The sequence below is a fragment of the Clostridium sp. ATCC 25772 genome (assembly GCF_001573875.1).
GTDB classification, from domain to species: domain Bacteria; phylum Bacillota; class Clostridia; order Clostridiales; family Clostridiaceae; genus Clostridium_J; species Clostridium_J senegalense.
Genome location: NZ_LFRG01000034.1, coordinates 1 through 45,886 on the forward strand (window position 1 = coordinate 1; position 45,886 = coordinate 45,886).

Sequence of the window (45,886 nt, forward strand, 5' to 3'; positions counted from 1 at the left end):
GTTGCAAATTCTCCTATTGAGTAGTATTTCATACTTTATCACCTCAATTAAATTATACAACTATATCTATAAAATAATAATATTTTTTTATAGATATTTATAGGTTTGCTTTAACAGTTATTCACCCCTTTACTTAATATTAAAAGTTAATATCAACTAGTTAAGCGTTGTGGTGATTATTACTTATTTTTCTCAACGGATAACAAAGATTTGATGAATAATTTAAAGTTAAATTTTGTTCCCCTATATGTACTTTAATTTTTACTTATAACGTTAAAATAATGTTGGCAATTTTAATGTTGAATAAATTATACTACTTAATATAATTATATTTTCTATAAACTTCCCTCTTTTTGAACTACTACTGTATGCCATAGGAAATTTAAATTTATTGTTTTTTATAGGATATAAAAGTGGCACTCCTTTTCTAGTACACATATCACAAATTAAATGTCCTATATATCCTAACATAAAATAATATTGCAAATTTTTAAAATCGTATGCTTTAGAAAATGCAGCTACAATAAAAGTAGTCATTAACGCGCCAAAAACACTATGCGTAAATCCTGTCCTATGTGGTGATAGTGCTATTAATATAGAGCTTATTCCCATAATTTTAAATATCATAGACCCTTTATATGTTGTATCTAAATAGATTATTAAAATACCTACAAATAGATAAACTACAACTTTTGTCGTATTGTTTCTAAATGGTAACAGATACTTATTAAGTATACTTTTAGGATGATCTATATCAGGAAACATAGACCCAATAATCGTAAATAATAGACTTAATAATACATATTTCCCGGGTAATTTGTCACTAAAATACATAAAGGTTGTTACACCTACACTTAGGTGAGTTTTTCCTGTCATTATATAACACCTCACACCAAATTTCTATTTTTATAAACAAAGCAAAATAAATTTAAATTCAGTTTTGATTTATTGTATATCTTATACAAATTATACTACAAAAGATTAATTTGTATATAAAATCACTACTTTAAGTATATTAAAAAGTAGTAGTATTAAATTATATCATATAAAGGATTATTATCCTCATAATTTAAAAAGACATATCACCTAAAATTATTAGATAATATGTCTTTGTTATTATTTACTCTCCATAGTAACTACTTAACATGTCTTTAGCTACCTCAGCAGCATTTCTTGATGAATTTCCGCCTTCTTCTAGTATGACTGCAAAAGCTATTTCTGGATTTTCATAAGGTGCAAACCCAATAAACCAACTATGTGGAACTTTATCACCACTATCATGATCTGCTGTTCCTGTCTTACCGCAAACTTCAACATTCCATAAATTCGCATTTGTTGCTGTTCCACTAGTGACAACCGTTCTCATATACTGTTGTAAAATCTGTGCTGTTTCTGGAGATATTACTTCTCCTATTTCTTTTGATTCTACTTCTGAAACTTTATTTCCAGATGGATCTATAACTTCCTTAACAACATTAGGTTCCATCATAACACCATCATTTGCAACAGCACTAGCAATTAGTGCCATTTGCATAGGACTTGCTAAAACGCCACTTTGTCCTATACCACTTTGTGCAATATTTCCCTGCTCATATTTTTTATATGTTGGGAAACTACTATCTTCTAATACTAATGTTGAAGATGGAATTTCTTTATTAAAATAAAATTTTTCTGCTGTTTCTTTTAACTTATCATTTCCAAGTTCCATTGCTAAAGTTCCAAAGACCACATTACTTGATACTGAAAAAGCCTGTTCTAAATTTATAGAACCATGTGGTATTCTATCATAGTTTTCCAATGAAGTAGTATCATTAAAGTATATTACACCATCATCTTGAAAAGTTCTAGTTGTTATGTCTGAAATGTTTTCTATTGCTGATATTGCAGTAACAACTTTAAATGTAGACCCCGGCGCATATAATCCTGCAGTTGATCTATTTAAAAACGGAGTTTCTTCATCCTGTGATAATTCATCCCATATTTCCTCTAAGTTATTAGGATTAAATGTTGGTTTAGAAACCATAGCTAACACTTCTCCTGTTTTAGGATTCAATGCCACTACTGATCCCTTTTGATCTCCCAACGCATCATAAGCTGCCAATTGTAACTGCTTATTTAAAGTAGTTACAATACTATTTCCAACTTCATCCTCGTCTTTACCAAAGTATTTTTTCAAGGAAAATTCATCATTTCCACTTAATACTTTATCAAATTTTTTCTCTAATCCACTTAACCCATACACTACATCATAGTAACCTATAACATGTGCAAATTGTTCTGGATATAAATATTTTCTAGTTTGATCAAACTCTCCATTTTTTTCACTACTAGTTAATGCATTCATATCTCTATCAAATATAGTTCCTCTAAGTACTTTATCTCTTTCTGCCTGATGTCTTTTATTAAATGCACTTTCTTTATATTCATCACTTTTAAATACATAAATATAGTTTATATAACTTATTAAAGCTATAAAAAATGCAAGAAAAACTATAAGTACTTTTTTTATGTTATCTGCTATGTTATTTTTTTCATTATTACTCATCTCTATTGCCCTCCTCTGAAATCTTTTGAATAATTCCAAGTGAGAAATAAGTTATTAAAAGAGAACTTCCACCATAACTTACTAGAGGCAATGTTATTCCTGTAAGAGGTATTGCGCCAGTAACACCTCCTATAATAACCAATGCTTGAGAGGCTATCATAGTACTATATCCTACCGCTAATAATCTTGAAAATTTATCTTTAACATATATAGCAGCTCTAATGCACCTATAAAATAATAAAAAGTATATTAACATAACTGCTATACCTGTAAGTATTCCCATTTCTTCACATATAGCTGAAAATATAAAGTCTGTCGTTACAACTGGAACAAATTTAGGATATCCAAGACCTAATCCCGTACCAAAAACTCCACCTTCCGATAAGGATATTAGTCCTTGAACTAATTGTAATCCTTCATTATATCCATACTTCCATGGATCTTTCCATATCATAACCCTAACCCTAACATGACCAAATAAGAAATAACCTGCTACTGCTCCAATTACAAATAGTCCTAATGATATTAAAACATATTTTTTCTTAGAAGTAGCAATGTATAACATAGTCACTGAAATTCCAAAAAATATCAATGCAGATCCCAAGTCTGTTTGTAATAGCATAAACATTAGACATATTGCTACTACTGCCGCTGGCTCTGCTAAGCTTAGTATATTATTTACACTTAAATTTCTATTTTTTATCTTTTCATTTTTTATCTTTTCATTTTTTATTTCTTCATTTTTTATTTCTTCATTATTTTCAGCACTGGTTTCTTGTAACTGTTTTATCTCTTCTTTTTTACTTTCTAATTTTGAATTTGCTTTATTAAAAAGCCTTCTTACATAACTAGGCACCTGTCCATAATCCTTTAAAGCAGATGCTAAATAAGCTACTAAAGTTATTTTACCAAACTCAGATGGTTGAAAAGTAAATCCAGCTATTGATACCCAGTTCTTTGCTCCACCAATTGTTTGACCTAATAGTGTACCCATTGACATAAATACTATGGTTATAACCAAATAAATATATTTATAGTTACTAAAACTTTTAAGATCTGGAAGTATTACAACAACCATTATAAATGCTGCTATTCCAATAGTAAAAAATATTATTTGTTTTGCAGCCAAAAATGTTCTAGTTCCTTCTTCAATAAAAGCACCTCCTGATATAGGAATATCTAATCTTGAAAGCATTGCTATTCCTATAACCGCCAAAAGATTAGAAAATAATAATATATATTTATCTCCATCAGGATAAAATTTTCTTATTATAAAGTGGGAATATCCTAATAGCCCACACATCATACCTCCCATAACAAGAGATACCTTATCAAAGGTTGGTGAAATTACGGTTACATTAACAAAGAGTATCACTGTTAATAAATAAGTAAATCTTAAGACTCGTTTTTCTTCTTTTAAGTTATGCATAACCTTCTCCTTTCACCATCTTTAGTTAATAACTTTAAATTCTGATGATCCAATTTTAATTATATATCCTTTTTTCAAGGCTATTTTATTGGAGACTGCTCTATCATTTACAAAGGTACCATTTGTACTTTTCAGGTCTTCTAATATGTACTCACCATTTTTCATATATATTTTCATATGATGAGACGATGCATATTTGTCTTTTAGAACAACAGTATTGTCTTCTGCCCTACCCATTGTAAGTTGTTCATTTAATGGGATAACAGAACCTTCTTGTAAATTTGGATTTTGTCCTTGTTTTATAATCTCTAATCCAAATTTAAGTCTACTAGTTTTTCTCGGTTTCTTTTTGCCTTCATTTTTTACATCTTTGTACATAATTTTTAGAGCATAAAAAATAATACAATAAATTATTATAACGATTATTATTTTAAATATAAAACTTAAATTGGCCATAGGCATTACTCCTTATAGTAAATAAAACAACATTTTTAATGCTGTTTTATTCAGTATTTTATTAGTTTTTATTGCTTTTCATGTCAATTATAACATCTTTTTTAGATATTGTCCTGTATAAGAACTATTACACTTACATATATCTTCTGGACTTCCTGTGCACAATATAGTTCCACCTTTTTCTCCACCCTCTGGACCTAAATCTATAATATAATCAGAGCACTTTATAACATCTAAATTATGTTCAATAACAACTACTGTATTACCACTATCAACTAGTCTTTGTAATATTCCTATTAGTTTATTTACATCATCTATATGCAATCCAGTAGTAGGCTCATCCAATATATATAATGTTTTACCTGTACTTCTTTTAGATAATTCATATGCAAGTTTTATTCTTTGCGCTTCTCCTCCAGATAATGTAGTTGAAGGTTGACCTAACCTTATATAGCCTAATCCAACATCCATTAAAGTTGCAAGCTTATTAACTATTCTTGTGTGATTTTCAAAGAACTTAATTGCCTCTTCCACTGTCATTTCTAATATGTCATTTATACTTTTGCCCTTATATTTCACTTCTAAAGTTTCTCTATTATATCTCTTTCCCTTACAAACCTCACATGGCACATAAACATCTGATAAGAACTGCATCTCTATTTTTATTATTCCATCGCCTTTACATGCCTCGCATCTACCACCTTTAACATTAAAGCTAAATCTCCCTGGTTTATATCCTCTCATCTTAGCTTCTGGAACAGTAGAAAACACTTCTCTTATCAAATCAAAGGTACCTGTATATGTTGCTGGATTACTTCTTGGTGTTCTTCCTATTGGACTTTGGTCTATATTTATAATTTTATCTATTTGATCATAGCCTTTAATTTCTTTATATAATCCAGGTATTTTTTTAGAATTATTTAAAATTTTATTTAATCCTTTATATAATATTTCATTAACAAGTGTACTTTTACCTGAACCTGATACACCTGTAACAGATACTAATACTCCTAATGGAAAGTCTACAGTTACATTTTTCAAATTATTTTGTTTAGCACCAACAACTGTTATCTTTCTATCCTGTGGTTTTCTAAACTCTTTTGGAACTTGAACTTTCTTTTTACCACTTAGGTATTGACCTGTTATAGAATTATCACATTTCATTATTTCTTCAATACTTCCTGCAGCTACAATGTTTCCACCATGCTCTCCAGCTTTAGGACCTATATCTACTATAAAATCTGCAGCTTTCATAGTATCTTCATCATGTTCAACTATAACTAATGTATTGCCTAAATCTCTTAAATGTTTAAGTGTTTTTATTAATCTATCATTATCCCTTTGATGAAGTCCTATACTTGGTTCATCAAGTATATATAATACTCCCATTAAACTTGATCCTATTTGAGTTGCTAATCTTATTCTTTGTGCCTCTCCTCCTGATAAACTTCCAGAAGAACGTGTTAAGTTTAAATAGTTTAATCCTACATCTATCAAAAATGTTAATCTGCTTCTTATTTCCTTTAAAATTTGTTCTGCAATAACTTTATTCTTCTCTGATAATTTTAATTCATCTAAGAATTTTAATTCATCATTTATAGCCATTATACAAAATTCAAATATATTTTTTTCTCCCACTGTTACAGATAATGCTTCTTTACTTAAACGTGCACCTTTGCATTTTGGACATGGATTATCACTCATATATTGCTCTATTTCTCTTTTTATATAATCAGAATTACTCTCAAAGTATCTACGTTTTAAATTATTTATTACTCCTTCATAATCATGATTATATATTCCTGTCCTAAATTCTTTAGTATATTCTACTTTTACTCTCTTCCCATTAGTTCCATATAATATTATATCTAAGACTTCTCTTGGTAATTTTTCTATTGGTGTATCTAAAGAAAATTTATATTCTTTACTAAGAGCCTTTAATATAGAAAATGTCCATGAATCTTCTTTTAAACTACTATCTCCAAATGTAACTATTGCTCCTTCAAGTATGCTTTTGCTTTTATCAGGAATTATTAGATTTTCATCTATTTCCATCAATGTACCTAGACCATCACATTTATCACACTTTCCAAAAGGAGAATTAAATGAAAACATTCTAGGTGACATTTCTCCTATGCTAATTCCACATTCTATACAAGCAAAATGTTCACTAAATAATATATCTTCACCATCTATTACATTTACTATAATTAGACCTTCTCCTAATTTTAAGGCAGTTTCTATAGAATCCGCTAACCTTGATTCTATATCTTCTTTTACAACTAGTCTATCTATAATAACTTCTATAGTATGTTTTTTATTTTTTTCTAGATTTATTTCTTCTTCTATTAAATCTACTATAGTTCCATCTATTCTAGCTCTCACATAACCATTCTTTTTTATATTTTCTATGATTTTTACATGTTCTCCTTTTTTACCTCTAACTATAGGTGCTAGAATTTGTATTTTAGTCCTATGTTCTAAATTCATTATTTGGTCAACCATTTGATCTACAGTTTGTTGAGTTATTACTTTTCCACATTTAGGACAATGAGGAGTTCCAACTCTTGCATATAATAATCTTAAATAATCATATATTTCTGTTATTGTACCTACTGTTGACCTTGGATTTCTACTTGTAGTTTTTTGATCAATTGATATTGCTGGAGATAAACCTTCAATATATTCTACATCTGGTTTATTCATTTGCCCTAAAAACTGTCTTGCATAGGCAGACAATGACTCAACATAACGCCTTTGACCTTCTGCATACAATGTATCAAATGCTAAGGAAGATTTTCCTGATCCTGAAAGTCCTGTAAATACAACAAACTTATCTCTTGGAATTTCTAAGTCAACATTTTTTAGATTATGTACTTTTGCTCCTTTTATAAAAATTTTATCTCTCATTACTTTCTCCTCTAATTTTCTAATTTTTCTTCTAGTCATATAAAAGCAACTAAACTTCTACTTATTTTCATTACTTTTTTGAATATTACTTAATTGTTGTATTCTATCTCTTAACTCAGCAGCACGTTCAAATTGTAAATCTTTAGCTGCTAATTTCATTTCTTCTTCCAATTTTTCTATTTCTTTTGTTATATCAACTTCATTGTTATCTAATTGTGGACTATATTCAAGGGTTTCTTCTGCAACTGTGGATATTTCTATTATTTCTCTGATATCCTTAATTATTGTTCTAGGTACAATGTTATGTTTTTCATTAAATCTATTTTGTATTTCTCTTCTTCTTACAGTTTCATCTATAGCTTTTTTCATAGATTTTGTTATCCTATCTCCATACATTATAACCTTACTTTCCGAATTTCTTGCAGCCCTACCTGTAGTTTGTATTAAAGATGTCTCAGAACGTAAGAATCCTTCTTTATCTGCATCTAATATTGCCACAAGTGCTACTTCTGGAATATCTAATCCTTCCCTTAAAAGGTTTATTCCAACTAATACATCAAACTCACCTATTCTTAAATCTCTTATTATTTTCATTCTTTCCATAGTATCAATATCTGAATGTAAATATGTAGTTTTAATGCCTAAATCCTTTAAATATTTTGTTAAATCTTCTGCCATCCTTTTAGTTAAAGTTGTTACTAATATCCTAAAACCTTTTGAAATTGTTTCTTTAATTTCACCATACAAATCATCAATTTGCCCCTTTATTGGCCTTACCTCTATTTCTGGATCTAAAAGTCCTGTAGGTCTTATTATTTGTTCTGCAACCTCTTGTGAATGTTCATTTTCATAAGGGCCCGGTGTGGCGCTTACAAAAACTACTTGATTAAGCTTTTCTTCAAATTCTTCAAATTTTAAAGGTCTATTATCATAGGCGGAAGGAAGTCTAAATCCATACTCTACTAAAGATGTTTTTCTTGACTTATCTCCTCCATACATAGCTCTAATTTGTGGAAGAGTAACATGACTTTCATCTATAAACAAAAGAAAATCATCTGGAAAGAAATCCATTAATGTTTGTGGTGGAGTTCCTTTTGCTCTTCCATCTAATATTCTAGAATAATTTTCTATTCCTGTACAATAACCAACTTCTCTAATCATTTCTATATCAAAATTAGTTCTTTGTTTCAATCTTTGAGCTTCTAATAGCTTATCCTGATTTTTAAGTTCTTCTAATCTTTCCTCAAGTTCTATTTCTATTTGCTCTATTGCTATCTCTAATTTTTCTTTTGAAGTAGCAAAGTGTGATGCTGGGAATATAGATACATGCTTCATTCCTGAAATTATCTCACCAGTTAAAACATCAAATTCTCTTATTTTATCTACTTCATCTCCGAAAAACTCTACTCTAATTCCTTTATTGGTTGATGATACTGGAAATATATCTAAAACATCACCTCTTACTCTAAAAGTTCCTCTAACAAAGTTTATATCATTTCTTTCATACTGTATATCAATCAATTTTCTAATTACTTCATTCCTGTCTTTTTCCATACCTTCTCTTATTGACACAGTAAGTTTTTTATATTCCTCAGGGTTACCTAAACCATATATACAAGATACAGATGCCACAACTATAACATCTTCTCTCTCTAACAACGAAGCTGTGGCTGAATGTCTTAGTTTATCTATCTCATCATTTATACTGGCATCTTTTTCAATGTAGGTGTCAGTTTGGGCTACATAAGCTTCTGGTTGATAATAATCATAATAAGAAACAAAATATTCAACAGCACTGTTAGGAAAAAACTCTTTAAATTCTGAACATAACTGTGCTGCTAAAGTTTTATTATGAGCTAAAACCAAAGTAGGTTTTTGAACATTTTCTATTATGTTGGCCATGGTAAATGTTTTTCCTGAGCCAGTTACACCTAATAAAGTTTGAAACTTTTTGCTATTTTTTATACTCTTAGTAAGCTTTTCAATAGCTTTGGGTTGATCTCCCATTGGCTTAAATTTGGAATGTATTTTAAACTCACCCATATAGATACCCCTCTCTTTACTGTAATTAGTTTTCTATATTAATTATCAGATTTATCTCTTTCCTTAATCTTTCTTAATATATCTTCAAAAGTATTTTCAATTTTTAAGACCTTGTTTTTATTGGGTATAACCCTTGGAACTATTACTATTCCAGGTCTTATTTTTTTTTCAACAGTTTCATTTATAAATAATTTTTCTGTTCCTCTTTTTATTTCCATATAAAGATTGTTCGGAACTTGCTCCATAAATTTAAAAATGAATTCATCATCATTCATGTCTAAATTGTTTATATTTAAAATTATATCTTTTGACCTCAATCCTATTTTTTCACCAAAAGAATTTTTAGCAACATCTAGAATCATAATTCCTTCATTATCACTAATATATATAGGTTCTCCATTAACCTCTCTTTTCCTTTGAATTTTTAACATTAATTCATGAGCTATTGGCATGAACAATATTAACAAAAATTTAGCTATAACTCCTATTTTTGCAATAGGTGCCAATATTATTAATATTAATCCGTATAAAGATATATATAATCCTGACATCAACGTCTTTTTCCCTTTTGTTTTTGTAAAAGTAACTGATGTATAACCAACTACAGTATATAAGGGAAGTGCCGCTAGTACTACTGTTTCAAATAAAATTTTATTTTCTTTATGATTTAATAAAGGCCACCAAATTGGAGTATTAATAACATCGCCTGTAACACCGTGATTATTTGCTATAGCCATAAGTAATACTACTGGAAGAGCCCATAATCTCTTAAAAGCAAAACCACCTACAATTTTATTATCTCTACTTCCAAAAATAGGTATAGCACCTCTTTTTCCGTCAACCATAACTAGAATACCTTCTACAAAATGCATAATACCAATTAAAGCTACTAAATTAATTATATCCACTACAAAAATATTAATTTCTGGTTTATTTATAAGTACTCCTATTAATGAAAATATCAAAGAGAATAGGCCTAAAATAGCACCTGAATAAGAAAGACATATAAATCTCGGATTAACCATCATTAGAATTATGGATATTATAAATATAATATATACATTAGACTGTGCATCAAAATTAATACCTAAAAGAGTTATAAGTATACTAGCTAATGCTCCTCCAAATATTCCTATAACAATTTGGGATATTGTTAACTCAAAGGCAGAAACATTTTTTTGTCCCATCACCATATATTCAATTTTATTATTTCTTTTATTTTTTAAATAGAAAATAAATCCAAGTAATATTAAAAACATTGAATATGTAGGATTTACAAGTGCATATGCTACTTGAGTTAAAGTGTGTTTTAAAAGTTCCATATAAAAATCCCCCTAATCATGTTGTAAATTTACAATTGTCGCTATAATTATATTAATATATCATAAATATTTGCTAAAACAAATAATTGTTCAATAATCTTTATTAATTATAACTTATATTTTTATTTTTAGTATAATTAATTTTAAAATTATATACTTAAAATTATTTCAAACATATAAAAAATACTATATAAAAATTTTAAAGTGTACTTTGTGAAAAACATTATAACCTGTTTTTAGTAATGCAGTCATTATTATTAGCTTTTATTCATGTGTATAGTTCCAAGTTGAATTTTAAAATCATCCATTTCAAAACTTGGATACCCAAAATAGTGAGACATGCTCCGAAGTACTTATAATTCAATACTACATTTTATATGAAAATATTTTAAAGTTATTGAATAAATTCAAATGAGAGCTTGCTTTCCTATAGAATTTCACAATATAAACAAATAATTTGACCTATTATTTTATTTAATATCCCTTATATAAAAATAACCAGTTAATTAATGAGTTATTTTCATAATACATGGAAAGGGTTGTAAAAATAAACCTTTCTATGTATTGTATTTAAAAATCATCTCATCACTAACTAGTTATTCTTGTAAACTATTTTATTTTTTCTCTTGCTATTTCTAAGGCTTTTTTAAGTTGTGGATCATTCTCTCTAGAATAAGCTTTTTCTTTTAGCTCATCTGGATATTTAACATTAACATCTGGTTCTATTCCTAAACCATGAATGTTTTTTCCATTTGGAGTAAAGTATTTAGAAATAGTAACTTTTAATGCAGTACCATCTCCAAATCCATCTTGATCTCTATAAAATGTAGTTTGAACTACACCTTTACCAAAAGTTTTCTCACCTACAATAGTTGCAACACCATAATCTTTAAGTGCTCCTATAAATATTTCTGATGCACTAGCACTATTTCCATCACATAATACAGTAATAGGGACTCCTATACTATTTCCACCTACTGAATTATAATCTTTTCTATTTCCATTTTTATCTTCAGTGTAAACTATTGTTTTCCCTTGTTCTACGAACTGTGAACTCATTTCAACTGTTTGGTCTAAAAGTCCACCTGGATTTTCTCTTAAATCTATTACTAAACTTTTCATGCCATCTTTTGATAAATTAGCTAAAGCATTTTCAAAGTTTTTAGCTGTATGCTCATCAAACATAGATACTTGTATATATCCTACCTTATCTTCAATCATTTCATAATTTACAGTAACTAAATCTATTTGTTTTCTAACTACATCTATATTCATTTGTTCTTCTGCTCTAGAAACAACTAATTTTACAGTTTCTCCTTCTTTACCTTTCATCATAGATGTCGCTTTATCTACCTCATTACCTGTTACTGGTGTGTCATTTACTGACATTATAATATCACCAGCCATAACTCCCGCCTCTTTTGCAGGAGAATTTTCAAATGTTGATACTACAACTATATTATTTTCTTTAACCCCTATTTGTATCCCTAACCCAACATAGCTTCCTCCAGTTTGAGTTGTAAACTCAGTGAACTCTTTTTGATTCATATATGTTGTATACGGATCGCCAAGTGCAGCAGCCATTCCTTTAGCCGCACCCTCTATTAAATTGTCTTGATTTATTTCTCCTATATAATATTTATCTATTTTATCCTTAACTGTGTATAACTTTTCAAAAGCTAAGATATTTTGAAAGGTCTTTTGACTTACTACAACTTTTCCATTAGGTAATCTAACTGAACCCATTGTAACTACAAATGCAGTAATTATATTAGTTAAAATTAATAATAGCACCGTATATGTAATGGATTTACTTCGTCTATTACTTTTCTTGTTATTTTCCCCTATGTGAGCTAACTCTTTCTTTTCATCACTCATTTTCTTCACTCCTTAAATTCACATATATATATTATTTATGTAAATACTTAATAATTATAACATTTTTTTATTAATCTTTACATTATATATATTTTCTACTACTTATTTTTAAAGTACTAGTATAGTATATGTTTTAAATAGAAAATAATTTATTATTAACTATTTATTTATAAAAAAAGTGCTATCTTTAATTAGATAGCACTTTAAAACTAAAATTTCGAACTAAACTTTTAAGAATTTTCTCATAGATAATATACTTCCTATAGAACCTATTAAAATTCCTCCTAATATAAATTCCCATATTAGAACTTTAAATATGTAACTACTTGATATAAGTGAAAATCCTAAAAATGCATTAGCGGATTTTGATTGTAATAGAGCATATCCACAAAATACAATTAGAATTGATAATAATGCTCCTATTACACCGAGTATTACACCTTCTATTATAAATGGCCATCTTATAAACCAATCAGTTGCTCCTACATATTTCATTATTCCAATTTCACGTTTCCTAGAAAATACTGTTATTTTTATAGTATTTCCTATAAGGAATAATGACACTAATATGAATACAGCAGACCCAATTAACCCAGCTATAGTAACTGAATTGGTTATCTTAGTTACTTGACTTATTAAGTCCCTAGCATCTTTAACTTTTTCTATTCCAGAAAGACTATCAATTGATTTTACAACATTATCTATAGCCTCTGGATTTTTAACTCTAACTATATATGAACTTGGAAATGGATTCTTTTTATCAAATCCAGCCATTAAAGATTTTTCTGTATCATCTAATTGATTTTTCACATTATCTAAAGCTTGATCTTTACTTTCAAGTCTTACTTCTACTACACCAGGTGTAGCCTTTAAAGTTTTTTCAAGCTTTTCTAGTTCTTCTTTTTTTATATCATCTTTCAAGTAAACTCTAGCTTCTACTTTAGAGCCTAATTCATCTACAGCTTTATTTACATTTACTATTACAAGAGATACTATACCAAATATAAAAAATGTAGCTGCAACAGTGGCAACGGATGCCATACTTAATGTTTTGTTTCTAATAATACTTTTAAATGAGTCTTTAAAAAAATATTTAACTGAATCAAGCTTCATATCCGTATTTACCCCTTTCCTCATCTCTTGCTACAGTTCCTTTTTCTATAGCTATAACTCTTTTCTTCATTGTATCAACAATATCTTTAGCATGAGTAGCCATAACAACTGTAGTTCCTGCTCTATTTATATCACTTATAATATCCATTATTTCTAATGAAGTCTCAGGATCTAAGTTTCCAGTAGGCTCGTCCGCAATTAAAAGTGCCGGACTATTAACAATAGCTCTAGCTATTGATATTCTTTGTTGCTCTCCCCCAGATAATTCATTTGGGAATGATTTATATTTTTTAGAAAGCCCTACCATAGATAATACTAGTGGTACTTTTTTATGTATTTCTTTATCAGATGCACCTATAACTCTTAATGCAAAGGCAACATTTTCATAAACATTTAGAGTTGGTATTAGCCTAAAGTCTTGGAAAACAACACCTATCTTCCTTCTGTAAAAAGGAATTTGCTTGCGTGTTACTTCTGTTAAATCAGTTCCATCTACCATTACTGATCCTGCAGTAGGATCAACCTCTTTTAATAGCATTTTTATAAAAGTTGATTTTCCCGATCCACTTGGTCCTACTAAAAAAACAAACTCACCTTTATTAATTTCTATATTTAAATTTGATAATGCTAAAACATTATTGTTATACACTTTCGTAACATTTTTAAATTCTATCATTTCCTAGTCTTCACACTCCTATCTTAATGAAAATAACAATCATTGGACTTTTATTCACTTCATTATAGCACAACTTTCTATTATATTGTTTAATAATAGAAAAAATTTTATCGAATTGCAATAGAAATAGGAAAAAAAATAGTGGCAAATATGTAAATCATATTCCACTATTTATATATCCTTTATACCTTATGCATTATTACATCTAATATTAATGAATAACTTAACACATATACACTTGTAGACAATATAGCTCCTATTAGGTTAAACTTTCCATAATACTTACGCCATTGATTTTGATGATTTAATGGTTCCATAGTACTTGGTTTCATAAAAGCAATTGCTGATATGGCTAGTCCAAAACACGAACACCAAATTCCAGTAAACATAATAAATTTAAACACTTCATTAAGTGATAGCTGTGTCTCTCCTAATAAACAATATAATACCCCAATTACAGCTCCTAATATAGCCATAATTAAATAAACTATAATCGATATCTTAAAACTTCTAAAAAGATCTTTAAGTATTAATCTTGTTTTTGATAATTTATTTTCATAATTCATCGTAGTCCCCCCAAATTGTAATTTACTGTTAATATATAAATAATTTTATCATAATATTGATAAATAAGAATCCAAAATTCAAACTTTTGTTTCACTATAGGGTTTCAAGTTAAATTTTAAACTTATTCATTTATCAAATGAGAAAACTCAAATTAATATTTTATCAATAACTAACAGATTGTTTTAGTTAAGAGTGAATAGTTAACAGTTATGGTTATTACTACTCACTTCGTTCCTAGTAATTCTCAACGTACTTTTTTTATAATTTTAAGTTATTTTATCATATTGTTTTGTAAAAGTCATTATTTTCTGTTAATTGAATAGTAATTTAACTTATTATATTAAAATTTTTCATCTTATAACCTTTATCCTTTAAAGTAATAAAATATTATTATAGAATATTATTATATTACCTTAAAATATTTATAATAAGGAGAATAAAATTTATGTCTATAATTGCTTTAATAATAGGAATTACTTTAATAATATATTTTCTATTAATAAACTTGCATTTTGGTAAAGTTTCTTTTAGTATAAATTTATTTATTTTAGGATTAATCCTAATTCTATATTACTATAATAAAGATTTTTTAATTAATACTACTATTTTTAAGATTTTGTATCCTTTTTTAATATTACTTTTTATACTATTTATTATTTTAGAAATTTTTATTATCTATTTTAGCCTTTCTAAAAATGTTTTACATTGCGATTATGTCTTAATTCTTGGCGCTGGTCTTAAAAATAACAAACCTAGCAAAACATTACAATATAGATTAGATTCTGCTATTTACTATGTTAACAATTATAATAATGAATGTAAAATAATCCTATCTGGTGGTGTAGGTTACAATGAAACCATTTCTGAATCCTTAGCAATGAAAACTTATTTAATTAATAGTGGAATTGATGAAAATAGGTTGATATTAGAAGAAGATTCTAAGAACACATTCGAAAATCTGAAATATTCAAAAATTAAAATTTTAAATGATAATAATGATTTTTCTAAGATAAAAATTAAAATAGTAACTAGTGACTTTCACTGTTTTAGAACTCATATATTAAGTAAAAAAAATAACTATAAAAATATAACTTTTTATAGTAGTAACAGTAATATATTATTGAAACCAAACTATTTTATAAGAGAATTTTTTGCCATAGTAAAATCTATATTTTTTTGTTAATAAAAAACGAAATGCTACATAATATTATATAGCATTTCGTTTTTATTCTAATTTTTATTTTAGTTCTAATCCTTTTTTTACAGCTTTAACTATTTCTTTTGCTGTTAATCCATATTTCTCTAATAATTCAGCAGGTTTACCACTTTCACCAAATGTATCTTTTACACCTACTCTTAAAACTGGAACTGGATATGATGAAGTAACCACTTCTGCAACTGCAGAACCTAGTCCACCTATAATACTATGCTCTTCAGCTGTAATAATTACGCCTGTTTCTTTTGCAGAGTTTGAAATAGCTTCTACATCTATAGGTTTAATAGTATGTATGTTTAATACACTTACTTTTATTCCTTCTTCACTTAAAATGTTAGCTGCTTCTAAAGCTGCATCAACCATTATTCCTGTTGCTACTATAGTAGCTTCTTTTCCTTCTCTTAATTTAATTGCTTTACCTATTTCAAATTTATAATCTTCATTTGTATTTATTTGTGGAACACCACTTCTTCCAAGTCTAACATAACAAGGTCCATTATACTTAGCAACTGCTTCTATAGCAGCTTCTGCTTCTTTTGCATCACTAGGACTTATAACAACCATATTAGGTATACTTCTCATAAGTGCTATATCTTCAATAGCTTGATGTGACGCTCCATCTTCTCCAACAGTTAATCCAGCATGTGTTGCACAAACTTTAACATTTAACTTTGGATAGCATATAGAGTTTCTTATTTGTTCAAATCCTCTACCTGCTGCAAACATTGCAAATGTACTTACAAAAGGTATTTTGCCACAACTAGCTAATCCAGCTGCAACTGACATCATGTTTCCTTCTGCTATACCCATATTAAAGAATCTTTCTTCGCATACTTTTTTAAAATCTGCTGTTTTAGTTGATTTTGATAAATCTGCATCTAAAACAACTATATTTTCATTTTCTAAACCTATTTTTGCAAGTGTTTTTCCATATGCTTCTCTTGTAGCTATTTTACTCATTACTCTTCCCCTCCTATTTCTTTTAATGCTAAATCGCATTGTTCCTTACTAGGAGCTGATCCATGCCAACCTGCTTGGTTTTCCATAAATGATACGCCTTTACCTTTTACAGTCTTGCATACTATCATTGTAGGCTGTCCTTTAACAGTTTTTGCTTTTTCTATAGCTTCTTTTATAGCTTTTAAATCATGACCATCTTCTAAAACTAGTACATTCCATCCAAAAGCTTCAAATTTATCAGCTATTGGATTTGGATTCATAACTTTAGATATATCCCCATCTATTTGTAGTCCATTAAAATCTACAAATGCAGTTAAATTATCTAATTTATAATGAGCAGCACACATTGCAGCTTCCCACACTTGACCTTCTTGAAGCTCTCCATCACCTAAAACAGTATAGACTCTATAACTTTTTTCATCTATTTTTCCTGCCAAAGCCATTCCAACTGCTGTTGATACACCTTGACCTAAAGATCCTGTTGACATATCAACACCAGGAACATAGTTCATATTGGGATGTCCTTGAAGCATTGCTCCTGTTTTTCTTAAACTCATTAATTCTTCTTTTTCAAAAAATCCTTTTTCTGCTAACGTACTATATAGTACTGGAGCTGCATGACCTTTTGAAAGAACAAATCTATCCCTATTTGGGTCATGTATATTTTTAGGATCAATATTCATTTCATTAAAATATAAAGTAGTTAAAATTTCTACTGATGATAATGATCCACCTGGATGACCTGACGCTGACTCAGTTAACATTGTAACTATGTCTTTTCTTATTTCTTTAGCAATATTTTGTAATTGGTCTAGTGTTTTTTCCATACCAATACCTCCTAGATTATCTTCTATTAAATATTATAACAATTTTCTACCTTTTAACAACTATTTATATTTACAAATAGTAACTTAACCCTTTTATTATTTGCATATTAATTTATTTTAATATATAAAATACCACTTTAATTATAAAATAAGATTTCAAAAATACATTTTAACTTATACATAAAGGCTCTGACATGTTTATTTCAATTTATTTTACACATTTAATTTTTAATAAATACATTTCATAATCTATACTTAATATTTCTCACTTAATAAATTTTAATTAGAGTTTTTACCATTCTGGAATTATCCAAGTTTTGTGATAAAAATCTTTTCAAATTTCCAATCCTATATAAAAAAGCAGTTAAAATATAGAATATAATTACTATACTTAACTGCTTTTTATGTTATATAAACTTTAATTATTTTTATTTTTATGCTTCAAATCTAAACTAAGCATTAATGAAATATCAACCTTTTCCATATCCTCTTTAGTCATATGACCAATCTTTTCTTTTAACCTTCTTTTATCTAAGGTTCTTATTTGTTCTAATAAAACTACAGAATCTTTATTTAATCCATAGTCTTCTGAAGATATCTCAACATGAGTTGGAAGCTTAGCTTTATTAATTTGCGAGGTAATTGCTGCTACAATTACAGTAGGGCTATATCTATTCCCTATATCATTCTGAATAATTATAACAGGTCTCACACCTCCTTGTTCCGATCCAACAACTGGACTTAAATCTGCATAAAATATATCTCCTCTTTTCACAACAGTTGTCATTAGGCAATTCACTCTCCTAAAGCCTTGATTCATATTCTATGAAATCACAAACATCTTGTTCTAATCCCAATTCAGACATCTCTAAATTTATATCAGCCATTTCAATATATCCATTCTTCATACTTTCTATGAATTCTATTGAAAAATCGTCTTCTATATATAATATGATTGAATCGTCTATTGCTTCTTCTTTTTTTTCATAATCTGAGGTTAAATTGCTACTTATGTTTCTTAGTAAACTTTTAGAAATATCAACATTTAATTTCTTTGAATCTGACATGGAAATCAATACCTCCTAATATAACTAATAACAACCATTATGTACCGTTTTAATTATAATTGAATTAATGTCATAATGTCAAAGAAATTATTGGTTTCTTTTTACTTTATACAACAGTTTTTTACCAAATATGACAGTTATATTGTTATACATAGTTTCTAACCTTAATTACTTTTCCACCTTTTACATACACTCTAGGAACTCTTTTATTTACTGCACATATAACTTCATAATTTATAGTTCCTAAAAGTTTTGCTATATCATCGGCATCAAATTTATTTCCATGGTTGTCTTCACCTATTAGTATAACCTCATTTCCAACTTTTACACCTTCAATGTCAGTAACATCTATCATACATTGGTCCATGCATATACTTCCCACAACCGGAGCAAAATTTCCATTTACAATAACCTTGGCTTTATTAAAAAGTAATCTAGTATAACCATCTGCATATCCTACTGGTAAAGTAGCTATTACACTCTCTCTTTCTGTTGTAAACCTCCTACCATAGCTTATGTGTTTTTCTTTTGGTAAGTTTTTTAAATGTACTATATTAGATTTTAAAGCCATAACTGGTTTTAAATCCAACTTTTCTTTCATAACTTCATCTGATGGATAATATCCATATAAAATTATACCTGGTCTTACATAATCAAAATGACACTGTGGTAAATCCATAACAGCTGCACTATTGCTTATGTGTTTACTTTTTATGTTTACACCTAAATCCACTAACTCTTTATAAAAATCATTAAACTGGCTTAGTTGTTTTTCTGTATACTCCTTACACTGTTCATCTGCTGATGAAAAATGTGAGAATATGCCTTCTATTTCTATATTAGGAAGTTTACTTATATTAACTATATCCTCAATACTTTGATTATTAGGTAAAAAACCTATACGTCCCATGCCTGTGTCTATTCCTATATGAATCTTAGCTATTTTATTTTTCTTTTTAGCCATATTCGATAGCTCTTTTGCAAATTCATAATTTATAACAGTTTGTTCAATATCATATTTTAATAATGTATCTATTAAGTTTGGTGGAGTAAAACCAAGAATCATTATTGGTGCGTCTATCCCCGACCTTCTAAGTTCTACCGCCTCACTTATTACTGCCACAGCTAATCTTTCAGCACCATTTTCTAAAAGTATAGGTGCTATATCAATAGCTCCATGACCGTAAGCATCTGCTTTTACAACAGCTATAATTCCTTTGCTTTTTGATACTCTTTTTATCTCTCTCATATTATGAGCAAGTTTATCTAAATTGATTTCTGCCCATACTGGTCTTAAATGCCTAAACATTTTTTTCACCTCACAGTAAATTTAACTATTCTAAGCTTATATAATACCTCTAGTTGGCTTTAATGTAACTATCTTTAGTTAATTTCGAAATTTTCAATTTCTTTTAGCTTTAAAAATTTGTCATAAGTACATACTAATCTTATATTTTCTTTTTCATCTAAAATGTGATATTCTCGTGGCAAACCATTTTTAATATCTATATACATTACGCCTTTATATATATTTCTATTATAACCAGGTAATAATAAACTAATAGTTAAATACTGCTTATCGTTTAATTCCTTGTTTTCTATGACTACTTCATTGCTTGTATTAATAAGATCAATAAATTCATTTACAAATAATCCTTTTAATACTTCATCAAATCCGTCTGGTAAATCATATTTGTTACCATTATTATTATCTTTAACATGTATCCCCTTATCATCATATGTAAAACATCTATTTTCCCCTAGCTTAATTTGTCCCCCTTTTTCTCTTATGTAGATTTGATTTCCATCATAGGTAATATTTTGCTTTGCATTTTTAATATCTATCTTTATATTTGCAGTATATCCATTAATATTTTTCAAATTTTCAATCATTTCTTCGTATCCTAAAGACTTTTGTGGCTTGAATTTAAAAAATATTACAGATATTATTACTATTATAAAAAATGCTACAATCATTAATAGTGTATTTTTCTTTATAATCCTCACTTAATACCCCCTATTAAAATTAATACACTACTATATTATTATGCAATTACCAATACTATAACTTATTTATAAATTTTATATGTTTTTATGTTAATTGCTTAATCTCTCTTCTCTAAAGTCGTCCTTACTTTCTAAAAGCATTTTTATACCATAAGGTAAAAATTCAATTATATGTGTTGCATTTACACAAAACATATCTTTTGATAAGACATCTCCACAAAACCCATGAATGTAAGCAGACATATATGTTGCCTTAAATGGTTCATAGCCTTGAGCTATGAAAGATGCTATAATTCCCGTCAGTGTATCCCCCATTCCCCCTGATGCCATAGCACTATTTCCTGTAGAGTTTATATACACTTCATCACCATTGGTAATTATTGTTTCATATCCCTTTAATAGTAATATAATATTATGTATTTTAGCAAATTCCTTGCATGTTTTTACTTTATCCTCTTTTATCTCATCTATTGTTAACCCTGTCAATCTGGACATTTCCCCAAGATGAGGCGTTAAAACGATTTCATTATTTTTCATCTCTAATAATTCAAGATTTCCTTGTAATACATTTAATCCATCTGCATCAATAACTAAAGGACATTCACTTTTAGTTACAATTTCTTTTAATATATTAAAAGTTAAACTATTATTCCCCATACCTGGACCTAACGCTATTACATTACTTTTTACCACTAAATTATTTATCTTGTCAGTTTGTTCATAATTAATAGTCATAGCTTCGGTAAGCTTAATACTCATAATCCCCTGTACTGCTTTATGCGTACATAATGTTACAAGACCTGCACCACTTTTTACTGCTGCTTCTGTAGCAAGGTATGCTGCCCCACTAAACCCTTTAGATCCAGCTATAACTAAAACCCTTCCATAATCCCCTTTATGACCATCTATCTCTCGTTCTACAAAACAACCACTAATAAGATTACTATCTAATCTTTTAGATTTTAAATGTATACTATGTAAATTGGATATTATCGTGTTTTTTATATCCTTTAACCCACCACTCACTTTAGTTCACCTCCAGTATGGCATAGGCTACTGCATTGTCCTCTCCATGAGATATACTTAAATGAATTTTGTATTGTCCATGTTTTTTTGCAACTTCATTAGCCTTTTCTTTTAATGTAACCATTGGTTTACCTAATTCATCATTTAGTATTACTAAATCTTTTAATCCAAATTGTCTAAATCCAGTTCCTAAAGCTTTAGATATAGCTTCTTTTGCTGCAAATCTTCCTGCTATGTACTGAAAATTTATAGGTTTTTTAGCCATAAATTCTAATTCTTCATCACTTAAAATTTTTCTTATAAAATTGCTATTTCTTTCAATTGCACTTTTAATTCTTCTTATTTCCACTATATCTACACCAATGCCTACAATCAAGTTCTTCCCTCCTTTCTATCTACCAAAAATTGTACTTTTTTTATTATATTATCACAAATTTGAATTTTATAGTAGATATCTTCTATATTTTAAATTACATTTTATGTATTTTAGTATTTTAAATTCCTACTTTTATACTAAAATAAGGGAGAAGTCTCCCTTATTTTTGTTTAGACATATATAAATCAACTAATAGATTAAAATATGCATCTATTAGTTGATTTAATATGCCTTTTATTTATGAAACTGCTACTTTTAAATTTTTATTTTTTATAGCTTCGTCAAAATCATTAACATAATTGTCTACATATTCACCTATAACATCTATTAAGTGAATAGGTGAAACTATATTGTTATTTAAAAGTTCTATTATTTCAGTTACTTTTTCTTTTTTAGGACTTACATATCTAACAAAATCCTTATAATTTGAGACAACTTGTCCCTTAATCATATCTTTTCTTTCCACTTCTATTCCATATGCTTTTAATGAATTGCATTTTTCATTATTCTTAAAATTGTAATCACTTTCTAAAAGTTTATACACATACTCATACTTTACATTATCAATCTCAACTACATTTTTTAAACTTTCAACTATAACCACTGAATACAACCCCCTCAAAAACTAACGCTCTATATGAAATGATTTTATCACTTAAGTTAAAAAAATTATGTCATTTAATGTAGTGTAGATTTTTATTTTCTCCCTTTTAATTGACACATTAATGTTTCTATTGATATATATTATAACTCTGATATAATATTTATTGATTAACTCTTAGTCTTTTTTGGATTATTTTGTCGAAATTGACTAATTTTGTAGAAACTTTTTTGTACTATCAAATTTACCTTTTTGTACAAGCTTTACCATACCTTTTTGTAAACTCCTTGCACCTTTTTGTAAATTTATTACTTTTCTAGTTGTTTCTTTACATTTTCATAGTCTTCTTTTATCTTTTTTAGTTCTTCATCTGGTATATGATGATTGGAAAATTTAGCCTCATTATATATGTTAGTCATATCTTCTAAACCCTCCATATTATCAAATTTTAAATTTACTACATTCTTTAATTGAGTAGCTGTCATGTAATTTTTAAAAACGCCTACTTTATTTGCAATTCTTTCAAATTTTTTATAAGTATAAAAAATCTCTTCTTTTACTGATTTTCTTATTTTTAAAATCTCTTTTATTTTTTTTAACTTATTTTTTTTATTTCTATTTTCTTTTTTTATATTTTCTACATATTCTATATAATTTTTATCTACTTTCTTTTTAAGTATGTGTATTTTACTAAACATTTTATAAACAATTACTATAGTTAAAATTGCAAATAAAAATTTCACTACTATATCTAATCCACTATTAACTGGTATATTATTATCAAATATATTTTTTATTTCATTAGAAACCTTTTGATTCTGAAACAAGTTCAAATCTTCTATTGAACCATCATTTTTCAGTATTATATTTCTTAAATTTCTTACCACAAATTCAACTAAAACGCCTACAACTTTGCTAATGAAACCTATTATACCTATAACTAATGACCAAATTATATTTAATAATTTAGAAAATGTAATATTAATAAACTTCATTACAGGATCTAAACTCATTATAATAATTACTGCTACAATAGATAAATTAAAATATTTAGCTTTTTCATTAAATATATTATTTTCATACCTTAAAAGTTCTCTAAATGTGATAATCATTAATGCCAAATAAAAAATATATGCTCGAAATGAATATGCTACTATATTTTTCCACAAGAAAATATTTGCCAACCACAAAATTAATAAAGATAATAACATAATATAAATAAATGTTTTTCTAGTATCAATATATGTTATTGGCTCGTCTATTTTTTCTAAGTTAAACAAATATATTACTATAAAGTATATAGCTACAATTATATAGCTACTATCATTAATTAAAAATCTTAAAATTAGTAGTGTAACTAAAAATGGAATAAATATAGCTAATTTTTTATTATAATTTCTATCGATACATATTAATGCACATACAGTTGTTGCTATTGTAAATAATATTAAATAATATGATAAGTTTTTATCTATTAATATGTTTGAAATTAAATTACCTAATAAGAAATACATAATGTTTAATGTGGCCATATATAATAATTTTACCTGTCTAAACCAACTCATACTCTTCCCCCCTTAAATGAGAGTCTTTCTATGCCTGGTATATTTAACACACTAGCTGATTGAGATATATCAATTATTTTTATGTTTACATTTTTCTTAACTATATCAGATAGTATTTTGCAACTTTCCTCATCTAAATAGGGCGTTATTATTACGTAAGTACAATTATTATAGAAGTTTTTAATATTTTGCTTTAAATAGTCTACAAATTTTTTTTTCGCTGAGTAATCAATTCGTGCACACATTTCCATTATTTTTCCGAAACTATTTAGTTCTGGTTTTATCTGTGATGGATAATTTTCAACATAGGATAATAATTGTGCATTGGTCCATGCTCCTGTAGGTATACCTTCTTTTAATGCTTTATTAGAAAATGCTCCTAGCAACCTTATCCCCTCTTCTATAACGCTCTTTTGTATATTCTGCCAAGCCTTTTCAGCACATTGAACATTAAATATTATGACTAGTTCTCTTTCAGATGTAAAATCATAATCTTTAACCATTAGCTTACTCATTTTTAGACTTGATTTCCAATGTATATCTTTCATCCTATCTTCTACATTATATTCTCTTATCCCTTTAATATATAATGGATCCTTTTGAATCCATCTTCTAACAGTATCATTTCCATTAAAATTGGTTATATCAAAATTATAATCTCCTAATGGATTAATTCTAGGATAAATTAATATTTCTATATAGTCCTCAATTTCTTTAACACTGGTATTTAATCCAAAAAAGTCTCCTATTGTCACCTTCATATTTTTTATTAAATAAGTTCCTCTTTTACCACACAAAGTATAAGTTCTAACTTTTCTTTTATAAGATCCTATACTATAACTACTGTTATGCCATAAAACTTGACCTTCCTTAAAATTCAAGTTCTCTCCATAGTAATTAATACCTTCTGGAATATTTTCTGCAATATTTAAAAAGGCAATCGGTAATTTTTTATTATTTTCTATAATAATAGATATATTAAATTTTTCATCTTCTATTATTTTATTTTTCTGTACTTTTCTAGAAATATTTAAATTTTCAAAGCCATTTTGTCTTGTAATATATGCTAAATAAACACACACAGTAGCAAATAAAAACATAAATACATATAATGAAATCATATTTATCAACTCCTAAATAGTTTCTATTGGAGTTTTTACTGTACTTAATATTAAATTTATTACGTTATTTGCTTTATCCTTTTCTACATTTATTTCGCTTTTCAAAACAATTCTATGAGCCATCACCGATACAGCTAACGCCTTCACGTCTTCCGGAATCACATAATCCCTTCCACTTATTGCTGCATAAGCCTGACATCCTTTCATCAATCCTAGAGTAACTCTAGGACTACACCCCAATTCTATATCCGTATTATTTCTAGTTGCCACTACAATATTTAATATATACTCTTTAATTTCATTACTTATATGAACTTTACAATAGCTGTTTTGAACATATTTTATTTCTTCTAATGTTATAACAGATTTTAATGTATCAAGTGGATCACTTTCCATAAATCTTTCCATCATACTTTTTTCTTCATTATAATTCGGATATCCCATAGAAATTTTCATGAAAAATCTATCTAGTTGGGCTTCTGGTAGTGGAAATGTGCCAAATTGCTCTATTGGATTTTGAGTTGCAATTACAAAAAATGGCTCATCTAATTTTATTGTATTTCCTTCAACAGTTACTTGTCTTTCTTCCATACACTCTAATAAAGCTGACTGAGTTCTTGGTGTTGCCCTATTTATCTCATCAGCTAAAACTATCTGACTTAAAAGAGGACCCTTTCTAAATTCAAACTCCTGATTCTTCTGGTTATAGAAGTAAATACCTGTTAAGTCTGATGGCAATAAATCAGGCGTAAATTGTATTCTTTTAAATGTACATCCCATAGTTTTAGATAAACTTCTAGCAAGTTTAGTTTTTCCAAGTCCAGGAACATCTTCTAAAAGCACATGCCCCGAAGTTATAAAAGCTACTATAATTTTATCTATATTTTCTTCTTTTCCAACTATAACCTTTCCTACATTTTCTTTTACTTTTTTTTTAAATTCTCCAAATACTTTAATATCCATAAATACTCCCCCCAAGGCTGCATATCTTAAATAAATGAACTATATAAATTGGTTTAATTGAAATTAACTTTAATTTAATTCATATCTTTCTAACATATAAATATTTAATCCATTTCATGAATAAAATTAACGAAATTTTAAATTTTATATAATTCATTTATTTAAATATTTTATATTTTAAAACTATATGCTAATATTATATATTTTATCTTCTGTATTTAAAACCCTTTATTTATACATAAAAAATAAATGTCTATAGGTTAAACCTACAGACATTTATTTTCTATACTATACTTTCTTCAACTTTTTTAGTGTTCATAAATTGAAACTCATCTGCAATAACTTCAGATATATATTTTTTCTGACCGTCATTGTTTTCAAAACTTCTAGTTTGCAATCTTCCAGTAACACTTATAAGATTATTTTTATCTAAATATTCACATATTATCTCTGCTTTTTTCCCCCATAAAACTACTGGAATAAAATCCACACTTTTTTCTCCACTTGCTGTTTTATATGGTCTGTCTACTGCTAACATTATTCTTGTAAAAACTTTATTGTTTTTTTCATCAACAACTCTAATTTCTGGTTTTTTAGTTAACCTTCCTACTAAAACAATCCTATTCATAAAACACCCTCCATTTAACAATATCCTGTTTTAAGAATTTTTAAGTTCTGACATTCATAAAACTTAACTTTAACTTTTTAAAATTCTATCCAATATTTTATTTTTTAATCAAAGGTGTAATTAATTTATAGTAGTAAATTTTAGTTGTATATATCTGAAAATTCAATTTTTATTCTTTCTACATTATTACTTTTATTATCCTCTATTAATTTAGATTGTAAAAATGTAGGATCTTTTTTAGATAATCTATTAGGCAGACTAACCACAAATTCACTTCCAACTCCTACTTTACTCTCAACTCTAATTTTACCGCCATGAGCATCGACTAATGCTTTAACCAATGATAACCCTATTCCGCTACCTTCATAAGTTCTTGTAAACAGTGGAGAACTTTGAACAAATCTTTCAAAAATTCTTTCCTGCATTTCTTCTGGAATTCCCACTCCATTATCCTTAACAGATATTTCTATAAAATCACCACTATCATATATATTAACCCAAATAGTTCCGTTTTCATTTGAACATTTAATTGCATTAGAAAGTAAATTTAACATTATCCTTTCCATGTTTTCTCTATCAACACCGATTATTTTTTCTTCTATTTCTGTATCAAAAATCAATTTTAAATTTTTACTTTCAATATGTTCTACTGTGGACATTGTTATATCTTCAACTATTTTTACAATATCATAATTTCCAAAGTTCATTTTCAAATGTCCTACATCTATCCTACTTATATCTATTAAATTATTTATTAATCTTAATAATCTATAACAATTTTGCGTTACAACTTGCAAGTATCTTTTGCCTGTAATGGAATCTATATTTTCATTGCCTCTCTTCTTTAATTCAAATAATTGAACTATACTAAGTATTATATTTAGTGGCGTTTTTAATTCATGTGATATATTAGCTATAAATTCTGTTTTTAACCTATCATATTTTAGTGCTTGTTTTAATTTAAATTTGTCTCGTTCTGCATTTTTTCTTTCAGTTATATCACACATAACTAATATAGCCGACAAATTATTCTCAAATAAGAACGGAGATGCACCTAGTTCTATATCTAGTTCTTTTCCATCTTTTCTTAACAGTTTCATTTCTGTAAATTCTACTTGCTTTAATTCACCAAATATATTCTTTTGCATATTTTTTATTATTTTTTTATCTTCATCTTTTATATATTGTGCTAAATCATTATTTAACGTATCTTGTATTGTTTTTTCTCCCAACATAGTTGCAAAACTATCATTTGAAAAGGTAATTTTATTATTATTTACTATTGCTACCCCATAAGGTAAAAATTCAAGTAACTTTTTATAATACTCTTCATTTCTTACTAAACTTTCTTCAATTTTAACTCTTTTACTGATATCTTTTGCTATTAATACACTAAATTCATCTTCATCTTCAAAAAATGACATAAAGCAAACATCAACATAAATTTGTTTTCCTTTAAAAGTTTTTAGCTTTACCTGAGATACTGGTAATGCATTATAATAGTAATATTCATTTTCAAAAATATTTTTACTATACTTTTTTTCCTTAGCTTCAAGATTAACTATCTCATAAAATTCTTTTCCTATAATCTCTGATGCATCACTTATACTTAGTAAGTGCTGTGCTGCCTTATTTGCAAATATGATTTTTTTATCCTTTTTTATCATTATTATATTGGGTGAATATAATAGAACTTTATTTACCATTTCGGAATTAATAACAGCATTTATATCAGACTCTTTTTGTATACATCTTCTATGAATTTTAAAATAATCTGAAATAAATTCTTCCCCTTTAATCATACCATATCCATTTAGATGGCACTTATTTGCTATAGGTTTTTTTTCAACTGAAATCAGTAAAACTGGATTTTTATTGTATATTGAATCATTAATAATAATTTTAAAGCAATACTCTTTTTCATCTTTAGATTTAACTTGTATTTTAAAATCACCCATATTTTTAAAATTCTTTAAATATTCATAGCTTAATATTTCTATATATTCATTGTATAGTTCATCTTTTTCTTTCAATTCATTCATTAACTTTTTAAAACTTTTATTTTTATATAAAACATTGTTTTTTTTAGATAAAATACATATTGGATTATTTAAGTTTTCTAAAAAGAACATATCTTCATCTTTTATAATCATACTTTTTGGTTATAGAAAACTTTAAATAAGTTATAAAATAAATGTTTTTCCCCCCATTAATTCTTATATATAATATTTATTTTTTAACATTATTATTTTAATAAGTTTTCTTATAACCCCTACCCCCCTATACCATTTTATATTCTCTTGATACTTAACCTTATAATCTATATATTTCTAAGTGTTTTTCGTTGTATATCTATAGAGTTCAAAATTTTAATTCAAACTTATACTTTTATCAAGTGAGAGTTTTCTAGTTTAAATAAAACACATATTAGTGTATACTTCTGTTAATTGCTATCCTCTTTTCTCCTAATAATATTAAATATACCTTATCATAAAAACAGTAGCTTCCTATCCTATTACAATTTACAAAGCAAATTATCTATAAGTTGAAAATCATTTAGACTACTATAGTAACAAATTTCTCTCTTAGTTTATTTTTTAAGAACTCTTTTGAAAATAAAAATATTATGAATAGATTAATTATTTAGTAATTAATTTTAAATTTAGCTTATATTTATATAGTAATAAAGCAATACTTAAAATATATATTTTAATAATTAACTAACTCCATTATTATTTTACAATATTTTCTTAATATTTTAATAAATTTTTTACTACTTTTTTCAACAAAATTCATGGTATTTATCGACTTTAATATATAATCAAATTATTATTGATTCATAATTAACAATAATTTAACTTAAGTTGTAACTTAATTGAAAAAAACTTATGTATAATATTAAGATATGTATAATTTTTAATGGTTCTTACAAAACTACATAGAATCGAGGGATTACGAAATGAAAAAAAAGACAAAAACCATAACTTTAATTATATTATCCATCATAGGTGTTCTTATAATTTTTTCTAGTGTTTATGGATATTCTTTACTAAATAAAATTAAAACTGTTGAATTTACAAAAGATAAAAAAGAATTGGGTATATCAACTTCTGATACTGATGATAAATCAATAGATGATGTAAAGGCAACTAATGGAATAGTGAATATTGCTGTTTTTGGAATAGATAATAGATCTATCAATGAAAATGGACGTTCTGACGCCATGTTAATACTTACACTTGATACTACTAGAAATAAAATTAAACTTTCATCACTTATGCGAGATAGTTATGTAAATATTGATGGTCATGGTTACGAAAAACTAAATCATGCATATGCATATGGTGGTCCTTTATTAGCTGTAAAAACTATAAATCAAACTTTTAATTTAGATATAGAAAATTATATTACTGTTAATTTTGAATCTGTTATAGATATAATTGATTACTTTGGTGGTGTAAATCTTACTATCACTGAAGAGGAGAGAAATTTAATAAATAATTATCAGTATGAAGCTGCTGAAATAACAGGAAAGCCTATCCAACCACTAAATTCTTCTGGTGAAGTAACATTAACTGGTATCCAAGCACTTTCATATACAAGAATAAGAGAAATAGGTAATGGAGACTTTGAAAGAACCGAACGTCAAAGAGAAGTTTGTGAATTATTGATAGAAAAAGCATTGAATATGGGCTTAACAGATATTCCTGGTGCTATTTCTTCTCTTGCAGAAATGGTAACTACTAGTCTATCTAAAAGCGAAATGCTTACCTTAGGTAAATCTGCATTAAATTCTATATCCTCTTTTGATGAACAGCGTTTCCCATTGGATGGCTACTGCGATAGAAAGGTAGTCAATGGTGTTTGGTATTTAAGTTTTGATGAAGCTGAAACGGCTAAACAAATTCATGACTATATATATAATGATATAACACCAACACCTAAAGATCCTTTATTCTAAATAAAAAACTATGAGATTTTCTAAAAATTTCATAGTTTTTATTTCTTTATATAATTATTAAATATTATAATTATTAAAATCTAAATCACTTAAATAGTCTTTCAAACTATTTTTTATATCATTATTTCTTAGGGCAAATTCTATATTAGCTTTTAAAAAACCTAATTTATCACCAATATCATATCTTTTTCCAATAAACTTATATGCATAAACTGATTCTTTTTTAGAAAGTTCATTTAATGCGTCAGTTAATTGTATTTCATTATTTTTAGAAGGTTTTATATTTTCTAATATACTAAAAATTTCAGGCGTTATGATATATCTTCCTAATATAGCAATATTGCTAGGAGCTACTTCTATACATGGCTTTTCTATTAAACTTTTAACTTTGTACAATCTATCATTTTCTATATTGCCATCTACTATTCCATACTTATACACTTCATCTTTTTCAACATTTTGAACACCTAAAATTGTAGATTTTTTTTCATTAAATTGATTTATTAGTTGTTTTATACAAGGTTCTTTACTATAAACAATATCATCTCCTAACAGCACTGCAAATGGTTCATCTTTTATAAATGACTTTGCACATAATATTGCATGCCCTAATCCTTTAGGCTCTTTTTGCCTTATATAATGTATATTAGCCATATTGGTTATATCATTTATCTCATTCAATAACATTCTTTTATTATTTTTTTTTAAATTTATCTCCAGTTCCAAAGCTCTATCAAAATGATCTTCTATCGCCTTCTTATTATGACCTGTTATTATAAGTATATCTTTAATTCCAGCATCTACTATTTCTTCTACTATATATTGTATCGTTGGTTTATCTAATATAGGTAGCATCTCTTTTGCTATAGCTTTGGTAACGGGTAGAAATCTAGTACCAAGACCTGCCGCTGGTATAACAGCCTTTGTAATTTTCACTTTTTATCTCTCCTTACTCATCATACACTAACTTCTATAAGGCTTAAGTTTCCTATTATACAATATTCACCTAAAGAAGATGGAATCATTACTAATTCACCTAAATTTATAGTTTCTGTACCCTCCATATAAGTTATTACTCCCTTGCCACTAACACATATATATACATTAAATCCATCTTTATTACTTGTTTTTAGTAAGTTCTTGTTTATATCATACCTTTTTATAGAAAAAGATTTAAAATCGCCAAATTCATAACAAATATTATTTTTAATTATTTTTTTCTTAGGAATAATCTTTTCACATTTTAATTTTTCATTTATTACTTTAGTAGCTTTATTTATGTGTAGTTCTCTACCTCTATTATAGTCATACACCCTATAAGTTAAGTCACTACTTTCTTGTATTTCAAGAAGGGTTATTCCTTTACCTATTCCATGTATTAAACCTGCCTCTATATAATAAAGCTCATTTTCCTTAGGTTGTGTATAGTTTAAGTGACTTTCTAATTTTCCATTAACTATTTTTTCTTTAATATCATGTTTTTCAACATCATTTAAGCCTGTAATTATTTTTCCATTATTTTTAACTTTTAATATATACCATGCTTCTGACTTTCCATTGTCATTTTCAAAATTTTCAGCATATACATCATCTGGATGAACTTGAATAGAAAGATTATCATTAGCAGTAATAAATTTGATTAATATGGGAAATTTATCTTCTGATATATCTTTACCTATTATATTTTTTTTATTTTCTTTTATTAGTTCTTTTAATTTTATTCCTTTATATTTTCCATTGCTTATTATACTTTCACCATTAGGATGACAGGACAATTCCCAAGACTCACCAATGTTACCTTCTGGAGCATCTTTTTTTATACTTTCAATATCTCTTCCACCCCAAATTTTATTAAAATATATAGGGAAAAATTTCAATGGATACATATACTCCTCCTCAAACCATCACTATAAGAATTTAATATTTAAAATATTATATAGGGAAACAAATTCTCATTTAAATTTATACATCAATTTTTTTATTTTAATTGAAACCATTAACCATATATACTTTTTATTTGCCTTAAAAATCTCTAATTTTTATAACAATAATAGCTTAGAACATTAATTTGAATCCCTATATTTTAAATCCCATATATTATATATTTATGAGTAATATCTATTTTTTATATTTAAATATAAAAAAAAGACTATCAAATCTTATGAAATGCACATCAATGCACATAAGTTTGATAGTCTCTTCTGTATATTACTTATAATATTTAATAATATTTAATTTTTTTTATTCTTTTATTCTTGTCACTATAGAATCCGCACTTTAATTCTTTTTCATGGCGCAATATTGCATTTAACTCTCCCCCTAATAAGATTATTATAGATGTAATATATAGCCATAACATTAAAACTATTATAACTCCTATTGTTCCATATACCGATGAATAATTACTAAAATTATTTACATAAAAAGAAAATACATAACTTGACACTAACCATCCAACCGTTGTAAATACAGCTCCTGGTACTACCTCACCCCAACTCAACTTTCTTGCTGGTATAAGACGGTACATAGCAGCAAAAACAAATATCATTGACGACAATGCCACTGGGTACCTAATTAAATTAATATAATCAAATAGTGCCCATTCTAAATCTAACCAATTTTTTAAGCCATTACTTATTGCCTCTCCAAATACTAAAAATGCCAAAACAAACATAATAACTCCTATAAGACCAATCATAAATACTATAGACATTAAAATAATATTAATATAATTTCTTTTTTCTTTCGTTTCATATGCTCTATTCAAACCATACATTATTGCTCTAAAACCTCTTGAAGCTGTGTACAATGTAAATATTAATGAAAATGATAACAATTCGCTATTTCTAGTTTGCAAAACACTCCTTACAGTGTTTTCCACTAGCATATATGCTTCATTTGGCATAACTGTTTTTAATGCTATCAAAACCTCCGTTGGCTCTAAAGAACTATGACCTAATAATGTAAGTAAAAATATTAAAAATGGGAAAAATGATAATAACATATCATAAGCAAGTTGTGATGCTAATGCAGATATATTATGTTGCTTATATTTTACAACCATCTTTAATATATAATCCGTTATACACATGTATTCTTTTTTCACCGTCCTTTTATTTGGTATGTATTCAATAATACTATCAAGTATTTACTATGCTTAAAATCTTTAAAATTTATACAAATTTTTTAAATTTAATCATCTACATACATTTTTATAATATAGGGTTCCAAGTTGACTTTTAAAATTATCCATTTATCAAATGAGAAAACTCAAATTAATATTTTTTTTAATAACTAACAGATTATTTTAGTTAAGAGTTAAGAGTGAATAGTTAACAGTTATGGTTATTACTAATCACTTCGTTACTAGTAATTTTCAACATATCTTTTTATAAATTTGCAAAGCAAATTATAATTGATAGATTTTTTTAAATCATTTTCAGAAAGTGCTTCCCACTTTCATCCTAAATTCTTAATTCATAATTCATAATTCTCAACTAACTATATTTGTACTTATTTTTCTCAACTGATAACAAAAATTTCATGAATAAATTTAAATTGAAGCTTGTTTCCTTATATAGGGTTCCAAGTTGACTTTTAAAATTATCCATTCCAAAACTTGGATACCTAAAATAGTGAGACATGCTCCGAATTACTTAGAATTCAACACTACATTTTATATAAAAATATTTTAAAGTTAGTGAATAAATTTAAATTGAAGCTTGTTTCCCTATAACATACTTTAATTTAAATTTTTAATATATAATCTTCAATGTAATTTTTAAAGTATATGTGGACTATAATATTTATAATTAATATTATAACATTATTTTAATCATTGGTAAAAAATGTATTTAATTAAAATTATGTGAATTATTTAAAATTTTATAAATATGTATTTTGTGAGGTGAAAATATATTATGAAATTAGCATTAGCTCAAACAAATATTAAATGGGAAGATAAAATATATAATATTAACATTGCTAAAAAATTCATATTAGAAGCAAAAAATAAAAATGTTGATTTAATTCTTTTTCCTGAAATGTCCTTTACTGGTTTCTCATTTAATGTAGAAAAATTAGGTGAAGATGACGACTTTACTATAGATAAAATCAAATTAATATCAAATGAATATGATATAGCCATTGGTTTTGGCTATATAAAAAAATGCTTTCATGAAAATACTTTATTAGGTAAAAATAAATATATAGTAGTTTATAAAAATAATATTATTTCTAATTACACTAAGATACATCCATTTTCATTTTCTAATGAAGATAAATATTTTATTTCTGGTTCATCTATAGTTTTCAGCTCTATTAAAGATATTACTTTTTCAACCTTTATATGTTATGATTTAAGATTTCCAGAAATATTTCAAATTGCCTCTAGAAAAGCTGATTTAATAACGGTAGCTTCTAATTGGCCCATAGACAGAATTGATGATTTCAAATTACTTCTTAGAGCTCGTGCAATAGAAAATCAGTGTTATATAGCTGGTATAAATAGAACTGGAGCTGACCCTTTCTTAAATTATAATGGTTCTTCTTGTATAATTGATCCTTTTGGAAAAGAAATTATTTCTATTGAGAACTCCGAACTTTTATTAGTAGCAGACATAGATAAGAATTTAGTTTTAAATCACCAAAAAAATTTCCCTTTAAAAACTGATAAAAAATACAATTTGTATAATAAATATAATAATTTATTATATTAAAGTTAAGTTCTCTAATTCAAAATTAGAGAACTTAACTTTATCTAAAACTTATTTAATTTTATGTCAAACTTACATTTACTATAATATATAAGTAAATACGTCTTCATTTCTTTCTGGTGCTACTGGTTGTTCACAATCCTTATAACCTAGTGCTACCGCATAATATGGTTTATAACCTTCTTTTAAATTTAAAATTTTAGCTTCTTCTTTATTTTCAAAGAAGTATGAAACTAATCCATTCCATAATGAACCTATATTTAAGCTTTCTGCTGCTATAAGCATATTTTGTATAGCTGCACTACAGTCTGTAAGTGGTGAATATGCACCCTCTTTACCAGAAACTATTACTACTGTAGGTGCATTATAAAAAAGAGGTCTATTTTTAGATCCTAATTTTGAAATCCATCCTATTTCTGAATTTTTCATAGACTCATTAGCTACTTCACTAATTTTATTTAAAACCTCTTTATTTTGTATTACTGTAAAATGCCATGGTTGGTCATTATGACCTGTAGGTGCATATATCGCTGATTGTATTATTGCATTTAATTCTTCTTTAGTTATTTGATTTTCTTTAAATTTTCTTATGCTCCTTCTATTTTTTATAGCCTTTAAAGTTTCATTATTAGTCATATTTTCCCTCCAAAATTTATAAATATTAAAATTATGTTTATAAAAAATTTATATAAGCCCTATACAAAAAATTTAATCTATAATTAAATTAAATATGCTTAATAAACTTAATTATATTTATTATATTAACATTATAACTACTATATTTGTAGTATAATATAAAGATAATAGTTTTTTATTTAATTAAAGTATAAATTTAAATTCTAGGTTAGAATCCCATATAAATGTAAAAAAATTTTATTTAATATTAAATTTTAATTTCTCAGTAATATATATGTAAATTATTTAATATATTTTTTATAAAATAATATATTATGAAAATTAAATTAGCCAACTTAATATATTTTTCGTAATTATCAATAAGTCTCTATAATTTAACCTTAAATTAATTACATATAGAACCTAGTCATAGGATTACAAAAAATATTTTTTATTTTGTGTTCCTAAAATACTAATTTTTTATATGTGTGTTGCATATTATTAGTTATATTCTTAAATTAAACATATTTATTCACTTTTTTATTCATAGGGGGTATAGTTATGAATTTTAAAGATAATTTCGAAAAAAAAACAAAAGAAAGAATAATTTCTACAGTATTAGAACTTTTAGATAAAAATCCAGAATCTAATGTTGAAAGAATATTTTCACTACTTAGAAAATCAATTAAAGATGAGTATAGCCTCAAAATAGTAGAAGATGTTTATGTTCAATATTCGAATTCTCCAAATATCCAAGAATACGTCAAAAATATATTAAAAAATACAGATAAAAATTGTTTGAAAAAATTCTTTAAAAATATGCTTGGAAATGCTCTATGGTATGGGGTTAGCAAAAGAGAAAAAATAGGAACAGATAATGATATAAAAATTCCATTTACCTTACTTATAAGTCCATCCATGAGATGTAATCTTCATTGTACTGGTTGTTATGCCGCAAATTACTGTAAAAAAGATGATATTCCGTATGAGGAAGTAGACAGACTAGTTAAGGAAGCACGCGATTTAGGAATTTATTATATTATAGTTTTAGGTGGAGAACCTTTTTTCAATGAATACATGTTAGATATTTATAAAAAATATAATGACATATACTTTATGCCTTTTACTAATGGTACGTTATTCGATGAGCCTTTAGTAGATAAACTTCAATCTTTAGGTAATGTCATGCCTATGCTTTCTGTGGAAGGATTTAAAAAAGAAACGGATACAAGACGCGGTGATGGCATTTTTAACTCTGTTATGAAAGGAATGGACTTATTAAATGAAAAAGGTGTTCCTTTTGGAGCTTCAGTAGCTACTGGAAATAATAACATTAATACAGTTATTTCAAACCAATTTATTGATATGTTATATGAAAAAGGTGCTAGAATGCTTTGGTATTTTATGTTTATGCCTGTAGGTGATAATCCTGTTCAAGATATTAACTATATGCTTTCTCCAACTGAGAGACTGACACTAGGAAAAAGAACTCGTGAAATAAGAAAAGAAATGAAACTTTTCCCTATAGACTTTTTTAATGATGCACCTTATGTTGGTGGTTGCATAGCTGGAAAATATTATTGTCATATTAATTCTAAAGAGGATCTTGAACCATGTATATTCTCTCACTTTGCAACAGAAAATGTAAAAAACAAACCTTTGCTTGAAGCATTAAAATGTGATTACTTTAAGGAACTTAGAAAAAGACATCCTTACAATAAAAACTTACTACTTCCTTGTCCTATGGTAGACAATCCAGCTCAGATAAGAGAAATAGTAAAATTTACTGGAGCAAAGCCTACGCATCCTAGTGCCGAAATTATGATTAAGGATAAAGAGTTTATTGATAAAATTGATAAATTAGCTGCTAACTTTAAACCTTACGCAGATGAAGCTTTTGAAAAAGAGTTTAATAGTAAAGGTAACTATGATATGTCTAAAGGCTAAAAAGCAAAAGGGGTATCCCCCTTTTGCTTTTTTATTTAACAATAGCTTATAGCTAAGAAACCACACGCTTTTACGCATCTACCACAGCTTACGCACTTCTCTTCATCATAAATCATTCTCTTTCCTTCTCTTGTGATTGCATTTACATTACATACAGCTGCACATTTTCCACATAAAACACATTTTTTATCTTCTATCTGTATCTTTCCTTCCATAACTATCCCCCTTAAAACTAGAATCTAATACTTTTATAGACAAACAAGCTTCTATTTAAAGTTATACATCAATTTTTTGTTATCAATTAAGAAAAAATCAATATAACTATAGTTAGTTAAAAGTTTAGTAAAGTCTCACAACTCTTAACTAAAATAAGCTGTCAACTATTAGTATGATGTTAATCTTAAATTTTATCATTTGATAAATTTATAAGTTTAAAATTTAATCTGGAACTCTATACACTTATATTACATCCTATTTCTTAAATTTGTCTATATTGGCTATTGTATTATTATTTATTTATGTTATAATTCGTATTATATAATAATCATTATTGTTTGGAGGTATTAGAATGGATATTTTAGATAAAATTTTAGAAACATTAAAGGAAAACGGCGCTATGAAGGCTGGAGAAATTGCAGAAAAACTAAATGTAGATAAAAAAGATATAGATAAAGCAATAAAAAAATTGAAAACAGATGAGAAAATAGAATCTCCTAAGAGATGTTATTATTCTGCTAAATAATAGTTAAATTTATAATATAGTATTAAATTAAACTAAAAAAACACTCTCTATTAAGAGAGTGTTGTTTGCATAAAACCAAATATAACTATACTTCTATAAATATTATTTTTTAATTATATAATATATACATACAAAGATAACATATTTTTAAGTTATATAAATATTATATATTTGTATTCTATAATTGTAAATATATTACCTAAATTATATATATTAAAAGAACTTAAATTATCAATTTGTTTACAACTTCTCACTATTCTATTTTAATTAATATCCGCAACTAAAAGTTGAGCATTCAGTTTCTACATCATTATATGCAGATTGTCCTGCTATATGTATACTTTCAGCATAACATTTTTTATCACTATTGTGGATACAATTTTCAGCTTTACATGCTATATTGACACTTGGATTAGGCTCTGTAGTACAGTTAGTAAATGTATCATTTTTTTCTCTAAAACTACTACAACAAGTTTCCTCTGAATTTACTGCACTATTTCCTGTAACATCTATTGAACTTATACAGCAATATTTTTTATTATTGTTTGCACAATTTGAAGCTGAACAACTTAATTTAGTCATAAAAATCCCTCCTATAATATTTTCTAAGTCTTTTATTAATGATTAATGGTAATTCATATATTCTCAACTAACCACTAATTCTTATAAATATTATAAGTTAACGAGTTAATTTTTATACACTTACTTAAAATGATTTTTAATTTATTAATATATCTTTTAATTCATTATAAATATTAATATTTACATTTATAAATTCTTTTTTAACTTTTGTTGGTTTATCTGAAAGTACATATATTTTGTCAGATAATTCAATAGCTTCTTCTATATCATGAGTTACAAATATAACTGTATTTTTATTTTTATTTCTTAAAGTTTTAAAATCCTCTATTAAGACTCTTTTATTTTTTATATCTAAAGATTTAAATGGTTCATCCATAATTAAAAGCCCTCCTCCATAAAAGAAAGCTCGTATTATACTAATTCTTTGTCTCATTCCTCCACTTAACTCTTTAGGATAAAATTCTTTATATTTTTCCATTCCTACACTATTCAATGATTCCAAAATTTTATTTTTTAATTCTATGCCTTTATATTTTGATTTAAATACTAGTTTTAAATTATCATATATATTTAACCATTCTAATAGCCTATCTTCTTGAAAAACAAAGGAAACATCATCTTTTTTATATCCACTTACATCGCCTTCATAATCCTTTATATTTTTAGTTATTATATTTAACAAAGTACTTTTTCCACATCCTGATGGGCCTAATATACAAGTAACTTTTTCTTTTTCACACTTCATTGATATATCTTTTAAAATTTTCAACTCTCCAAAACTTTTATTAATCTTTTCAACTAAAATTTCATCCATGATTTCTTACCTCTAAATTTTCTAAATGAGCTTATTATACAGTCCACTATTATTGTTAAAATTACAATAATTACTATCCATGCAAAGACACCGGTTGTATTTAAATACACCTTTTGCAACTGTATTTCACTACCTATTGAGTTATTTGGGGCTGCTAAAATTTCTCCACCTACAACGATTTTAAAAGTTAATCCTAAAGTCGATGAAAATATCTTACCTAACCCTTCAAAAATTTTAGGTATGTATACATACCTAACAACATCTATCTTTTGTACATTATACACATCTAACATATGTATTATCTTTTTATCAGTACTAATAATATTTTTTAATAGTCCTTCATATAGTATTGGGAAAACTGCTAAAGCACCCATAAGAATTGGAGCCTTGTCATTGTTTAACCATACCAATGCTAAAATCACTATTGTCATTGTAGGTATAGCTTTAAAAAGCTCTATCAAAGGTATTAAAAAATTATATATAACTTGGTTTAAAATTGAAAAAATAGATAAAACAATAGCAAAACTTAATGCTATAAAAAATGACCAAAATGACCTTTTTAGAGTTCCTAAAATTACATGTATAAAAGTTTTCTCTGTAATTATATACTTTACTTCTATAAATACTTCAAATGGTGAAGGCAACAATAATTTATTATCTATAACTTTATATAATAAAAACCATAGCATTAGGAAAAACATTGCTCCTAATGCTACTAATTTTTTATTCTTCATAATATATTTTTTCATCTGGAATTTTACCGCCAATAACTTTACTGTTAGATTCCATTAGTATTTCATAATATTTTTCATAATCTTTTTTAGAATCTTTAGCTTCTACAAATCTTAAATTTGATCTTTGTATAGCATCTTTTAGAATAGTTTTATCTACTGATATTCCAAGTTCCTCACAGTAGTTTCCTAATGTATCAGTGTTATTATTTGCAAATTCTATACTTTCTTTATATCCCTTTATAAATTTATTAACAAAGTCACCTTTATCATTTATGAGATTTTCTTTAACTATTAAGCTGCTTTGCGGATAACCATTGTCTGTTTTAAAAGTTGTTTTCCACTCTTCATTTAAATCTATAATTATATTAGAAGTTGTCTTTTGAGATAAAACTTTTGTTAACATTGGTTCTGGTATTTGAGCTACTTCACATTTTCCACTTAAGAATGTAGGTGCTAATTCTGTTGCTCCACCTAAATAATTTAAAGTTATATCATTTTCTGCATCTATACCTTTTTCCTTTAATATAGCTTTTAAAACTATATCTGGTGTCATCCCTTTTCCTATAGTAGTTACAGTTTTACCTTTTAAATCTTCAACAGTTTTTATATCTTCATTTCCAATTAAAGAAAAAGATCCAAATCCACCTGTTGCAGCAAGTTTATATCCCAATCCCTTATTATATGCCTGTGCTGCTAAGTTTGATGGTACAATAGCAACATCCGCCTCTCCTGATAAAACTTTAGATGTCAATCCATCTGTTCCTTTTTCTATTGAATACTCTACATCAACAGTTTCATCAAAGTTAGGATTTTCTTTCATTATTTTTGCCATAGTAATTGAAGGTAATCCATCTGGTACAACTACCTTAACTACCTTTTTTTCCTTTGTATCTACAGTGGATATTTTATTTGATGAATTTCCGCATCCAATTAATAAAATGCTTCCTACTATAGCCATAGCTATAACTATTTTTTTTAATCTCATTTCTTATGTTCCTTTCTTAATAAGTTTTTATGTATTAAAATAAATTTAAAATTTATTCCGCAATTAAAAGTTAAGGTGGAAAAACAAATTATTTAATAATAATTTTGCATTTCATACCTTAACCATATTTTTTAATTATAATCTAACTTTAAATTAATTTTAGTTGTGGATTGTTATAGTTTTTATTATAACTTTTGTTAAAAGTTCAATATCATTAACACTTATTATTTCATTAAGTGTATTTTTATAATTTACAGGTAATGATATTGCACCTGTTTTAATTCCACATAATTCCTTGTGTATCATACCACCATCTGTCCCTACTTTACTAAAAACATACTGACTTTTAATTTCATCATCTTTGCAAACATTTTCTAATAGTTCTTTCATTTCATGATGAACTATTAAATTCTTATCAACTACATGTATACCAATGCCTTGTCCAATTTTAAAGTTATCTGATGTGTTTTCACTATCAATTGCTAAACAATAATTTGGTTCTAGTTTAAATGCTGCTGCTCTTGCACCTCTTCCCCCTAATTGCTTTTGAGTAGAAAATACAAAATGCACTTTTTTCTCCAAACTATTTAACTCTAAGTTATGTTTACATATATATTGTAACGCTTTTATCATAGAATAGCATCCTATTTTATTATTTAAATTATATCCTATTATATTATCTTCTATTTCAGTTATGTTACCATATAACACAGCAACATCACCTTCTTTTACTTTTTTCAAAGCTTCTTCTTTCTCATCTACAAATAAATCTATATAAATATCTTCTATTTTAATCTCATCTTTTTTACAGCAAACTCTACCAACTGTTCCATTTTCAAAAACTACTAAATTATTCACAAAATCCTTTACTTCAAAGTTACCTATTTGATCTACTGATAAATGTCCTTTTTCATCTATAAAATTTACTATAAGACCTACTGAATCCATATGAGAAACTATCATCATATCCTTATCACTATTTTTTTTACCAATGGTAACTATTACATTATCCATTTTATCTACTTCATATTTTACTGGTAATTTTTCTAATTCTTCTATTATTGCTAACCTAATATTTTTTTCATGTCCACTAGTTCCAAAAGCTTTTACCAATTTATTTAATAATATATCCATACCAATACACTCCATTTCATATATTTTTATTATATCGAATTAAACCTTTAATATTTAAATGTAAATCAGTATATATTAAAACTTCTTTAAATAGTAATTTAACAATTTTACTGTATTTAAATAGTCCTTCTGTGATGCAACTGATATTGAAGAGTGAATATATCTACAAGGTACGGAAATTGCAGCTATTTTTGAAGTTCCATTTCCCACTGTGTGAATTACACCTGCATCATTTCCACCTGCTATTGAAGCTCTTCTTTGATATGGAATTTTATTTTCATCACAGCACTTAATTATTTCATCTACCATATCATTGCTAAAAATACTTTTTTTGTCCATTATTGAAATTGCAGGTCCCTTATTAACTTCAGTTGCTTTTTTATTATCTGGTATGTTGGGCATATCTGCACATATAGTTCCTTCTAGAACAATAGCCAAATCTGGTTGCACATTAAATGCAGATATATTTGCGCCTCTAGATCCTACTTCCTCTTGTACATTAAAAACCCCATATAAATCACAATTATATTTTTCTTTTAATATTTCCATAATTACTAGACATCCTATCCTATCGTCAAAAGCTTTACCTTTTATAAGATTTTCTCCAAAGCTATCATATTCTGTATCAAAGACTGCATATTCTCCATATTCAACTTTCTGCATTGCTTCATCTTTTGATTTTGCCCCTATATCTATACAACAATTTGAATAGTTAAATGGCTTTTTTCTCTCTTCAGCATTTTGTAGATGTATAGCTTTCGCCCCTATAACACCTTTTAATTTTTTTTCACCTATTAAAACTGGTTTGGATGGGATAGCTAACTGATTTACCCCACCTAAGCCTCTAAACTTTAAAGTACCATCCTTATTATATCCTGTAATTATAAATCCAACTTCGTCCATATGTGCTGCAATCATAATTTTAGGACCATTACCTTTTTTATGAGCAACTATATTTCCCATTTTATCGACTTTTACATCATCTACATAATTTTCTATTTCTTTCTTTATTATATTTCTTACTTCACCTTCATAACCTGTAGGCCCATGAGCAGAAGTTAGCTTATCTAATAAACCTCCTTTTTCAAGCTCCTTTGCTAGAAACATAAAATCCCCTCCAAATCTTCATATTTTGTTTTTTCTATAACTTTAGCTAATAACCTTCCTGCATTCTTAATATCATTTATATTTACCACCTCAACTGAAGTATGCATGTATCTCTGTGCCAATGAAAACAGTAACGTTGGTACTCCATCTGCTGAAATTTGTATATCCCAAGCATCTGTACCTGTAGCTCCAGGACATACTTCTACCCCATAAGGTATGTTATATTCTTTAGCTATATCAATAGTATATCTCCTAAGTTTCGGGTGAATATTAGGTCCTACAGATATCATTGGCCCATCTCCTAAAGCTGTATTAGAATCTTCATCTCCTAAAAAACTATTATCAAACCCAACATCAATAGCTATTCCTATATCTGGTTTTATTCCATAAGTAGCTGTTTTGGCACCTCTATGCCCTACTTCTTCTTGTGATGAACATACAAAATACACATCTAGGTCATGATTTATATTTTCAAGTTCCTTTGCACAACAATAAAGTATTCCAATACATGCTCTATCATCTAATGCTTTCCCAGAAACATTATCATTTAAAAGTTCTATAAAATTTCTTTTTATAGTTACAAAATCTCCTACACTTATTTTTTCTCTTAATAATTCTTCACTATATCCTGTATCTATTCTTAAATCTTCTACTTTAATTGCTTTTTTTCTATCTTCATCATTAAATAGATGTGGTGGTTTCACTCCTATGATTCCTAAGATTTTTTCTTTACCATGTATGATAACTTCTTGAGAGACTAAAACCTTAGGATCAAATCCATTTTCTTCAAATTGCAAAAATCCATTTTTATCTATTTTAGTTACAACCATAAATATTTCATCAGCGTGGGCCATTAACATTATCTTTCCTTTGCCCTTACCTTTTTTCTTTATAATTACATTATTAAGATTATCTTTTGTAACTTCTCCATAATTTTCAAAAGCACATTTTATAGTATCAAATAACCAATGCTCTCTTCCACTAGGACCATGACTTTCACATAACTTTTTTAAAAGTTCTTTTTCATTCATCTTTGCTCCCCCTTTTTTCTAAATATTCCAATAAATTAATTTTACCATAAATATCTATTTTTAAATGTAACTATAACGGTTTAAATTAAATTTTTTTAATATACATTAAAAACTTTAAGTTATTTGTAACTTACAACTTTGGAATAACTATAGGGTTCCAAGTTCAGAATTAAAATTATACTAGGTAATTTTTAGCATAAGCTAACGAAAAAAGTTTATTTTT

The 45,886-nt window shown here is 26.8% G+C and carries 42 protein-coding genes; 5 read left to right on the plus strand and 37 right to left on the minus strand.

Annotated features, from left to right (window positions below):
* Positions 1–273: 273 nt before the first annotated feature.
* The 11 genes from AZI32_RS12140 to AZI32_RS12190 all read right to left on the minus strand — a co-directional run bounded on the left by AZI32_RS12140 (position 274) and on the right by AZI32_RS12190 (position 14,938).
* Positions 274–876 carry a metal-dependent hydrolase gene (locus AZI32_RS12140; RefSeq protein WP_061996097.1) on the minus strand — a complete coding sequence of 201 codons (603 nt, stop codon included), beginning with the start codon at positions 874–876 and terminating at the stop codon, positions 274–276.
* Positions 877–1,120: 244 nt separating this feature from the next.
* A complete protein-coding gene (locus AZI32_RS12145) occupies positions 1,121–2,545 on the minus strand; it encodes a penicillin-binding protein 2 (protein WP_061996098.1) in 1,425 nt (474 codons plus the stop codon).
* Positions 2,538–3,974: an FtsW/RodA/SpoVE family cell cycle protein gene (locus AZI32_RS12150; protein ID WP_061996099.1), complete on the minus strand. Its 1,437-nt coding sequence runs from the start codon at positions 3,972–3,974 to the stop codon at positions 2,538–2,540. The genes AZI32_RS12145 and AZI32_RS12150 overlap by 8 nt, the downstream gene beginning before the upstream one ends.
* Positions 3,975–3,995: 21 nt before the next feature.
* Positions 3,996–4,436 carry an FHA domain-containing protein gene (locus AZI32_RS12155; RefSeq protein ID WP_061996100.1) on the minus strand — a complete coding sequence of 147 codons (441 nt, stop codon included), beginning with the start codon at positions 4,434–4,436 and terminating at the stop codon, positions 3,996–3,998.
* A gap of 81 nt (positions 4,437–4,517) precedes the next feature.
* On the minus strand, positions 4,518–7,340 hold the full coding sequence (gene uvrA, locus AZI32_RS12160) for an excinuclease ABC subunit UvrA (protein WP_061996101.1): 2,823 nt from the start codon (positions 7,338–7,340) through the stop codon (positions 4,518–4,520).
* A gap of 57 nt (positions 7,341–7,397) precedes the next feature.
* Entirely contained in the window at positions 7,398–9,383 is a 1,986-nt protein-coding gene (gene uvrB, locus AZI32_RS12165) for an excinuclease ABC subunit UvrB (RefSeq protein WP_061996102.1), read from the minus strand.
* A 38-nt stretch (positions 9,384–9,421) separates the two neighbouring features.
* Positions 9,422–10,705, minus strand: coding sequence for a hypothetical protein (locus AZI32_RS12170; RefSeq protein WP_242865300.1), 1,284 nt, complete (start codon positions 10,703–10,705; stop codon positions 9,422–9,424).
* Between the two features lie 609 nt (positions 10,706–11,314).
* A complete protein-coding gene (locus AZI32_RS12175; protein ID WP_082761239.1) occupies positions 11,315–12,583 on the minus strand; it encodes a S41 family peptidase in 1,269 nt (422 codons plus the stop codon).
* A gap of 222 nt (positions 12,584–12,805) precedes the next feature.
* Positions 12,806–13,696, minus strand: a complete 891-nt coding sequence (gene ftsX / locus AZI32_RS12180; protein WP_061996103.1) for a permease-like cell division protein FtsX — start codon at positions 13,694–13,696, stop codon at positions 12,806–12,808.
* Positions 13,686–14,372: a cell division ATP-binding protein FtsE gene (gene ftsE, locus AZI32_RS12185; RefSeq protein ID WP_061996104.1), complete on the minus strand. Its 687-nt coding sequence runs from the start codon at positions 14,370–14,372 to the stop codon at positions 13,686–13,688. The genes ftsX and ftsE overlap by 11 nt, the downstream gene beginning before the upstream one ends.
* A gap of 182 nt (positions 14,373–14,554) precedes the next feature.
* The gene (locus AZI32_RS12190) at positions 14,555–14,938 is read right to left on the minus strand and encodes a hypothetical protein (protein WP_061996105.1); all 384 of its coding nucleotides are present in this window, start codon (positions 14,936–14,938) and stop codon (positions 14,555–14,557) included.
* Positions 14,939–15,384: 446 nt separating this feature from the next.
* On the opposite strand from AZI32_RS12190, the gene AZI32_RS12195 reads away from it, so the two are divergent.
* Positions 15,385–16,122, plus strand: coding sequence for a YdcF family protein (locus AZI32_RS12195; protein WP_061996106.1), 738 nt, complete (start codon positions 15,385–15,387; stop codon positions 16,120–16,122).
* Between the two features lie 54 nt (positions 16,123–16,176).
* Here AZI32_RS12195 and AZI32_RS12200 read toward each other — a convergent pair whose 3' ends face one another.
* The 14 genes from AZI32_RS12200 to AZI32_RS12265 all read right to left on the minus strand — a co-directional run bounded on the left by AZI32_RS12200 (position 16,177) and on the right by AZI32_RS12265 (position 29,428).
* Positions 16,177–17,115, minus strand: coding sequence for a transketolase family protein (locus AZI32_RS12200; protein ID WP_010294741.1), 939 nt, complete (start codon positions 17,113–17,115; stop codon positions 16,177–16,179).
* The gene (locus AZI32_RS12205; RefSeq protein WP_061996107.1) at positions 17,115–17,942 is read right to left on the minus strand and encodes a transketolase; all 828 of its coding nucleotides are present in this window, start codon (positions 17,940–17,942) and stop codon (positions 17,115–17,117) included. Before AZI32_RS12205 ends, AZI32_RS12200 begins: the two co-directional genes overlap by 1 nt.
* A 418-nt stretch (positions 17,943–18,360) precedes the next feature.
* Positions 18,361–18,729 (minus strand): type II toxin-antitoxin system PemK/MazF family toxin, encoded by a 369-nt coding sequence (locus AZI32_RS12210; RefSeq protein WP_010294745.1) that lies wholly within the window; start codon positions 18,727–18,729, stop codon positions 18,361–18,363.
* A 16-nt stretch (positions 18,730–18,745) separates the two neighbouring features.
* The gene (locus AZI32_RS12215) at positions 18,746–19,009 is read right to left on the minus strand and encodes a hypothetical protein (RefSeq protein WP_061996108.1); all 264 of its coding nucleotides are present in this window, start codon (positions 19,007–19,009) and stop codon (positions 18,746–18,748) included.
* A gap of 145 nt (positions 19,010–19,154) precedes the next feature.
* Complete coding sequence (gene alr, locus AZI32_RS12220; RefSeq protein WP_061996109.1) at positions 19,155–20,318, minus strand: alanine racemase; 1,164 nt, start codon at positions 20,316–20,318, stop codon at positions 19,155–19,157.
* 74 nt (positions 20,319–20,392) lie between these two features.
* A complete protein-coding gene (locus AZI32_RS12225; RefSeq protein WP_061996110.1) occupies positions 20,393–21,016 on the minus strand; it encodes a germination lipoprotein GerS-related protein in 624 nt (207 codons plus the stop codon).
* 90 nt (positions 21,017–21,106) lie between these two features.
* Complete coding sequence (locus AZI32_RS12230) at positions 21,107–22,042, minus strand: NAD(P)H-hydrate dehydratase (RefSeq protein WP_061996111.1); 936 nt, start codon at positions 22,040–22,042, stop codon at positions 21,107–21,109.
* 1 nt (position 22,043) lies between these two features.
* Positions 22,044–22,418, minus strand: coding sequence for a holo-ACP synthase (acpS, locus tag AZI32_RS12235; RefSeq protein WP_061996112.1), 375 nt, complete (start codon positions 22,416–22,418; stop codon positions 22,044–22,046).
* Positions 22,419–22,656: 238 nt separating this feature from the next.
* Positions 22,657–23,022: a DUF6514 family protein gene (locus tag AZI32_RS12240; protein ID WP_061996113.1), complete on the minus strand. Its 366-nt coding sequence runs from the start codon at positions 23,020–23,022 to the stop codon at positions 22,657–22,659.
* Positions 23,023–23,327: 305 nt separating this feature from the next.
* Positions 23,328–24,584 (minus strand): hypothetical protein, encoded by a 1,257-nt coding sequence (locus AZI32_RS12245; RefSeq protein WP_061996114.1) that lies wholly within the window; start codon positions 24,582–24,584, stop codon positions 23,328–23,330.
* Positions 24,581–25,705, minus strand: coding sequence for a DUF58 domain-containing protein (locus AZI32_RS12250; protein WP_061996115.1), 1,125 nt, complete (start codon positions 25,703–25,705; stop codon positions 24,581–24,583). The genes AZI32_RS12245 and AZI32_RS12250 overlap by 4 nt, the downstream gene beginning before the upstream one ends.
* A 12-nt stretch (positions 25,706–25,717) precedes the next feature.
* Positions 25,718–26,668, minus strand: coding sequence for a MoxR family ATPase (locus AZI32_RS12255; RefSeq protein WP_061996116.1), 951 nt, complete (start codon positions 26,666–26,668; stop codon positions 25,718–25,720).
* Positions 26,669–26,951: 283 nt separating this feature from the next.
* On the minus strand, positions 26,952–27,296 hold the full coding sequence (locus tag AZI32_RS12260) for a single-stranded DNA-binding protein (RefSeq protein WP_061996117.1): 345 nt from the start codon (positions 27,294–27,296) through the stop codon (positions 26,952–26,954).
* 140 nt (positions 27,297–27,436) lie between these two features.
* Positions 27,437–29,428 carry a PAS domain-containing sensor histidine kinase gene (locus tag AZI32_RS12265; RefSeq protein WP_061996118.1) on the minus strand — a complete coding sequence of 664 codons (1,992 nt, stop codon included), beginning with the start codon at positions 29,426–29,428 and terminating at the stop codon, positions 27,437–27,439.
* Positions 29,429–30,255: 827 nt separating this feature from the next.
* On the opposite strand from AZI32_RS12265, the gene AZI32_RS12270 reads away from it, so the two are divergent.
* Positions 30,256–31,257 carry an LCP family protein gene (locus tag AZI32_RS12270; RefSeq protein WP_061996119.1) on the plus strand — a complete coding sequence of 334 codons (1,002 nt, stop codon included), beginning with the start codon at positions 30,256–30,258 and terminating at the stop codon, positions 31,255–31,257.
* Positions 31,258–31,314: 57 nt separating this feature from the next.
* On the opposite strand, the gene galU is transcribed toward AZI32_RS12270, so the two are convergent.
* The 3 genes from galU to AZI32_RS12285 form a co-directional block, all read right to left on the minus strand.
* On the minus strand, positions 31,315–32,193 hold the full coding sequence (galU, locus tag AZI32_RS12275; RefSeq protein ID WP_061996120.1) for a UTP--glucose-1-phosphate uridylyltransferase GalU: 879 nt from the start codon (positions 32,191–32,193) through the stop codon (positions 31,315–31,317).
* A 20-nt stretch (positions 32,194–32,213) separates the two neighbouring features.
* Positions 32,214–33,143 carry a type I phosphomannose isomerase catalytic subunit gene (locus AZI32_RS12280; RefSeq protein WP_061996121.1) on the minus strand — a complete coding sequence of 310 codons (930 nt, stop codon included), beginning with the start codon at positions 33,141–33,143 and terminating at the stop codon, positions 32,214–32,216.
* A 335-nt stretch (positions 33,144–33,478) separates the two neighbouring features.
* On the minus strand, positions 33,479–34,363 hold the full coding sequence (locus tag AZI32_RS12285; RefSeq protein ID WP_242865301.1) for a YihY/virulence factor BrkB family protein: 885 nt from the start codon (positions 34,361–34,363) through the stop codon (positions 33,479–33,481).
* A gap of 814 nt (positions 34,364–35,177) precedes the next feature.
* On the opposite strand from AZI32_RS12285, the gene AZI32_RS12290 reads away from it, so the two are divergent.
* On the plus strand, positions 35,178–35,975 hold the full coding sequence (locus AZI32_RS12290) for a nitrilase-related carbon-nitrogen hydrolase (RefSeq protein WP_061996123.1): 798 nt from the start codon (positions 35,178–35,180) through the stop codon (positions 35,973–35,975).
* Positions 35,976–36,053: 78 nt separating this feature from the next.
* Here AZI32_RS12290 and AZI32_RS12295 read toward each other — a convergent pair whose 3' ends face one another.
* Positions 36,054–36,608: a nitroreductase family protein gene (locus tag AZI32_RS12295; protein ID WP_061996124.1), complete on the minus strand. Its 555-nt coding sequence runs from the start codon at positions 36,606–36,608 to the stop codon at positions 36,054–36,056.
* Between the two features lie 540 nt (positions 36,609–37,148).
* Between AZI32_RS12295 and AZI32_RS12300 the strand changes: the two genes are divergently transcribed.
* Positions 37,149–38,534 carry a radical SAM protein gene (locus AZI32_RS12300; RefSeq protein ID WP_061996125.1) on the plus strand — a complete coding sequence of 462 codons (1,386 nt, stop codon included), beginning with the start codon at positions 37,149–37,151 and terminating at the stop codon, positions 38,532–38,534.
* 35 nt (positions 38,535–38,569) lie between these two features.
* Here AZI32_RS12300 and AZI32_RS12305 read toward each other — a convergent pair whose 3' ends face one another.
* A complete protein-coding gene (locus tag AZI32_RS12305; RefSeq protein WP_061996126.1) occupies positions 38,570–38,749 on the minus strand; it encodes a 4Fe-4S binding protein in 180 nt (59 codons plus the stop codon).
* A gap of 353 nt (positions 38,750–39,102) precedes the next feature.
* Here AZI32_RS12305 and AZI32_RS12310 point away from each other — a divergent pair, with 353 nt between their 5' ends.
* On the plus strand, positions 39,103–39,276 hold the full coding sequence (locus AZI32_RS12310) for an HTH domain-containing protein (RefSeq protein ID WP_061996127.1): 174 nt from the start codon (positions 39,103–39,105) through the stop codon (positions 39,274–39,276).
* A gap of 267 nt (positions 39,277–39,543) precedes the next feature.
* Here the strand turns inward: AZI32_RS12310 and AZI32_RS12315 are convergent, their stop codons facing one another.
* The 7 genes from AZI32_RS12315 to AZI32_RS12345 all read right to left on the minus strand — a co-directional run bounded on the left by AZI32_RS12315 (position 39,544) and on the right by AZI32_RS12345 (position 45,663).
* A complete protein-coding gene (locus AZI32_RS12315) occupies positions 39,544–39,858 on the minus strand; it encodes a DUF1540 domain-containing protein (protein WP_061996128.1) in 315 nt (104 codons plus the stop codon).
* A gap of 136 nt (positions 39,859–39,994) precedes the next feature.
* The gene (locus AZI32_RS12320; RefSeq protein ID WP_061996129.1) at positions 39,995–40,672 is read right to left on the minus strand and encodes an ABC transporter ATP-binding protein; all 678 of its coding nucleotides are present in this window, start codon (positions 40,670–40,672) and stop codon (positions 39,995–39,997) included.
* A complete protein-coding gene (locus tag AZI32_RS12325; RefSeq protein ID WP_061996130.1) occupies positions 40,657–41,421 on the minus strand; it encodes a hypothetical protein in 765 nt (254 codons plus the stop codon). The genes AZI32_RS12320 and AZI32_RS12325 overlap by 16 nt, the downstream gene beginning before the upstream one ends.
* Positions 41,396–42,391 carry an ABC transporter substrate-binding protein gene (locus AZI32_RS12330; RefSeq protein WP_061996131.1) on the minus strand — a complete coding sequence of 332 codons (996 nt, stop codon included), beginning with the start codon at positions 42,389–42,391 and terminating at the stop codon, positions 41,396–41,398. The genes AZI32_RS12325 and AZI32_RS12330 overlap by 26 nt, the downstream gene beginning before the upstream one ends.
* A gap of 159 nt (positions 42,392–42,550) precedes the next feature.
* Positions 42,551–43,525: a hypothetical protein gene (locus AZI32_RS12335; RefSeq protein WP_061996132.1), complete on the minus strand. Its 975-nt coding sequence runs from the start codon at positions 43,523–43,525 to the stop codon at positions 42,551–42,553.
* Positions 43,526–43,600: 75 nt separating this feature from the next.
* Positions 43,601–44,632 (minus strand): M42 family metallopeptidase, encoded by a 1,032-nt coding sequence (locus AZI32_RS12340; RefSeq protein ID WP_061996133.1) that lies wholly within the window; start codon positions 44,630–44,632, stop codon positions 43,601–43,603.
* Complete coding sequence (locus AZI32_RS12345; RefSeq protein WP_061996134.1) at positions 44,623–45,663, minus strand: M42 family metallopeptidase; 1,041 nt, start codon at positions 45,661–45,663, stop codon at positions 44,623–44,625. Before AZI32_RS12345 ends, AZI32_RS12340 begins: the two co-directional genes overlap by 10 nt.
* Positions 45,664–45,886 lie beyond the last annotated feature (223 nt).

Bases quoted from the DNA above. Each gene is read 5' to 3' on its own strand.
- AZI32_RS12140 (WP_061996097.1), bottom strand. From the start codon at position 876: ATGACAGGAAAAACTCACCTAAGTGTAGGTGTAACAACCTTTATGTAT.
- AZI32_RS12145 (WP_061996098.1), bottom strand. From the start codon at position 2,545: ATGAGTAATAATGAAAAAAATAACATAGCAGATAACATAAAAAAAGTA.
- AZI32_RS12150 (WP_061996099.1), bottom strand. From the start codon at position 3,974: ATGCATAACTTAAAAGAAGAAAAACGAGTCTTAAGATTTACTTATTTA.
- AZI32_RS12155 (WP_061996100.1), bottom strand. From the start codon at position 4,436: ATGCCTATGGCCAATTTAAGTTTTATATTTAAAATAATAATCGTTATA.
- uvrA (WP_061996101.1), bottom strand. From the start codon at position 7,340: ATGAGAGATAAAATTTTTATAAAAGGAGCAAAAGTACATAATCTAAAA.
- uvrB (WP_061996102.1), bottom strand. From the start codon at position 9,383: ATGGGTGAGTTTAAAATACATTCCAAATTTAAGCCAATGGGAGATCAA.
- AZI32_RS12170 (WP_242865300.1), bottom strand. From the start codon at position 10,705: ATGGAACTTTTAAAACACACTTTAACTCAAGTAGCATATGCACTTGTA.
- AZI32_RS12175 (WP_082761239.1), bottom strand. From the start codon at position 12,583: ATGAGTGATGAAAAGAAAGAGTTAGCTCACATAGGGGAAAATAACAAG.
- ftsX (WP_061996103.1), bottom strand. From the start codon at position 13,696: ATGAAGCTTGATTCAGTTAAATATTTTTTTAAAGACTCATTTAAAAGT.
- ftsE (WP_061996104.1), bottom strand. From the start codon at position 14,372: ATGATAGAATTTAAAAATGTTACGAAAGTGTATAACAATAATGTTTTA.
- AZI32_RS12190 (WP_061996105.1), bottom strand. From the start codon at position 14,938: ATGAATTATGAAAATAAATTATCAAAAACAAGATTAATACTTAAAGAT.
- AZI32_RS12195 (WP_061996106.1), top strand. From the start codon at position 15,385: ATGTCTATAATTGCTTTAATAATAGGAATTACTTTAATAATATATTTT.
- AZI32_RS12200 (WP_010294741.1), bottom strand. From the start codon at position 17,115: ATGAGTAAAATAGCTACAAGAGAAGCATATGGAAAAACACTTGCAAAA.
- AZI32_RS12205 (WP_061996107.1), bottom strand. From the start codon at position 17,942: ATGGAAAAAACACTAGACCAATTACAAAATATTGCTAAAGAAATAAGA.
- AZI32_RS12210 (WP_010294745.1), bottom strand. From the start codon at position 18,729: ATGACAACTGTTGTGAAAAGAGGAGATATATTTTATGCAGATTTAAGT.
- AZI32_RS12215 (WP_061996108.1), bottom strand. From the start codon at position 19,009: ATGTCAGATTCAAAGAAATTAAATGTTGATATTTCTAAAAGTTTACTA.
- alr (WP_061996109.1), bottom strand. From the start codon at position 20,318: ATGTTTAGGCATTTAAGACCAGTATGGGCAGAAATCAATTTAGATAAA.
- AZI32_RS12245 (WP_061996114.1), bottom strand. From the start codon at position 24,584: ATGAGTTGGTTTAGACAGGTAAAATTATTATATATGGCCACATTAAAC.
- AZI32_RS12250 (WP_061996115.1), bottom strand. From the start codon at position 25,705: ATGATTTCATTATATGTATTTATGTTTTTATTTGCTACTGTGTGTGTT.
- AZI32_RS12255 (WP_061996116.1), bottom strand. From the start codon at position 26,668: ATGGATATTAAAGTATTTGGAGAATTTAAAAAAAAAGTAAAAGAAAAT.
- AZI32_RS12260 (WP_061996117.1), bottom strand. From the start codon at position 27,296: ATGAATAGGATTGTTTTAGTAGGAAGGTTAACTAAAAAACCAGAAATT.
- AZI32_RS12265 (WP_061996118.1), bottom strand. From the start codon at position 29,428: ATGTTCTTTTTAGAAAACTTAAATAATCCAATATGTATTTTATCTAAA.
- AZI32_RS12270 (WP_061996119.1), top strand. From the start codon at position 30,256: ATGAAAAAAAAGACAAAAACCATAACTTTAATTATATTATCCATCATA.
- AZI32_RS12280 (WP_061996121.1), bottom strand. From the start codon at position 33,143: ATGTATCCATTGAAATTTTTCCCTATATATTTTAATAAAATTTGGGGT.
- AZI32_RS12290 (WP_061996123.1), top strand. From the start codon at position 35,178: ATGAAATTAGCATTAGCTCAAACAAATATTAAATGGGAAGATAAAATA.
- AZI32_RS12295 (WP_061996124.1), bottom strand. From the start codon at position 36,608: ATGACTAATAATGAAACTTTAAAGGCTATAAAAAATAGAAGGAGCATA.
- AZI32_RS12300 (WP_061996125.1), top strand. From the start codon at position 37,149: ATGAATTTTAAAGATAATTTCGAAAAAAAAACAAAAGAAAGAATAATT.
- AZI32_RS12305 (WP_061996126.1), bottom strand. From the start codon at position 38,749: ATGGAAGGAAAGATACAGATAGAAGATAAAAAATGTGTTTTATGTGGA.
- AZI32_RS12310 (WP_061996127.1), top strand. From the start codon at position 39,103: ATGGATATTTTAGATAAAATTTTAGAAACATTAAAGGAAAACGGCGCT.
- AZI32_RS12315 (WP_061996128.1), bottom strand. From the start codon at position 39,858: ATGACTAAATTAAGTTGTTCAGCTTCAAATTGTGCAAACAATAATAAA.
- AZI32_RS12320 (WP_061996129.1), bottom strand. From the start codon at position 40,672: ATGGATGAAATTTTAGTTGAAAAGATTAATAAAAGTTTTGGAGAGTTG.
- AZI32_RS12325 (WP_061996130.1), bottom strand. From the start codon at position 41,421: ATGAAAAAATATATTATGAAGAATAAAAAATTAGTAGCATTAGGAGCA.
- AZI32_RS12330 (WP_061996131.1), bottom strand. From the start codon at position 42,391: ATGAGATTAAAAAAAATAGTTATAGCTATGGCTATAGTAGGAAGCATT.
- AZI32_RS12335 (WP_061996132.1), bottom strand. From the start codon at position 43,525: ATGGATATATTATTAAATAAATTGGTAAAAGCTTTTGGAACTAGTGGA.
- AZI32_RS12340 (WP_061996133.1), bottom strand. From the start codon at position 44,632: ATGTTTCTAGCAAAGGAGCTTGAAAAAGGAGGTTTATTAGATAAGCTA.
- AZI32_RS12345 (WP_061996134.1), bottom strand. From the start codon at position 45,663: ATGAATGAAAAAGAACTTTTAAAAAAGTTATGTGAAAGTCATGGTCCT.